This window comes from Polyangium jinanense (genome assembly GCF_028435365.1).
This window is the reverse complement of the sequence record NZ_JAGTJJ010000005.1, coordinates 343,723-400,201: the sequence shown is the minus strand read 5'-3', so window position 1 is coordinate 400,201 and position 56,479 is coordinate 343,723. Positions and strand designations below refer to the sequence as shown.

Annotated in this window: 52 protein-coding genes (2 of these 52 running past the window's edge); 28 read left to right on the top strand and 24 right to left on the bottom strand. The window is 67.7% G+C overall.

What is annotated here, in order from left to right; all coding sequences use genetic code 11:
* On the bottom strand, window positions 1–553 hold the 5' portion of the coding sequence (locus KEG57_RS14970) for a nucleotidyltransferase domain-containing protein (protein ID WP_272420496.1). It extends 65 nt beyond the left edge of the window; the window shows 553 of its 618 coding nt (coding positions 1–553); the start codon lies at window positions 551–553; the stop codon falls past the left edge of the window.
* Between the two features lie 119 nt (window positions 554–672).
* Between KEG57_RS14970 and KEG57_RS14965 the strand changes: the two genes are divergently transcribed.
* The 6 genes from KEG57_RS14965 to KEG57_RS14940 all read left to right on the top strand — a co-directional run bounded on the left by KEG57_RS14965 (window position 673) and on the right by KEG57_RS14940 (window position 7,845).
* A complete protein-coding gene (locus KEG57_RS14965; RefSeq protein ID WP_272420495.1) occupies window positions 673–1,830 on the top strand; it encodes an alpha/beta hydrolase family protein in 1,158 nt (385 codons plus the stop codon).
* Between the two features lie 8 nt (window positions 1,831–1,838).
* Window positions 1,839–3,497: a DUF1592 domain-containing protein gene (locus tag KEG57_RS14960; RefSeq protein ID WP_272420494.1), complete on the top strand. Its 1,659-nt coding sequence runs from the start codon at window positions 1,839–1,841 to the stop codon at window positions 3,495–3,497.
* Between the two features lie 26 nt (window positions 3,498–3,523).
* Window positions 3,524–4,855: a DUF1552 domain-containing protein gene (locus KEG57_RS14955; RefSeq protein WP_272420492.1), complete on the top strand. Its 1,332-nt coding sequence runs from the start codon at window positions 3,524–3,526 to the stop codon at window positions 4,853–4,855.
* Window positions 4,852–5,724 carry a hypothetical protein gene (locus tag KEG57_RS14950; RefSeq protein WP_272420490.1) on the top strand — a complete coding sequence of 291 codons (873 nt, stop codon included), beginning with the start codon at window positions 4,852–4,854 and terminating at the stop codon, window positions 5,722–5,724. The genes KEG57_RS14955 and KEG57_RS14950 overlap by 4 nt, the downstream gene beginning before the upstream one ends.
* Window positions 5,725–5,838: 114 nt before the next feature.
* Window positions 5,839–6,903 (top strand): Vgb family protein, encoded by a 1,065-nt coding sequence (locus KEG57_RS14945; RefSeq protein WP_272420489.1) that lies wholly within the window; start codon window positions 5,839–5,841, stop codon window positions 6,901–6,903.
* Window positions 6,904–6,924: 21 nt separating this feature from the next.
* Window positions 6,925–7,845: a UbiA family prenyltransferase gene (locus tag KEG57_RS14940; RefSeq protein ID WP_272420488.1), complete on the top strand. Its 921-nt coding sequence runs from the start codon at window positions 6,925–6,927 to the stop codon at window positions 7,843–7,845.
* Here KEG57_RS14940 and KEG57_RS14935 read toward each other — a convergent pair whose 3' ends face one another.
* Together KEG57_RS14935 and KEG57_RS14930 are read right to left on the bottom strand one after the other, a co-directional pair.
* Window positions 7,846–8,673 (bottom strand): carotenoid biosynthesis protein, encoded by an 828-nt coding sequence (locus KEG57_RS14935; protein ID WP_272420487.1) that lies wholly within the window; start codon window positions 8,671–8,673, stop codon window positions 7,846–7,848.
* 35 nt (window positions 8,674–8,708) lie between these two features.
* A complete protein-coding gene (locus KEG57_RS14930; RefSeq protein ID WP_272420485.1) occupies window positions 8,709–9,914 on the bottom strand; it encodes an adenylate/guanylate cyclase domain-containing protein in 1,206 nt (401 codons plus the stop codon).
* A gap of 134 nt (window positions 9,915–10,048) precedes the next feature.
* Between KEG57_RS14930 and KEG57_RS14925 the strand changes: the two genes are divergently transcribed.
* Window positions 10,049–10,549, top strand: a complete 501-nt coding sequence (locus KEG57_RS14925) for a cupin domain-containing protein (RefSeq protein WP_272420484.1) — start codon at window positions 10,049–10,051, stop codon at window positions 10,547–10,549.
* A gap of 9 nt (window positions 10,550–10,558) precedes the next feature.
* Here the strand turns inward: KEG57_RS14925 and KEG57_RS14920 are convergent, their stop codons facing one another.
* From KEG57_RS14920 to KEG57_RS14900, 5 genes are all read right to left on the bottom strand, one after another.
* Window positions 10,559–11,176, bottom strand: coding sequence for a GNAT family N-acetyltransferase (locus tag KEG57_RS14920; protein WP_272420483.1), 618 nt, complete (start codon window positions 11,174–11,176; stop codon window positions 10,559–10,561).
* Window positions 11,177–11,257: 81 nt separating this feature from the next.
* Window positions 11,258–11,926: a hypothetical protein gene (locus tag KEG57_RS14915; RefSeq protein ID WP_272420481.1), complete on the bottom strand. Its 669-nt coding sequence runs from the start codon at window positions 11,924–11,926 to the stop codon at window positions 11,258–11,260.
* Between the two features lie 239 nt (window positions 11,927–12,165).
* The gene (locus KEG57_RS14910) at window positions 12,166–13,353 is read right to left on the bottom strand and encodes an RNA polymerase sigma factor (protein WP_272420480.1); all 1,188 of its coding nucleotides are present in this window, start codon (window positions 13,351–13,353) and stop codon (window positions 12,166–12,168) included.
* A 21-nt stretch (window positions 13,354–13,374) separates the two neighbouring features.
* On the bottom strand, window positions 13,375–14,493 hold the full coding sequence (locus tag KEG57_RS14905; protein ID WP_272420478.1) for a hypothetical protein: 1,119 nt from the start codon (window positions 14,491–14,493) through the stop codon (window positions 13,375–13,377).
* A 45-nt stretch (window positions 14,494–14,538) separates the two neighbouring features.
* Window positions 14,539–15,102, bottom strand: a complete 564-nt coding sequence (locus KEG57_RS14900) for a hypothetical protein (protein WP_272420477.1) — start codon at window positions 15,100–15,102, stop codon at window positions 14,539–14,541.
* Window positions 15,103–16,407: 1,305 nt separating this feature from the next.
* Here KEG57_RS14900 and KEG57_RS14895 point away from each other — a divergent pair.
* Window positions 16,408–16,623: a hypothetical protein gene (locus KEG57_RS14895; RefSeq protein WP_272420475.1), complete on the top strand. Its 216-nt coding sequence runs from the start codon at window positions 16,408–16,410 to the stop codon at window positions 16,621–16,623.
* 29 nt (window positions 16,624–16,652) lie between these two features.
* On the opposite strand, the gene KEG57_RS14890 is transcribed toward KEG57_RS14895, so the two are convergent.
* A complete protein-coding gene (locus tag KEG57_RS14890) occupies window positions 16,653–17,165 on the bottom strand; it encodes a prolyl-tRNA synthetase associated domain-containing protein (protein ID WP_272420473.1) in 513 nt (170 codons plus the stop codon).
* A gap of 108 nt (window positions 17,166–17,273) precedes the next feature.
* Here KEG57_RS14890 and KEG57_RS14885 point away from each other — a divergent pair, with 108 nt between their 5' ends.
* Together KEG57_RS14885 and KEG57_RS14880 are read left to right on the top strand one after the other, a co-directional pair.
* On the top strand, window positions 17,274–18,122 hold the full coding sequence (locus tag KEG57_RS14885; RefSeq protein ID WP_272420472.1) for an SDR family oxidoreductase: 849 nt from the start codon (window positions 17,274–17,276) through the stop codon (window positions 18,120–18,122).
* Window positions 18,123–18,142: 20 nt separating this feature from the next.
* A complete protein-coding gene (locus KEG57_RS14880; RefSeq protein ID WP_272420471.1) occupies window positions 18,143–18,688 on the top strand; it encodes an HD domain-containing protein in 546 nt (181 codons plus the stop codon).
* Window positions 18,689–18,704: 16 nt separating this feature from the next.
* Here KEG57_RS14880 and KEG57_RS14875 read toward each other — a convergent pair whose 3' ends face one another.
* Window positions 18,705–21,197: a serine/threonine-protein kinase gene (locus tag KEG57_RS14875; protein WP_272420470.1), complete on the bottom strand. Its 2,493-nt coding sequence runs from the start codon at window positions 21,195–21,197 to the stop codon at window positions 18,705–18,707.
* Between the two features lie 100 nt (window positions 21,198–21,297).
* A complete protein-coding gene (locus KEG57_RS14870) occupies window positions 21,298–21,972 on the bottom strand; it encodes a hypothetical protein (protein WP_272420468.1) in 675 nt (224 codons plus the stop codon).
* 319 nt (window positions 21,973–22,291) lie between these two features.
* Here KEG57_RS14870 and KEG57_RS14865 point away from each other — a divergent pair, with 319 nt between their 5' ends.
* Window positions 22,292–23,629: a DEAD/DEAH box helicase gene (locus KEG57_RS14865; RefSeq protein WP_308215626.1), complete on the top strand. Its 1,338-nt coding sequence runs from the start codon at window positions 22,292–22,294 to the stop codon at window positions 23,627–23,629.
* Between the two features lie 46 nt (window positions 23,630–23,675).
* Window positions 23,676–24,644, top strand: a complete 969-nt coding sequence (locus tag KEG57_RS14860) for a pirin family protein (protein WP_272420467.1) — start codon at window positions 23,676–23,678, stop codon at window positions 24,642–24,644.
* A gap of 15 nt (window positions 24,645–24,659) precedes the next feature.
* Here KEG57_RS14860 and gspC read toward each other — a convergent pair whose 3' ends face one another.
* The 5 genes from gspC to KEG57_RS14835 form a co-directional block, all read right to left on the bottom strand.
* Window positions 24,660–25,583: a type II secretion system protein GspC gene (gene gspC / locus KEG57_RS14855; protein WP_272420466.1), complete on the bottom strand. Its 924-nt coding sequence runs from the start codon at window positions 25,581–25,583 to the stop codon at window positions 24,660–24,662.
* Window positions 25,584–25,710: 127 nt separating this feature from the next.
* Window positions 25,711–26,871: an alpha/beta hydrolase family protein gene (locus KEG57_RS14850; RefSeq protein WP_272420464.1), complete on the bottom strand. Its 1,161-nt coding sequence runs from the start codon at window positions 26,869–26,871 to the stop codon at window positions 25,711–25,713.
* 62 nt (window positions 26,872–26,933) lie between these two features.
* Entirely contained in the window at window positions 26,934–28,178 is a 1,245-nt protein-coding gene (locus KEG57_RS14845; protein ID WP_272420462.1) for a S41 family peptidase, read from the bottom strand.
* 129 nt (window positions 28,179–28,307) lie between these two features.
* The gene (locus KEG57_RS14840; protein ID WP_272420460.1) at window positions 28,308–28,931 is read right to left on the bottom strand and encodes a TetR family transcriptional regulator; all 624 of its coding nucleotides are present in this window, start codon (window positions 28,929–28,931) and stop codon (window positions 28,308–28,310) included.
* Between the two features lies 1 nt (window position 28,932).
* A complete protein-coding gene (locus tag KEG57_RS14835; RefSeq protein ID WP_272420459.1) occupies window positions 28,933–29,937 on the bottom strand; it encodes an aldo/keto reductase in 1,005 nt (334 codons plus the stop codon).
* Between the two features lie 1,143 nt (window positions 29,938–31,080).
* Here KEG57_RS14835 and KEG57_RS14830 point away from each other — a divergent pair.
* Complete coding sequence (locus KEG57_RS14830; protein WP_272420457.1) at window positions 31,081–33,258, top strand: catalase; 2,178 nt, start codon at window positions 31,081–31,083, stop codon at window positions 33,256–33,258.
* A gap of 121 nt (window positions 33,259–33,379) precedes the next feature.
* A complete protein-coding gene (locus KEG57_RS14825) occupies window positions 33,380–33,712 on the top strand; it encodes a hypothetical protein (RefSeq protein ID WP_272420455.1) in 333 nt (110 codons plus the stop codon).
* A 54-nt stretch (window positions 33,713–33,766) separates the two neighbouring features.
* On the opposite strand, the gene KEG57_RS14820 is transcribed toward KEG57_RS14825, so the two are convergent.
* Both KEG57_RS14820 and KEG57_RS14815 read right to left on the bottom strand, forming a co-directional pair.
* Complete coding sequence (locus tag KEG57_RS14820; protein WP_272420454.1) at window positions 33,767–34,999, bottom strand: hypothetical protein; 1,233 nt, start codon at window positions 34,997–34,999, stop codon at window positions 33,767–33,769.
* Window positions 35,000–35,111: 112 nt separating this feature from the next.
* Complete coding sequence (locus KEG57_RS14815; protein ID WP_272420452.1) at window positions 35,112–35,708, bottom strand: TetR/AcrR family transcriptional regulator; 597 nt, start codon at window positions 35,706–35,708, stop codon at window positions 35,112–35,114.
* Between the two features lie 32 nt (window positions 35,709–35,740).
* On the opposite strand from KEG57_RS14815, the gene KEG57_RS14810 reads away from it, so the two are divergent.
* The gene (locus KEG57_RS14810) at window positions 35,741–37,225 is read left to right on the top strand and encodes an amidase (protein ID WP_308215625.1); all 1,485 of its coding nucleotides are present in this window, start codon (window positions 35,741–35,743) and stop codon (window positions 37,223–37,225) included.
* A 12-nt stretch (window positions 37,226–37,237) separates the two neighbouring features.
* Here the strand turns inward: KEG57_RS14810 and map are convergent, their stop codons facing one another.
* Window positions 37,238–38,020 carry a type I methionyl aminopeptidase gene (gene map, locus KEG57_RS14805; protein WP_272420449.1) on the bottom strand — a complete coding sequence of 261 codons (783 nt, stop codon included), beginning with the start codon at window positions 38,018–38,020 and terminating at the stop codon, window positions 37,238–37,240.
* Between the two features lie 106 nt (window positions 38,021–38,126).
* Between map and KEG57_RS14800 the strand changes: the two genes are divergently transcribed.
* Window positions 38,127–38,426: a LysR family transcriptional regulator gene (locus tag KEG57_RS14800; protein ID WP_272420448.1), complete on the top strand. Its 300-nt coding sequence runs from the start codon at window positions 38,127–38,129 to the stop codon at window positions 38,424–38,426.
* A gap of 3 nt (window positions 38,427–38,429) precedes the next feature.
* Here KEG57_RS14800 and KEG57_RS14795 read toward each other — a convergent pair whose 3' ends face one another.
* Window positions 38,430–39,053, bottom strand: coding sequence for a glutathione S-transferase family protein (locus tag KEG57_RS14795; RefSeq protein WP_272420447.1), 624 nt, complete (start codon window positions 39,051–39,053; stop codon window positions 38,430–38,432).
* A gap of 106 nt (window positions 39,054–39,159) precedes the next feature.
* On the opposite strand from KEG57_RS14795, the gene KEG57_RS14790 reads away from it, so the two are divergent.
* The 4 genes from KEG57_RS14790 to KEG57_RS14775 all read left to right on the top strand — a co-directional run bounded on the left by KEG57_RS14790 (window position 39,160) and on the right by KEG57_RS14775 (window position 44,178).
* Window positions 39,160–39,288, top strand: a complete 129-nt coding sequence (locus tag KEG57_RS14790; protein ID WP_272420446.1) for a hypothetical protein — start codon at window positions 39,160–39,162, stop codon at window positions 39,286–39,288.
* Between the two features lie 152 nt (window positions 39,289–39,440).
* Entirely contained in the window at window positions 39,441–41,777 is a 2,337-nt protein-coding gene (locus KEG57_RS55575; protein ID WP_272420444.1) for a WD40 repeat domain-containing protein, read from the top strand.
* Window positions 41,778–41,848: 71 nt separating this feature from the next.
* On the top strand, window positions 41,849–42,235 hold the full coding sequence (locus KEG57_RS14780) for a BlaI/MecI/CopY family transcriptional regulator (protein ID WP_272420442.1): 387 nt from the start codon (window positions 41,849–41,851) through the stop codon (window positions 42,233–42,235).
* On the top strand, window positions 42,232–44,178 hold the full coding sequence (locus KEG57_RS14775) for a M56 family metallopeptidase (protein ID WP_272458567.1): 1,947 nt from the start codon (window positions 42,232–42,234) through the stop codon (window positions 44,176–44,178). The genes KEG57_RS14780 and KEG57_RS14775 overlap by 4 nt, the downstream gene beginning before the upstream one ends.
* On the opposite strand, the gene KEG57_RS14770 is transcribed toward KEG57_RS14775, so the two are convergent.
* A complete protein-coding gene (locus KEG57_RS14770; RefSeq protein ID WP_272458566.1) occupies window positions 44,151–45,983 on the bottom strand; it encodes a WD40 repeat domain-containing protein in 1,833 nt (610 codons plus the stop codon). The genes KEG57_RS14775 and KEG57_RS14770 overlap by 28 nt on opposite strands.
* Window positions 45,984–46,189: 206 nt before the next feature.
* Entirely contained in the window at window positions 46,190–47,281 is a 1,092-nt protein-coding gene (locus KEG57_RS14765; RefSeq protein WP_272420436.1) for a class I SAM-dependent methyltransferase, read from the bottom strand.
* Between the two features lie 90 nt (window positions 47,282–47,371).
* On the opposite strand from KEG57_RS14765, the gene KEG57_RS14760 reads away from it, so the two are divergent.
* A complete protein-coding gene (locus tag KEG57_RS14760; protein ID WP_272458565.1) occupies window positions 47,372–47,731 on the top strand; it encodes a c-type cytochrome in 360 nt (119 codons plus the stop codon).
* 7 nt (window positions 47,732–47,738) lie between these two features.
* Here the strand turns inward: KEG57_RS14760 and KEG57_RS14755 are convergent, their stop codons facing one another.
* A complete protein-coding gene (locus KEG57_RS14755) occupies window positions 47,739–48,896 on the bottom strand; it encodes an alpha/beta hydrolase family protein (RefSeq protein WP_272458564.1) in 1,158 nt (385 codons plus the stop codon).
* A gap of 155 nt (window positions 48,897–49,051) precedes the next feature.
* Between KEG57_RS14755 and KEG57_RS14750 the strand changes: the two genes are divergently transcribed.
* Together KEG57_RS14750 and KEG57_RS14745 are read left to right on the top strand one after the other, a co-directional pair.
* On the top strand, window positions 49,052–50,248 hold the full coding sequence (locus KEG57_RS14750) for a sensor histidine kinase (protein ID WP_272420432.1): 1,197 nt from the start codon (window positions 49,052–49,054) through the stop codon (window positions 50,246–50,248).
* Window positions 50,245–50,886, top strand: a complete 642-nt coding sequence (locus KEG57_RS14745; RefSeq protein ID WP_272458563.1) for a response regulator — start codon at window positions 50,245–50,247, stop codon at window positions 50,884–50,886. The genes KEG57_RS14750 and KEG57_RS14745 overlap by 4 nt, the downstream gene beginning before the upstream one ends.
* Window positions 50,887–50,895: 9 nt before the next feature.
* Here KEG57_RS14745 and KEG57_RS14740 read toward each other — a convergent pair whose 3' ends face one another.
* On the bottom strand, window positions 50,896–52,161 hold the full coding sequence (locus tag KEG57_RS14740) for a monooxygenase (RefSeq protein ID WP_272458562.1): 1,266 nt from the start codon (window positions 52,159–52,161) through the stop codon (window positions 50,896–50,898).
* Window positions 52,162–52,329: 168 nt separating this feature from the next.
* Here KEG57_RS14740 and KEG57_RS14735 point away from each other — a divergent pair, with 168 nt between their 5' ends.
* The 5 genes from KEG57_RS14735 to KEG57_RS14715 all read left to right on the top strand — a co-directional run.
* Window positions 52,330–52,989 carry a TetR/AcrR family transcriptional regulator gene (locus KEG57_RS14735; RefSeq protein ID WP_272458561.1) on the top strand — a complete coding sequence of 220 codons (660 nt, stop codon included), beginning with the start codon at window positions 52,330–52,332 and terminating at the stop codon, window positions 52,987–52,989.
* A gap of 70 nt (window positions 52,990–53,059) precedes the next feature.
* Complete coding sequence (locus tag KEG57_RS14730; RefSeq protein WP_272458560.1) at window positions 53,060–54,274, top strand: DmpA family aminopeptidase; 1,215 nt, start codon at window positions 53,060–53,062, stop codon at window positions 54,272–54,274.
* 17 nt (window positions 54,275–54,291) lie between these two features.
* A complete protein-coding gene (locus KEG57_RS14725; protein ID WP_272458559.1) occupies window positions 54,292–55,272 on the top strand; it encodes a P1 family peptidase in 981 nt (326 codons plus the stop codon).
* Window positions 55,273–55,319: 47 nt separating this feature from the next.
* A complete protein-coding gene (locus tag KEG57_RS14720; RefSeq protein ID WP_272420425.1) occupies window positions 55,320–55,748 on the top strand; it encodes an MYXO-CTERM sorting domain-containing protein in 429 nt (142 codons plus the stop codon).
* A 109-nt stretch (window positions 55,749–55,857) separates the two neighbouring features.
* Window positions 55,858–56,479: the 5' portion of an IgGFc-binding protein gene (locus KEG57_RS14715; RefSeq protein WP_272458558.1), read on the top strand. Its footprint extends 1,235 nt past the window's final position; the window shows 622 of its 1,857 coding nt (coding positions 1–622); it begins with the start codon at window positions 55,858–55,860; its stop codon lies off the right edge, out of view.

The window sequence follows — 56,479 nt, the reverse complement described above, 5'->3', positions numbered from 1 at the left end:
CTTCGTACCACGCGAAATCGTCGTCGGGCCCCTCCCAGAGCTCCGCGAGAAAGTGGTTCGCGGCCGCGTAATCGGTGATCTTGCCAGTTTTCGCGACCTGCAAGGCGAAGACCGGCACGCGCAGCGCGTGAAACGCCTTCTTCCGGGACGGGCCGGGCTCGTCGACGAAGCGCTTCTTCGCTTTCTGCCAGTCTGCCGTCGATCGACCGATCGCCGAGGACGCGAGTTTTTTTCGGTCGAGCGTGAACCGGAACGGCGGGCGGGGCGCGACGAGCACGTGCGCCGGCGGCGCGAATTGGCATTCGAGCGCGAAGACGCTCTGGTCTTCGAGCGCGTCCTCGAACGTCGCGACCCCGTGCATCACGATGTTGAGGCCTGGGGCGAAGGCGAGGTCTTGCCTTTGCCCCGGCTTTCCGAGCACCACGAGGAAGTCCTCGTCGGAGGCCGGTCCGGCCGTGCCGTACACGCGCGAGCCCACGCGGTACGCCGCGCGGATCTCGGCGCGCGGGACCCGAAGAACGGCGAGCAGGCGGCCGAGGACGTCGTCGGACACGATCGCATCTTACAACGGGAGGGCCGCGCTGGAAAGTTCCCACGTGCCGGCATTACGGAGGAGCCTCGGCGCGAAGAAACGAGTAGCATTCTCGGCGGTTTCGTGATCCAATGGGCGTCGTGGTATCCTTCTCTGCCTTCCGCCAGGCCGGGCGTCTCTTCGCGCTCGGAATCGGAGCGGTATCGCTCTTGTCGGGATGCTCGCCGGAAGCCCCTCCTGCAAACCCCGACACGGGGCCGAAGATGCCGGAGGGAGGCCTGCTCGACTACCCCGTGGATGCAATCGGCCCGTTCCGGGTCGGCTATCGCTCCTTTCTGCACACGTACCAGCCGAAGGGCGTGGAGGGGCCGCGGGAGATCCGCATCAATCTCTGGTATCCCACGCTCGACGAGGAAGGTACGTCGCCGAAGTACCTGAACGTATTCCCCGACGACGACGTGTTCGAGGGCGCGAGCGTCGCGCCGCCGATGGAGGCCGCGGGATACCCCGTGCACCTGCATTCGCACGGGTATTCGGGGTTCGGTGGGACGAGCTCCGACATGATGCACTGGTTCGCCTCGCACGGCTGGGTCGCGATCGCGCCCGATCACAAGGGCAACACGCTGCCGGAGCACGAGGATACCGTGCCGCTCACCATCAGCTTTTGGCGCTCGATGGATTTGACAGCGTCGCTCGATGCCCTGGAGGCGCTGCCCGCGGAGGATCCGCTCGCCGGCAAATGCCGCACGGACGAGGTTCTGCTCTCCGGGCATAGCTTCGGCGGTCGCACGGCGTGGGCGAGCGGCGGCGCCGCGCACGATCTCGCCGCGATTCAGGCCATGTGCGACGACGGTACGAAGTTCTCCGAGCCTTGCACGCCCGAGCAGATTGCCGTCTTCGGCGAGGGGCTCGGGGATGCGCGCGTCAAGGCGGGCATTCCGATGGCGAGCGGTGTCGGAGACGAAGAGCCGGGCTGGTTCGGGTTCGATGGGTACGATTCCGTGAAGAAGCCCTACATGCAGATGAGCGGGTCGCTCGATCCTGTCGGCGCCGAGAACGTGTTTGCCCGCGTGACCTCGATCGATTTCACCTGGCTCGATTTCGAGGGCGGATGCCACCAGCTCTTCGCGCTCGGCGGCTGCCAGGAGTTCGATTCGTACGAGGGCTGGCGGCTCGTGAACACGTATGCCTTCGCGTTCGCGCGCCGGCACATCCTCGGCGATACGAGCGACAGGGTCCAGAAGATCCTCGACGGCACCGAGGTCCTCTCGCCGAAGGTCAAGTTTCAGCACAAATGAGGTGTGCGATGTCATTCCGGGACGAACCTCTCCAAACGACCTATCTCTCCCGGGCGCTCCTCCCCGCGGCGCTCGCGGCTTCGCTCGTCGCGTGTAGCGAAGAGGCGCCCCCGCCGAGCGGCGGGATCGGGCCGCGTCCGCCGATGCCGGAGATCGCCGCGCAGACGGGGGCGCAGCGCCTCACGGTCGCGCAGTATGGCAATGCCATCCGCGACCTCTTCGGCGAGGACATCAACGTGCCGACCTCGATCGAGCCCGATGCCCCGCTCGACGGCTTCGTCACGCTCGGCTCGTCGGTCAGCACCATCTCCTCGCGTGGCGTCGAAAGATACGAAAAAGCCGCGTTCGCGATTGCGGAGCAGGTCGTTTCGGACCCGGCACGGAAAGCCTCGGTCCTCCCGTGTGCGCCCGCGGGGACGAACGACCTCGATTGCGCGAAGAAATTCGCCGCCTCGCTCGGGCGCCGCGTCTACCGCCGTCCGCTTGCGGCCGCGGAGGTCGATCGGCTGGGCGGGCTCCTCGTGCAGGCGGCGACCACGCTCGGCAGCTTCGACAAGGGGATCGAGTTTGCCCTTGCGGCGATGCTCCAGTCGCCGAATTTCCTCTATCGCCCCCAGGTCGGCGAGCCGGACCCGAAGAATCCGGACAAGCGACGCTACACGAGCCTCGAAATGGCCTCGAAGCTCTCGTTTTTCCTGTGGAACAGCATTCCGGACGAGGAGCTGCTCGCGGCGGCCGAGGCCGGAAAGCTCACGGAGGACGAGGGCCTCTCGGAGCAGGTCGTGCGCATGATCGAATCGCCGCGGGCGAGGGAAGGCCTGCGGGCGTTCGTCACGGATTGGCTCCACCTCGGCGATCTCGACGCGCTCTCGAAGGACCCCACGGTCTTCACGTATTACAGCCCCGAGGTCGGCCCCGCCGCGCGCGAGGAGACACTGCGGGTCTTCGAGCACTTCGTCTTCGACCTCGACGCCGATTACCGCGACGTCTTCCTCACGCGGACGACGTTCGTGAATCCGAAGCTCGCCTCCATGTACGCCGTGCCCGCGCCGACGGACGAGGGCTTCGGCAAGGTGGACTTCCCCGCGGATTCGCCGCGGATCGGCCTGCTCGGGCACATCAGCATCCTCGCCTTGCATTCGCATCCGCGGTCCACGTCGGCCACGCTCCGCGGCAAGTTCGTCCGCGAAGATCTGCTCTGCGACGGCATTCCGCCGCCGCCCGTCAACGTGAACACGGGGTTGCCGGATGCCTCGACGGAGGCGCGGACCCTGCGCGAGCGCATCGCGCAGCACAACACCGATCCCACCTGCCGGGCTTGCCACACGCTCATGGATCCCATTGGCCTCGGCCTCGAAAACTTCGATGGGATTGGCCGGTTCCGCTTGAAGGAGACCGACGCGGTGATCGACCCGTCCGGCAACCTCGACGGCGTGGCGTTCGCGAACGCGCGCGAGCTCGCCTTGCGCGTTCACGACAGCGACAAGGTCGCGCCTTGCTTCGTGCGCAAGCTTTATTCGTATGCGACGGCGTTCGAGCCCACGAAGGAGGAGACCGCCGCGATCAACACCCTCACCTACGATTTCCGCGCGGCGGGGCATCGCGTGAAGTCGCTTCTCTCGTTCATCGCGACGAGCCCGGGTTTCCGGCTCGCGCACAAGCCTTGACCACCGGTGACGAAGGGGATCATGCCATGAAGCGAACCAAGCTCAGCCGAAGGACGATGCTCCGGGGCATGCTCGGGGGCGCGGCGGTCGCCATCGGGCTGCCGGCGCTCGAGATTTTTTTGAACGCGAACGGGACGGCTTATGCCGGGGGCGACGCCCTGCCGAAGCGATTCGGAATATTTTTCTGGGGCAATGGCACCCTGCCCGATTTCTGGGTACCCAAGGGGACGGGGCCGACCTGGGAGCCCTCTCCCACGCTCGCGCCGCTCGCCGAGGTGAAGGACAAGCTCTCGGTCATCACCGGCATGAAGGTGTATACCGGGAACACCGTGCCGCATTTCTCGGGGTCGGCGGGCATCCTCTCGGGCGCCGCGCCGCTCAACAATGGCACGGAGCTCCAGACGTTCACCCAGCCGAGCATCGATCAGGTGATCGCCGAGGCCGTCGGACAGGACACGCGCTTCCGCTCGCTCGAATTCGCGGTCCAGCCCGGCGGACGGAGCCTCTCCTATTCGGCGCCGCATAGCGTGAACCCGCCGGAGAACTCGCCCGCGGCGCTCTTCCAGCGTGTCTTCGTGGACGGGTTCGTCATGCCCGGCAGCACGCCGATGCCCGATCCACGATTGCCGCTGCGGCAGAGCATCCTCGACGGGGTGATGGAGGAGGCCGCATCGCTCCAGCAAGTCCTCGGACAAACCGACAAGGAGCGCCTGGAAAAGCACCTCGACGGCATCCGCGCGCTCGAAAAGCAAATCGAAAAACTCCAGCAGAATCCGCCGAGCCTCGCGGCGTGCATGGTGCCCGAGAAGCCGCTCGACGAGTATCCGGACGTGGACGGCAGGCCGCCGATGTCCGAGATTTCGCGGGCGATGGTGGATGTCCTCGTCATGGCGCTCGCCTGCGACCAGACGCGCGTGTTCAGCCAGTGGTTCTCGAGCCCCGTCGGCAATCCGCTTTATCCCGGGGCGACCGCCGGCCATCACCAGCTCACCCACGACGAACCCGGCGACCAGCCGCAGGTGCAGAGCATCTTGCTCTACATCATCTCGGAGTTCGCTTACCTCGTGAAGGCGCTCGCCGCTGTCCCCGAGGGCGACAGCACACTGCTCGACCATTGCGCGATCCTCGGGACGAGCGATTGCTCGTACGGCAAATCGCACCTGCTCGAAGAGTATCCGATCCTTATCGCGGGGACCTGCAACGGGGCGCTCAAGACGGGGCTCCATTATCGGTCTCCGTCGGCCGAGAACGCGAGCAAGGTGCTCCTCTCGCTCGCGCGGGCGATGGGGATGACGCTCGACAGCTTCGGCCAGGGCGATGCGCGCGCGACCACCAGCTTGACGGCGATCGAGGTATGAAGACGAAAGCTGTTTCCAGGCTCCTGCCCGTGCTCTCCCTCGGCCTCTTCCTCGTCGGCTGCGGCGAGGAAGAGGCGCTCGGCGCCGCGGCTTGCACGACCGGCGAGACGTACGGCGCCATTACGACGAAGCTCGCCTTCTCGCGCCTGGTCTCGCCGACCGTGGCGCCCGGCTTCGATCTCGACGGCCGGACGAGCGATTCGACCGACTCGCTCTCCTGCGGAAAGGCCGATTTCACCGATGCCGACGGGCGGAGCGGCGTGGACAACCAGCTCGCGCCGCTCGTCCCTGAAGTGGAAAAGTTCGTCGGCGACGCGATCGACGGGCTCTTGCAAGGGTCCATCAACGACGGGCAGCTCGTCATCTTGATGGAAATGGAGAACGTCGACGATTTCACGAACGACACCTGCGTGAACCTCGGCGTGCAAGTCGGCGTGAAGAAGCGGCCGACCCTCGGCACGGACGGCATCATCGAGGCGTATCAAACGTTCGAGCCCGACCCGGCGGCGAGCCGCAGCTACGTCATGAATGCGCGCATCGAGAACGGCGTGCTCGAAACCGGCCCGTTCGCCCTCGCGATTCCGCTCGCGATTTTCGACGTCGCGTTCACGTTGAACGTGCAAGACGCGCGTTTCCGTTTCACGATCGACGAGGAGCACAGGCTCAAGGGCATCCTCGGCGGTGGCGTCTTGCCGCAGGAGATCATCGACGGCGTGAAGGACGGCGACGGGCTCGAGGATCTGCTCCCGCAGATCAAGCTCCTGCTCGACGCAAACACGGACCTCGCATACAACGAGGACACCGGCAAATGCGAGCAGCTCTCGGCGACGCTCGATGTCGAGGGCGTGCCGGCGTTCCTCCGCCGCTGACGTGCCGCGCGCGGGGGCGAACGTGACCTCCGCGCGCGTGCCGTCGCACGGGCGGCCGCGTGTTCGTCCACCATCGCCATTGAGCCTCGGCGCCGCTGCCGATATGCTCACGTGATGCGACTTCCCCTGCGAACCCTTGGTAAGGTCGCCTGTGTCCTCGCTTTCTCGGCCCTCGTGGGCTGCGGGGACGACGAAGGCGGCCCGAGCACGACCGGCGGCGAAGTGCCGCGCAAGCCTTTGTTCCTCGTGGCGAACAGCCGCGGCGACGATGTCCTTCGATTCGAGCAGGACACGGGCGCGTTCGTCGATGCTTTCATTCCGAAAGGCACGGGCGGCCTCTTCCACCCCGACGCCATGACGCTCGGCCCCGAGGGCGACCTCTACATCGCGAGCGGCGATACGCCCGAAAACTCCGCGGTCCTGCGGTTCGACTCCTCGACGGGCGCATTTTACGGCGAGTTCGCGAAGGGCGGCGGCCTGCACCGTCCTTATGGTATCGCCTTCGGGCCGGACGGAAGGCTTTACGTTTCGAGCTTCCTCACGGACCAGATCCTTCGTTACGACGGGAAAACCGGCGATTTCATCGACGTCTTCAAGGAGGGCAATGGAATGCCCGGCGGCCTGAACGGGCCGAATGGGCTGCTCTTCGGGCCCGACGAAAAACTTTACGTCACGACCGAGGGCTCCGTCGCCGAGAACGGCATGCCCACGTTCCCGGGGCTCCCGAGCCAGGTCTTGCAGATCGACGTCACGACCGGCGAAATGAAAGTTTTCGTCGACCAGCCCGACCTTTCGCCTGCCGGGCACGGCTACATCAGCCTGCTCGGCCTCGCGTACGGGCCCGATTGTAACGCTGGGCTCTGCGAGCTCTATGTCAGCGATTACGCGAACGACATCCGGCGCTACGATTTCACGACGGGGATGTTGCTCGGCACGATCTCCACGAACTACACGGGTAGCACGCCGAGCGGCAATTACCTCGGCGGGGTGAGCTTGGGCGACGGCGGGCGTATTTTCACCGTCGGCTTCGACGAGGACGAAGCGAAGGGCAACCCGGGGACGGTGTTGCGTTTCGAGGCCGATGGGACGCCCTTGCCCGCGTCGGGGCAGTCGGGCGCGGTGCTCGTGAACGCGGATGCGAGGCTCGCGCGGCCGATCGGGATCCTCGCGCTGCCCTGAGAAATGCTAGAAGGGGCGGCGATGTCCGATGCCGCCCTCGCGCCCGCCTCCTCCGCGCTCGCCGACGCGCTGGCGATCGCCCGATATCACATCGTGCTCGTGGCCATGGCCGCGTGCGTCGTCTTCGGATGGCTCATGACGGGCCGTTACCTGCCGCTCGTCGCCCTCGTCGTTGGACTCGACTGGTTCCTCATCAACCTGATGAACCGGATCACCGACATCGACGAGGACCTCAAGAACGGAATCCGCGGCACCGAGCGCGTCGCGCGCCAGAAGCGTTTGCTCACCGTGGGCGCCGTCCTGCTCATGGGCGGGTCGTTCGTCGCGACGCACCTGGTTTGGCCGGGTCTCACGCCGTTCCGGATCGCCGTCCAGATCATCGGCCTCGCCTACAATTACAACATCGTCCCCACGCCGCGCGGTTTCTCCCGGCTGAAGGAGATCTACTTCTTCAAGAACTTCGGCTCCTCGGTCCTGTTTGTCCTCACGTGTTTCGTGTATCCGCTCGTCACGAGTCCCGGCGCGCGCGTGATGCCCTGGAGCGGGGTCGTTTGCCTTGCACTGTTTTTCGTTCCGTTCGAGCTGACGTACGAGATCCTTTACGATCTGCGTGACCTCGAAGGGGATCGGCAAGAAGGAATCCCCACGTATCCCGTGGTGCACGGGCCCCACCGCGCGCGGCAGATCATCGATGGTCTGCTCGTCGGCGCGGCTGCCATTCTCGTCGCCGGAATCGTCTCCGGCTCGATCGGCGTCCGCGAGGGCTTGATGCTGGCCGCGCCCGCGACGCAGCTCGCGTTTTATCGGCCCCGCTACTGGCGAGGCCTCACTTCGCATGATTGCATCGTGCTCACGCACCTCGGCACGGCCCAGCTCGTTTTTTATCTCGTCGGTACGGCGCTCTGGGAACACGCGGGAATGCCCGCGAACATTTTTCTTTGATCAGCGCAGCGTGAGCTCGCTCGCGGCGAAATAGGGGATCGCCACGATCGCGGTGTGGTGCCAGAGCGAAAGCTCCGCGGGCGCGGTCGAGAGGAGCAGCACGAAAAAGAGGCCCGCCGCGACCAAACGCGGCAAGGCGACGGAGAGCGGAATCGCGCCGCCCCGACGGCGCGCCAGGACGACGGATGCGAGAACGAACGCGCCAATCACCGAGAGTCCCCAGATCGACGCCACGCCGAGCGCTTCCCGCTGCGACCAACGGAAAAACCCCCACCACGTGATCTGGATGAGCGCATGCGCCACGAGCGGAGCCGCGACGATCGTGGCGAGCGCGCGCCGGATTCGCCCGTCCCCGGACGAGAGCCGGCCCGACAAGGCGAGGTCCGCGCCAATCGCAAAATATCCCCACCCGAGAATGCCAATGATCGGCACGCCGAGGTGCCCCGCCTCGGCCCACGACCAGAGCCCCGCGCGCACCGCGATCACCTCCACGAGCGACGCGTCGAACGCGACGATCGCGAACACCACGAGCGGGCGGAGCCGCTCGATCCGCGGCCAAACGCAAGCCGCGACCTCCCGGGCCGAGAGGATCACGAGCGGCCAGATGAGCGGCACCAGGATCGGCACTCGGTCGAGCCGGACGTGCCACCCCATCGCGTAATGGTAATATTCGTAAAACGCGACGCACGTCTCCTCGCCGATCCATCCCGCGACGGCGAGCGCCGCATAATCGGTCAAGAGATCCGCGGGCGGCCGCCTCCGCGCCATGGCCGCGAGCGCGAGCAGGACGACGGCGACGCAGGCAATCTCGAACACGAGCAAAGGCACGGGCCGACGCTAGCACGCCACAACGAGCGGCGACGTCACGACTTCAGCGTGAAGATCCGGATCCCCTGCTGCCGCCCGCGCACCGGCACGATACCGAGGTCCTCGAACGTCACCTCGGGCACGCGTTGCGCGGTCTCCTCGCTGACGAGCACGTCGACGCCTTTTTCCTTCGTCATCGCTTCGAGCCGCGAGGTCGTGTTCACCGCGTCGCCGATGACCGTGAACTCGAGCCGACTCCCGCCGCCGAGGCAGCCCGCCACCACGGTCCCCGAGTGCACGCCGATGCCGATTCGCAGGCCCGCCGAGCGGATGCGGTTCTGCTCGTCGAGCGCGGCGCGAATGCGGCGCACGGCCTCGATGGCGCGGCGCGCATGGTCGTGGCCGGGCTCGGTCGCGCCGAACACCGCGAGCATGCCGTCGCCCATGAACTTGTCGACGATGCCGCCGCACGCGTGCACGGCCTCGGAGAGCGCGCCCTGGAGCTGGTTCAGCATCTCGAAGACGTCGCTCGGCTCCATGCGCTCCGAGAGCGACGTGAAGCCGCGCAGGTCCGTGACGAGGAGCGTCGCCTCCACGGACCGCGGCGCATCGAGGAGCGAGAGCGGATCCTTGAGCGCCGCGCGCCCGACGGTCGGCAAGAGCCGATCGAGGAGCAATTGCCCGCGCGTGGCCTCCATCGCGCGACGCACCTGATCGGCGAGCCAGACGTTGAGCATTCCGATCGCCACGATCGCGACGCCCGAGTAAAGCAGGTGCACGCGTGAGGCATGATCGCCGAGGAGGCGGACGAGCAGGACGACGGCGAGAAACGTGGTCCACGCAGCCGCGCGGCGATCGAAGCGGATGCCGCCCGTCGCGGCGAAGAGGCCGCAGGCGAGCGCGGTGACCGCGGCCATCGCGGTCGTGACGCCCTGGGCCGCGATACGCGTGTCGAGGATGCCGTCGATGAGGAAGAAGTCGACGACGGGCACGATGAACCAGTACACGCGGCCGTACGGGAGCCGCAGGGTCGCGAGGAGGAGCACGCCCGAGAGCAGCACCCAGAGCGCGCCGCCGCGGATGTTCGTCGCGGGCCTGAGGCCCCGGGCCCAAAGCGTGACGTCGAGCATGAGCACGAGCGAGTAGGCCGACATGCGGACGACCGCGACGCGCATCTCGTTCCGGCGCGCCTCGCGGTTCAACGCCTCCTTCATCGCGGCGGCGAGCTCGCTCCGGTTCGAGGCGTGGGCCACGGTTCCCATGTCGGCCCCACCAACGCAAATCGGATCCCGTGCGTCAAGCGTTATTCGCGCGGATCCCTCGTTTGCTTTGGCCTTGACCCGTGCGAGATCCGGTGACAGACCCGCAGGGCAAACCATAACGAGAGGAGTTGCCCGTGTCCCGACCCATCAAGAACCTCGACGAGCTCCAGTATTTCCCGATGGGCAACGGCGAGCGCTTCGCGTGTCGCGTGAGCCTCGTCGGACAGCAGATCGGCGCGCAGAAGCTCGGGTACAACGTGACGATCATCCCGCCCGGCAAGCGCGCGTTTCCCTGTCACGCCCACCGCGTGAACGAGGAGATGTTTTTCGTGCTCGAAGGCGAGGGCGAGATGCGTCTCGGCGCGGAGCGACACCCGATCCGGCGCGGCGACATGATCGCGTGTCCGCCCTCCGGGCCGGAGTCGGCGCACCAGTTCATCAATACGTCCGAGACCACCGAGCTCAAAGTGCTGTCCGTGAGCACACGGATGTCGCCTGATCTCGTGGAGTACCCCGACACTGGCAACTTCGGCGTCGTCGCCGATCTTGGTCCGGGCGCGGACGGAAAACCGCGCCTGTTCCGTTATGTCGGACGTGATGGCGAGAGCCGCGATTACTGGGAGGGGAACGAGTAGGCGAGCAGGTCAGGCCGAGGCCGAGGGTTCGTCCGGATCGGGGAGCAGGAGGCCCATGCCGATATCGTCGACGAAGTTGCCGTCGTCGCGACGAATGAGCCCGCGGCGGGAGCCTTCCTCCTGGAACCCGAGGGATCGATAAAGGGCGACGGCGCGCGGGTTGTCCGCGCGGACGTGGAGCTCGACGCGACGGATGCGGCCTCCGTCCGCGTCGCGATGGTCGCGCACCCAGCCGAGGAGCGCTTCGAGCAGCGCGCGGCCGAGGCCGATTCCTTGCGCGTCAGGATGCACGCCGATGCCGAGAACGGCGACGTGGCGAACCATGCGGAGCGTGAGGCGAAGGATCGACGCCTCCGCCACGATTCCGCGTCCTTCCTCTTCGGCGACCATACAAAAGGCCGAACCGTCCGTCGCCGCCATGCCCGCGCGAATCTGTAGATCGCCGTAGGTGGTCGGGTCATCGGGCAGCTCGTCGGGGTATTTGACGATTCCTTGCCGGGCTTTTACGATCGCGCGCTCGAGGTCGAGCAGTCCGGCGGAATCGGCGGGGTAGGTGGCCATTCGGAGGAGGGCGCGGCGGCCTCCCCGGAGCGGGACGTGCGAGGGCGTGAGAGGCGTGAAGGACATGGGCGTGCGGCCCGAGCAAGCGCCCGCAGGCTTCGGATGTCAAGCATCCGTGCACGCAGACGCCGAGGTTTCACGCGGACGTCACGCGGCGCGACGGATGCCCCGGCCCTGGTGACGTTCGGGCACGAGGGCACAACGTTCGAGATTTCCTCGGGTTGGATGCTCGATCCCGGCGCCCGACGAGCCACCCGTTCCCGCGAGGTCCGCGCCCACCGGCGTGGAAAGAAGCACGATTCTCCCGCTCGCCTCCAGCCGGAGAAGACCCTGATCCACGGACGAACGCGGGAGCCCGAGGAGTTTGTCCCGGAGCAGTGCGAGGGACACGATCTCGCCCGGCGTGGGCATGAGGCGGGCGAGCACATACAGGATTCGAGCGTCCACTGCGGCTTCCGCGCCCGCGTTGCGGGCCACGCGTACGTGTTCGGCGAGGCGCACGACGGCGTCGAGCTGCTCCGGCGAGAGGCGCCATAACTCCGAAAGGATTTCCTCGAAGGCAAACACGCCGGAGGATACGAGCGTGGGCGAGCTGCTCATGCGCTCGCGCGCGGGCGGGAGAGGCGGCGGGGCGGGGGTGCGACGGAATCGGGCACGGAGGCGATCGAGGAGATCACGAAGGCGAGACCTCCATCCGTTTGGGGGGACGCACGAGGGATCGACGATGGTCGGCCGCATGTCCTCGGGCCAGGTCGGTCGTTCGTGGATCCCGAGCGGGACGTCGTCGTCGTCCGATTCCGGCAAAATCGTGGGCATGGAATCCCTCCCATTCTTTGATCACCGCTCGTAGGCGACCCGCCGAGACATGCTTCTCGGATTGGCCTTGGTTTCGTGCGCGCGAGCAGGGGTCCTCCGTTCCGTCTCTGCCACGGCGGGCCGCCTGCGAGCGGTGATCGTCTGTCGAAATCGTGGATCGTCGTCCCCAGGCGACCGCGCCACCAAGCTCGCCCAGAATGAGTGGCAACGCGGCCGGCTGCGAACGACGATCCTTCGCGTCAGGGTTTGGGTTTGTCCTCGGTTGAAGCCTGTTTCTTTGCGGCTTCTTGTGCAAGCATCCGAGCGAGTTTTTTTTCTGCTATGCTTTTGAGCTCTGCGCACTCGTCCAAATGCGTGCTTTTGGGAAAACGGCGCGCGTGCTCCTGGAGGAGTTCGAGGGCTGCTTTCGGATTTTCGTCTTTGAGGGCACGCCGTATCGTCCAAAGCATCGGAACTTCAGGATCCCCGGGGCGAGCGGGGGCTGGTTCCTGCGATGGCGGTGCAGCCCGCGGCGCCCCGGAATCGCCCTGCGGCGTATTCCTCACGAGAGCATCGGCGACCACGGCGATCGGCGTCGTTGCCGCGTGGAGCGATGGGGCCGCGGTGGTATGCGCCGAAGCGACACCTGCGCCGAGATGCCCGAGCAGCATGCCCGCGAGCGCGGACGGCAGTGCCACAGCAAACGCGGTCGTGAGTTTGAACGGAAAACCTGCCGCCCCGATGCCCGGTTCGATCGCCTGAGGCGCCTCGCGCCTCGGCGCGCCCGCAGCGATCTTTGCAGCGTCGATCGCCCGCGACAACCGTTCCCAGCCGTCGAGCTGGGCCTTGGCAAGGACCTCGCTCGACTCCCACACGCGCGGCAGGAGCCCGGCCAGCGAGAACGAGGCAAACAAGCTCTCCCGCGAGCTCTTCTCGGGATCCACCCCGAGGAGCGTCTTGATCCACCCTTCGAAGGCCGTCTCGGCGGCGGCGAGGCGGAGCTGCACGGTCGAACGCGCGATCCCGAGGCTCTTCGCGAGCGCGTGAAGCGGCTCTTCGCGAACGTAGTACCGCAGGAGGAGCATGCGCTGGTCCGTGGGCATCCGTTCGAGCGCTTCGAGGACGACCTCCGTCATCGTTTCATCGGAGGCGTGCTGGTCGACCGCGGCATCGATCACCTGCGGGGCGAGCCGCTCGAGACGCCGCGCAGCCTTGCGCCGGTAGTTCCGGACCATCTCGTAGCAGACGCGCGCGAGCCATCCCTGGGGATAAGCGGGGATCTCGTCGAAGTGGTTGTACGCGAAGACGAGGACGTCGTGCGCGATGTCCGCCACATCGGCTTCCCGGACGCGGAGGCGATGCAACGTACGCCACACGGTGGGGAAGTTCTCCTCGTAGAACGTCCGGAACTCCTCCCGTGTGGGTGTGGTGTCGACCGCGGCAAGCATGATGGGCTGCGCCTCCGCTTGCTATATGTCGTCAGACCCCCCGGATGTACCGACGGTCGGCGAAAATTTTTGAGGAGGCGGTGGGGGAGGGGGTTTGGCGGTGGGGTTGGTCACGTCGAAGGCGTAGACGAGACCAACCTGGAGGGCGGCCGAGGCGTAGGGGTAGGTCCAGATTTCGCGGTCGAGGACAATTTCTTCGGGTGGGTCGGGCACGAAGAGAATATCTAGTCGAGTCTGGAGGGTGACGGACTGTCCCAGTGGGAACGACAAGCCACCGCGGAGGCCCACACCCCAGGTAAAGGTTGGTTTCTCCTCCAGAAAGTTCCACACTTTACTATCGTGCTCAATACTGCGATCCAGATATCCAACGGAGATGAGGATACATTTATCCAGTTGAAGCCAAGAACGTACCCTCGCATGCTGGCAGGGTATGAGCATTCCAAACCGCTGTGATCCACGGATGCGGTATGGCTCTTCAATGCGCTCACTCTCTGCGTCATAGCGGATTTCTACGCCTAACGACAGTTCAGCCTGTCGGAGTCCAAGGCCGAACACCAGCGAGGGTGACCAAGTCGGTGTACTGCCGGACGCAGCGCCTCCAGCAAACGAAATCAGGATGCGTGTGGGTGGCCCTGGCCGGGGTAGCGGCACTGCACGCACGGTTTGCGCGGCGGTAGGCGGAGGTGGCGGGCTCGATGGTGGAAGGGATGGCGCCGGAAGCGCAGGTGGCGCAGGTGGCGTAGGTGGCGCGATGTGCGGCTCAGGCTCCGGCGGTTCGAGCGGCTCGATGAGCATCCCGGCGCTGAATGCCGCATGATGCAACAACCCAGCACATTGCCAGGTGGGTTTTTCGTGCTCAGGTGCGCGCTGTTCCGCACCGGAAATGCTTTTCGCGACGATCTGGACACGAACGTTCTTTTCAGAACGTCGGAAGACGACCGTGAGCAGATTCGGCGCGTCAGGCTGGAACGGATCTCGTCCAACCTCGCGGGAGACGGCAGCACGGAAGACCGCCTCGTTCGGGCAAATCTCCGTGCCGGGCTCACGTACGTAGTCGAGGCGGTAGGTCTCCTGTGCGGCGGCAGGCGCTGCAAGGAGGCAGATCGAGGCTGCCAGTACCGTCCCCCCGCGGAGAGCCATGGTGCCCGACCCTACCAGCTAGGGGTGGGATCGAGCAAGGCGGCTTTACGCGAGGCAGCAGAACGTGATGGGTTTCCCCATCTCGACCTTGCCCGTGGGCTCACCACCCTGGGGCATGCACACGCCGGGCACCCTCTCGATGACTTCAACTCTCTTGCTGCCGAGAGAAATGCCTTCCATCAGATCGTAGCAGGGAGCAGGCATGTCCGAGGACACATACGGAGACAGTTGCTCGTTCATGCAGGCGCTGTCCGTATATACGTGAATCTGAACGGTGCACATGCCTCCCGTGGGTGGAGAACAAGTGCAAGAGCTGCACTCGCGTTTGTCGGTGCCATCCTCGAAGAACACGAGGCGTTTTGTCCAGTCTTGAGGACACTCAACGTCCTCTGTGGCGTACACGCAGACATCGAAGGGGGACGGCGGCTCCGGCGAGCAGGATGCATATTTGCACGGTTTTTTCACGTCATTCGCGCAAGCCAGCGCTGCAACCGAGATCGGCGTAGGCCACTCGTTGATGCTTCCGTTGTAGGGGATCGGGAGGTCCGTTGGTTCGTCGCCCTGGGCCAGGACGAGACAATCTCCCTCCACGACCACGGGCGGAGCCACGGAAAGGGAGCGGACACAGGGCACACCACCACAGAGCTTGCCCTCCGAGAGGGCATTGGCGGTCGTGCACGATCCGTCCCAGCTTGCCGGCGCGTCGAACGACGCACTCGCTGGCATGGGATCCTGACAAACGGTGGCGTGTGTATTCCAGGAAGTCGGGAGCTCGCAGGTTACTGGGGGTTCGCCGCAAGCGCATGTTGGGCAATCACGAGGCCCGAGCACCGGGTCGGCCCAGGCCCAAACTGCCTCTTTCGTGCCTACCGGACAACCAGGCAAGCCGATGGCTGGGCCGGTGGCCACGAGAACGGGACCTTCCCAACCGGCGGGCTTTTCCGGGGCGCACACACCTGGGCAGCCGACTGTGCCAGCGTCCGCGGGGCAGGTCTCCGGATCGGGAGGCCAACCCTCGGCAAGGCATTTCGCAAATTCTTCAGGTGTGCCAACACCGCAGACACACACGGCTTCATACTTGGCGTCTTCGCTCCAGCCGACATCACCGCAGGCTAGCGCCAAGAAAGGTAGAGCGGCAGGCAAACTGAGATACGGCCACAGGCGCATAAAATACCCCCGATTAAAAGGATGCATGACCCGATGACGTTTCTTGCGTACACATTTCAAAGCATCCTATCGGGTCAGGCATCAGTTGCACCATCAGTACCAGCGTCCACAGGGCAAGTTTCAGGATCGGGCGGATAACCCTCGGCCAGACAGTCCGGAGGCGGTGGATTGCCATTTTCGCAGGGGCACCAGACTCGCGAGTCGAAGTCCTCCCCCCACCCGACGTCACTACAAGCCAATACGATAAACGGCAAGCCTAGCGGGAGAGCGAGGATTTTCCACAGACGCATCACCGGGTCCCGTTCATTGAAATCAACCACCGTTCAAGCCAAGAATACTTGCACCTTTTATTGGTGCGTCTCGGGATCGGTACCATGGGGTTTGTCGATGGGGAAAGAGACAAACACCAACCTCGTGCAAGTTTCTGAGCAAGATCCCGACGCGGCCAACGCGGTTTTTCCGCGAACTACCAACTACCTGGACAAATGAACCGTGCCCGGACCAACCTCCCCAGATCGCCCTCAAAAATCGGCCCGGCCGTGTCGTTTCCGGTGGACGATCCGCCTTCTCAACACACTTCCCCAACAGGGAGTTCTACCTCCCAAACCCGTTCGTCCGAGGACCCCCCGCCGAACCCCCCGCCCAGAAAAATCACCGACCCCGTACGATCTTTTCGGACAAAACGCCCCCTCAACACACTTAGGGGTACAGGAGGAAACCTCACCCACTAGGGTAGGTGAATGTGTGATGAGTGTTTGGATCGAAGCTTCTGGTGAGCCCCTTTGCCTGCACTGGACCATCCTGCCCGGGCTCGAGCTCGTCGTGTCGCGCCTCTTCGGCAAGATCACCGTCGGCTACATGCTCGGGACCGACGGCGACGAGGTCCTGCTCCGCGCCCGCCGGGACGACATGGAACGAAGCCGCGAGCTCTTTCACCTCGCATTCACCTGGGGCGAAGCATGAAAAAGCCCCCCGAGCCGCCGGCCGCCTCTTTATAGAGAGGGCGAGGGCGCGTCGAGGTCGAGGACGACCGGCTCGTGACCCGTCGCCCGGAGAAACCGGACAAGGTCCGCTCCCCGGATCGCCGTCGTGTGGTCGTTCGTCAACGGATGGCAGTGCACCGGATCCCGCGCGAGGACCTTCGCGTCGAGGACGACCTGCACCACGCCCTCCTTGTCCATCAACGCAGCGAGCGGCGTGACCGACCCAGGCTCGACGCCAAGGTGCTGCCGCAGGCGCTCGTGCGAGCAGAACGAGACATGGCCCGCGCCGATGCGGCGGCCAAGGTCCTTGAGGTCCACCGCGCGATCCTCGTCGAGCACGACAAGCCACATCGCGCCCTTCTTGTTGCGCAAGAAGAGGTTTTTTACGTGCGTGCCGTCGTGCCGCACGCGATGCGCCTTCGCCTCCTCCACGGTGAAGACGGGCGGATGCGTGACCGTCTCGGTCTCGATGCCGAGGGCCACGAGCCGCTCGAAGAGCGCATCCCGGGGGGAGGTCGTCATGCGCGACTCGTTACCCCGCGCAGGGCCGTCGATCAACGTTTCGTGCGGGGATCTCCCCGGCGGCACACACGTGCGCTACAGATGCGGCCTCGACCAAGGAGCGACGCGATGGCGAAGGATCTCGAAGGCAAAGTCTTTCTGGTGACGGGCGCGACCGAAGGCATCGGCAAGGCCGCCGCCCGGGATTTCGCGCAGCGAGGCGCGACGCTCGTGCTCGTCGGCCGGAGCCGCGAGAAGAGCGAGCGCGTGGTGAACGAGCTGAAGGAGGCGAGCGGGAGCGAGAAGATCGAGCTTTTGCTCGGCGACCTCTCGAAGATCGCCGAGACCCGCGCCGTGGCCGACGCCTTCCGCGCGAAATACGACCGGCTCGACGTGCTCGTGAACAACGCCGGCGCCATCTTCACCGACTACAAGCTCAGCCCCGACGGCATCGAGATGACGTTCGCGCTGAACCACATGGCCTACTTCGTCCTGACGACGAGCTTGCTCGACCTGATCAAGAAGACGCCGAAGGCCCGCGTGGTCAGCACGTCGAGCGACGCCCACAAGATAAGTAAGATGGATCTCGCGACGGTCGCCAAGCGAAGCGGCAAGGCCGGCTTTGGCGCCTACGGCGACTCGAAGCTCGCCAACATCCTCTTCACGCGCGAGCTTGCCCGGCGCCTCGCGGGTTCGAGCGCGACGGCGAACTGCATGCACCCCGGCTACGTTCGCACGGGGTTCGCGCTGAACACCGGCCCGATCGCGGCGCTCTTCGTCAAGGCGGCCGCCGCGCTCTTCGCGCGTACGCCGGAGAAGGGCGCGGAGACGATCATCTGGCTCGCGACGAGCGACGATGCCGCGTCGTACAACGGGGAGTACTTCTTCGATCGCGCGCTCACGCGCACGACGAGCCACGCGCGGAACGACGCCCTGGCGAAAGGCCTGTGGGAGCTGTCGGAGAAGCTCTCGGTCTGAACGCGGGGTACGATCCCCGCATGACGTTTTCTCCCGACACGTACGCGCGCGCGCTCGACTTCGCAGCCGAGGCCCACGGCGCGCAACGCGTGCCCGGCAAGCAGCATCCGTACATCACCCACGTCGCGACCGTCGCCGCGGAGATCCTCGCGGTCGCGACGAAGGACTCGTTCGACGTGGAGCTCGCCGTCACGTGCGCGTTGCTCCACGACACGCTGGAAGACACGAGCGCGTCCGAGGACGAGATCACGCGGCTTTTCGGCGCCGCCGTGGCGCGTGGGGTACGCGCGCTGAGCAAGGACACGCGCCTGCCGAAGGAAGACCAGATGGCCGACTCGCTCGCGCGCATCCAGCGCGAGCCCCGCGAGGTGTGGATGGTGAAGCTCGCCGACCGCATCACGAACCTCGCCGCGCCGCCTCCCTACTGGTCGCGCGAAAAACGGATCGCATACCGCGAGGAAGCACGGCGGATCCTTTCAGCGCTGGGCCCGGCGAGCGCGCCGCTCGCTTCGAGGATGGAAGCGAAGATCGAGGCGTACGGCGACTACATCGAAGGCGCGCCGTGACCTTCGCCCGCGTCCCTCATCGCTCGCCGAGCCAGATCGCCGCGAACTCCATCACCCGCGCGTTGTCGGGCACCTGCTCGAGGAAGCTCTGCCGCCAGCGCGGATCGCTGATCCGATCGGCCCGCTTGAGCAGCCTCCGCCGCGCCTCCGTGATGCGGTGGAGCGCCTCCTCCTCGACGCCGTTCACCCGGAGCGCGAGCGCGTAGGTCCACTGGATCAGGCTCTCGCCTTCCTCGATCCCTTCGAGGCGACTCAAGATCTGCATCGCCTCCGACGCCTTCAGGTACGCCTCCCGCACGTTGTTCCGCGCGATCGCGATCCCCGCGATGAGCGCGAGCGCGCAGGCCCGGGCCGCGGGGACGCCCTCGGAGACCTCCATCGCCAGTCGCGCCATCGTGAGCGCCTCGTCCGTGCGCCCCGCGAGCCGCAGGATGATCGAGAGGTACCCCCGCACGAACCCCTCGCCGCGCCGGTTGCCCTGACGCACGAGGAGCTCGAGCGCCGCCGTCTCCACGGCGATCGCCTCCGTCAGGTTCTCCATGTGCGCGAGCGCGTAGCCGAGGTTCGCGAGGAGCGAGGAGACGAAGTCGAGCTGCATCGGCTCGGCGATCGCCTGCGCCTCGCGGAAGGCCGCGACCGCGAGGGCATACGCGCCGAGCTGCAGGTACGCGTTACCGATGTTGCAGCGCTGCAGGCAAGCGTTCCGCATGTCGCCCGCCGACGTGAAATTCTCCACGGCCGACTCGACCCGCCGCACGTAACCGATGAGATCCCCCTCGTGCAGCGCGATCTCGACGCGCGCCACGTCGAGCCACGCGAGCACGAACGGGCTCACCACGCTGTGCCGCTGCGCGAGCCGCTGCGCGCCCGCGAAGACCTCGTGCGCTCGATCCGGCAGGCCCGCGCGTACGAGCGCGATGACCAGGCGTGCCGCCGTGACGATGTGCGCTTCCGTGGTCACGCCCTCACGCGCGAGCGCCGCGAGCTCGTCGACGAACGCCCCGATCCGCGCGACGTCGCCCATGCTGCCCGACGCGATGACGAGGTGCCCGAGCGCGGCGTGATAGGCCGTGCTCCCCCTCGGCAAGCGCGTGATCGCCTCCTCCGCCGCGCGTCGCGCTTCGGCCATGTGCCCGAGCCAGCGATGCGCGATCGCCTGCACGAGCCGCATGCGCGCGATCGTCTCGGGCGTGCCCGACGCCTCGATCGCGCGCGCCGCGTGCGCCTCCGCGTCGCGCAGCGCGTTCACGCTGAGGGCGTCGAACGCGGCCGTCTCGTCGGCGGTCAGGGGTGAACCGGGGAACAACGCGGCCGCGTCGCGCCACTCGATCTCCGAGCGCGGGACGGTGGCGATTCGCGTGGTCGCGAGGCTCGCGATGGCCTCGTCGAGCTCGCTCACCGTGTCCTCGTCGAGCACGAGATCCGCCGGATCGAGCTCCAGCACGTCCGCGCCGCCGGCCTCGTGTGTCTCCGCCTCGCCCGGCTGCGGCTCGGGCGCGACCTCGCCGTCGTCCTTCGGGCCTCGCGTCGGCGCGAGGACCACGCGGTGCGAGATGTTCTCGTACGCGAAGACGAATTTGTCGCGGAATGCCTGCATCGACGGATAACGCCCCTCGCGCTGCTGCACGAGCGCGCCCTGGACGACCTCCAGGAAGGCCGAGGGGATGTCGTCGACGAGCATCGACAGGATCGGCGGCGCCTCCGTGACGATCTTGATCAGCACGGCTTGATGCGTGGGTCCGTCGAAGGGGCGCCGGCCCGAGAGCAGCTCGAAGAGGACGGCGCCGACGGACCAGACATCGGCGCGCGCGTCGATGCCGGGATCACCCTTCGCCTGCTCGGGCGCCATGTACTCGGGCGTGCCCATGACCACGCCGCTCAGCGTGAGCTTGCGGTTCGGGTCGAGCGTGTTGACGCGAGCGAGGCCGAAATCGATGAGCTTCGGGACGATCTCGCCGGACGCGGACTCCGTGAGGACGATGTTCTCCGGCTTGATGTCGCGGTGCACGATGCCCCGGCGGTGCGCGGCGATGAGCGCGCCCATGATCGGGACCATGATCGTCATCGCCTCGTGCTCGGTGAGCCTTCCGCGCGGCATCAGGTATTCACGCAGGCTCTCGCCTTCGAGTAGCTCCTGCACCATGTAGAACGTGCCGTCGCGGCGTTGCCCGACCTCGTGCACGGTGACGACGTTCGGGTGCTGGATCGCGGCGGTCGTCTGCGCTTCGCGGCGGAAGCGGGCGATCATGCTGGGGTCGCGGTCGTAGTTCGGGTGCATCAGCTTGATGGCGACCCGCCGCTCCACGAACATGTCCCAGGCCTCGAAGACGGTGCCCATCGAGCCCGCGGCGATGAGGCGCTGCAGCGTGAACTTGCCGGCGATCTGCATCCCCGGCTTGAACGTCGCTTTTTCGAGCTCCGCCGCGCGCGCCGCACCGTCGTCGGCCCCCTCCAGGGACGGAGGGCCCGCGCGCGGGTCGTCTTTGCGGCGTTGCCAGAAGCGAAGCATCGGTGCTCCTCCTCAGCGAGCAGCCGTGAGGACAACGCGAGCCAAGGTAGGTGTCAAGGTGCGCGGCCTTCGAGCATCACACCGTCGCGTCCGCCGCGGCCTACGCTTCGTCCTCGCGCACGCGCGCCACGATCGCGTCGAGCGTCGGCCGCTCGCGAAGAGCCGCGAGGCGCGCGGGTTGATCTTCCGCGCGAACGGCGGCGAAGCGGTTCGACCCGAACACGGCGAGCGTGACGTCGAGGTACGTCTCGAAGGACATGAAATCGGAGCTGACGAGGTCGGCGCCATGATCGGTGGACACGAGGACCACGGGATCGGGGCCGATGATCAGGTCGGCGTGGTTGAACTTGCTGAAATTGTCGATCGTGATGGCTTTCAGCGGGCGCTCGGGATCGAGCTCTTGGCCGAAGAAGAGCTCTTCTTGTCTGTGCGAGAGCTCGTTCACGTGGAAATTCCTCTGCCAGTCGGGCGTGAATGCGACGTCGATGGGGACCAGGTTGATGCACCCCGGAGGCGTGCCGTAATCGGGGTAATCGTACGGATTGGTCCGGGTATACGTACTGCCGCGGAGGCCCCATTCCAGAAAAACGCCGTCGTGCGCCGCGTAAAACTCCAGAATGGAGTCCGGCAGCTTCATGCCGGCGGCTTGCTCCGCGCGCGCGAGCGCGGCGCCTGCGGCCGGGGAGCCGAGACGGAAATCGAGAACCTCGATGTCCGGATGCGCGCGCAGCGCTTCGACCATGGCTTCCAGCCGTTCACGAAATGAGGTGGCCATGGGGGCGGATCAGACGTCCCCGCGCGCCGCGCTGTCAAGCGCCGCGCGATGGACCTTGCGCGTGCGGCTGTCGTGCGCTACCACGCTCGGGCTCACGATCCTATCCGGCGAGCATGCGCGGGCAGAGCCCCGCGTGCTTGCGTCCGAACGAAGGCGACCGGGAAGGCGTGGCGGAGCGCACCGTGATGAGTGTCGCCCCGCGGTGGAGCGGCCAGACGGGTCGTTTCACGCCCTTCCCGAACCCTGGCGGCTCGGCGGGAGGGGGAGAGCGACAAGCACACCCTTTCACGGGTTCGGGCCGCGAGAGAGCATTTTCATCGTGACTTTTTCCGTTTCCGGGCGGCCCACGTCGGCCCCCGTCGAGGCGCCGCGTGCCGACGGCAGCGCGCCGATCGCTCCCGTTTCCATGGCCTCCGAGGCCCCCGGCGCCGCGTTTGCCACGCTCGGCCTCGCGGCGCCGCTCGTGCGCGCCCTCGTGAAAGAGGGCTACGAGCGCCCGACGCCCATTCAATTGCAGTCCATCCCCGAGGCGCTCTCCGGCCGTGATTTGCTCGGCTGCGCGCAGACCGGCACCGGCAAGACGGCGGCGTTCGTCCTGCCAATCCTCCAGCGACTCTCGAAGACCCAACGCCACGGCGGCATTCGCGCGCTCGTGCTCACGCCGACGCGCGAGCTCGCCGCGCAGATCGGCGAGCGCGTCACGGCGTACGGGCGGCACCTCGGACTCCGTCACACCGTCATTTACGGCGGCGTCGGGCAGCGGCCGCAGGAGGAGAACCTCGCGAAGGGCCCCGACTTGCTCGTCGCCACGCCGGGCCGGCTGCTCGACCTGATGCAGCAGGGGTTCGTGCGTCTTGATCGCGTGGAGGTCTTCGTCCTCGACGAGGCCGATCGGATGCTCGACATGGGCTTCATCCACGACGTGCGGCGCGTCGTCGCCGCGCTGCCCAAGCAAAAGCAGACGCTCTTCTTCTCGGCGACGATGCCGCGCGAGATTGCCGCGCTCGCCGATAACATCCTCGTCGATCCGGCGCGCGTCTCGGTCACGCCCGCGCGCGCGGCGGCCGACACGGTCGAGCAATCGATCTTCTTCGTCGAGAAGGCCGAGAAACGCGCGCTGCTCGAGCGGCTTTTGCGGACGTCGAGCGTCGAGCGCGCGCTCGTCTTCACCCGCACGAAGCACGGGGCAAACCGCATCTCCGAGCAGCTCGTGCGCGCCGGCATCGAGGCGCTCGCCATTCACGGCAACAAGTCGCAAGGCGCCCGCGAGCGCGCCCTCGATCGGTTCCGCCGCGGCGTCACGCCCGTGCTCGTCGCGACGGACATCGCCGCGCGCGGCATCGACGTCGAGGGCGTCTCGCACGTCATCAATTACGACCTGCCGAACGTGCCCGAGAGCTACGTGCACCGGATTGGCCGCACGGGGCGCGCGGGCGCGACGGGCAGCGCCATTTCGTTCTGCGATCGCGAGGAGCGCGCGTTGCTCTCGGACATTGAAAAGCTGCTCCGCCGCCGCATTCCGGTGGCCGAGGGACAGACGCCTCCCGCCGAGGAGACGCCCGCCCCGCGCCCCGAGCCGCGCCGCGCGTTCGCGCCCGAGCAGCAGCGCCCCCGGGGCCCGCGCCCGCCGCGTCCTCCGCGCGGCCGTCGGAGCTGAATTCCGACCATTGAGCACGGGCCGCTCGCACGCTATGTTTGCGTGCATGGCCCGTGCTCCGACCAGGCGCCACTTCCTCCTTGCCGCGGGGGCTGCCATTCCCGCGGCGACGTTCGCCTTGCTCTCGCGTGAATCCGACGCGCCTTCGCCGCTCGGCGCGGGGGTCGGGCTCGATCCTGACGCGCGTCCCGTGCGGCGGATCGTACAAGCGCAGCCCACGCGGGACGGCGCCGGCGTGCGCCTCTCGCGCGCACTCGGGGGCCAGGCCCTTCCCGATCTCGACCCGTTCCTCCTCCTCGACGAGTTCCACACCGACCGCGCCGACGATTACATTGCGGGATTCCCCGATCATCCGCACCGCGGGTTCGAGACCGTCACGTACATGATCCACGGCGCCATGGAGCACCGGGACAGCGTGGGTAATCGGGGGCGGCTCGGCCCGGGCGGTGCGCAATGGATGACCGCGGGGCGTGGCATCGTTCATTCCGAGATGCCGAAGCAGGAGCAGGGGCTCATGTGGGGCTTCCAGCTCTGGGTGAACCTCCCGGCCGCGCGGAAGATGGTGAAGCCGCGGTATCAGGACATCGAGCCGTCAGCGATTCCCGAGGTCGATATCGCGGACGCCCGGGTGCGGGTGGTCGCGGGGGAGGCCGGAGGGCGGCGCGGGCCCGTGGACGGCGTCGTCGTCGCGCCGAGCTTGCTCGACGTCACGCTTTCGGCGGGCGCGAGCTTCCGGCATGCGCTCCCTCCGGAGCACAATGCATTGATCTACGTCATCGACGGCGCTGCGCGGATCGGACCCGAGGGCACGCCCGTCGCGCGGGGCGAGCTCGCCGTGCTCGGCGCGGGTCGATCGGCCGTGTCGACGAGCGCCACGGGGGCGCGCCTCCTGCTTCTCGCGGGTCAGCCCATCGGGGAGCCCATTGCGCGCCGCGGGCCTTTCGTGATGAACACGGCCGAGGAAATCCGACAGGCGTTCGAGGATTATCGCTCGGGGCGCCTCGTGGGCGGCTGACCGAGCGGACGCGTTTCAACGCATCTCGACCTCGATCGACATGGGTTTGCCCCCGCGGACGATCCGCACGTCGAGCCGATCGGCGGCGCGTAGCCGCGTGAACGCCTCCATCATCTTCGTGATATCTCCCGCCTCGAATCCGTTGATGCTGTCGAGCCGATCCCCATTTTGAAGCCCGAGCATGCTGGGGAGCGAGCCGGGCCGAACTCCGCTGACCCGCATGCCTACGACCCGGTCGCCTTCGCGGGCCGGCACGAAACGCGCCGCGCCGAGGAGGTCCGGACGTTCGAGGATCGTGTCGACGACCGAGCGCTCCACGGTGTAATGGTTGTCCGCGTCCTTGCGAATACGGTCGGCGATTTCGGGCGGCACACGCGAGGCGGGTTTTGCGGGTGCATCGCCGCGCTCCTTCTGCGCCACGGGGCCCTCGCGCCTCTCGTGCAAGGGGAGCTGACACCGCGCCTCGCCCTGCCGGAGCCATACCCGATCCCACGCCATCGCGTGCACCGTGCGCCCGCCGATGTCGTCGCCGAGCCGCCGCAGTGCCGGCTTACCGTCCGACCCTGCAATGGCCGCGAACGACCAGAGCGCGTCGTCCGCCTCCGTGATGAGCAGGACTGTCGCGGCGTCGCAGATCGGATCGGCATAAGGATCGCCGAGCGGTTCGGAAGGTTCCGGGGCCCCATCGTCCGGCGGGCCCTGGCGCGCGAGGGGGCCGGTGATCGAATCGAAGGGATTTCGCCCGAGAATGGCCTCGCCATTGTTCTCGTCTTGCACCGCGGCGAGCGCGTTTCGCACCTTCCTGGGCGGCTGCGGTGAGACCGGCTCGAACGGCGGGCCCGAGAGGCTCGACGAGACGAGCCGCCCGAGCCCGGCCGCCTGGAAATAGGCGGCGAGACCCACGAGCAGAACCAGGACCGCGGGGAACCATCGTTTCAAGCGCGCGTCGAATCCCATGAAAACGGGAACAAGCGAGCGCCGTGCCAGCTTGAAAGCGCGGAAGATCCTCGCGAAAACGGCGCGGGACCCGTCCGGACGGGCGACAAAATGGCCGTCGCGCCGCGGATCAGCGCCGTGCTTCTGTCAGCTTGGCACGGGCGGCGTGGGTATCGAGGAAACGCGAGACCTCGGCGAGCACCTCGGGGGAGATGTCGCGCCCGATGTCGTCCGGCTTGATTCGCGTGGCGTCCGGCTGGGTGATGCAGTTCAGGGCGTGCGTGACACAATCGAGCACGCGCACCCGGTGCGGAGCGCGCGACGAGCCGTCGAGCCACTTCGCCCAGCTCTCGATTTCCGAGGGTGCGACGTTGTAATCGTAGCTCCCGCCGAGCACGAGCAGCGGCCTGTCGAGCTTTCGGGCGAGGTCGGGCGCACGCCGTGCGAGCTCGATCCACGATTCCCACAGGCCCGGCGGCTGCCCGAGGATCGGCGCGCCGAGGTGCGTTCCTCGCTCGATTTGCCGGAGCGCCTGTGCGGCGGCGAGCAATTCGCGGCTTTCCGCGTCGGCGCGCTCGGGCTGCCCGGCCATGGTGAAGGACCAGCGCACGCGCTCGCTTTGCTGCTCCAGCACGACGGTCATCGTGTGAAAGGGCGGCGCGAGCATGACGCCTGCGCGCACGCGCGGCCTGTCCGAGAGCAGCACGGGCACGAGCTCTCCGCCCTCGCTGTGCCCCGCGAAAAAGAGGCGATCGGGATCGATCTCGGGGCGTTCTGCCACCGCGTCGAGCGCGGCTTCGGCGTCGAGCACGTATTCGGTCGTGGCGAACTCCACTTCGAGGAGCGTATACGGCACGGACGTGAAGCCGCCGTCGGAGCAATCGTTGAATGTGCCGCACGTACGTTTGTCGTAACGATACACAGCGTACCCGCGGTCGGCGAGCGCGTCGGCGAGGCGCTGGTAGACGGGGATCTGGAAGCCGAAGCCGAGCCCGATCTGTCCACGCATCACGCCGTCGCGCGACATGGGCCCGCTGCCGTGCACGATGACCACGGCCGGCACGCGCTCCCCCTCCTCGCGCGCGGGCAGCGTCAACGTCCCTTCGAGACGCCACAGGCCTCGATCGAAGGAGACGGCCACTTCTTCTTTCGGCAGCCGCGGCCGGGCGGGCGCGGCGACGTCTTGCGCGGGCGCGGCCTTGGGGACGACGCGCGCGGGCGGGGCCGCGGGCGGCGCCGAGCCGCAGGCGCCGAGGAGGAACACTGCGAGCGGCAGCGAGGCGAGACGCATGGGATTCCTCCAGACAGCCGAGCAGCGCACGCCTTGGATGGTGACACCCTCGGGCGCGGGGTTCAATCCCGCGTCGTGGCGAGCGCGGCCGTGAGGGCCTGGATCTTCTCCTCGTCGGACTTGTCGAGCGGCAAGGCGATATCCGGGGCGATGCCCTCGACCTCGTTCGTCCCGTCGGCGAGGAAGCGCGCGCAGTTCGGCATTCGCACCTCGAAGCCGATTTCGCGGAGCTCGAATCGCCCCCCGTCATTCACGTATCCACATCCCGCGCCTGCCGTGCGGGCGCCGAGGATCGTGGCGGCCTGGTTGTCCTTGAGCCAGGCGACGAAATCCTCGGAGGCCGAGGCCGTGCCGCGATCTGCGAGGACGAACAGCGGCCCCTTCCAGGCGCCTTTGCCTTCGAGCGTCGCCGTCCCGGGCGGGTCGCCGAAGATCGAGCAGACCTTTTCGCCCTTCCAGATCGGCGTGCGATTGCAGGTCGGCGCGACGATGCGGGCCTCGCTCCGTCGCATGGTCTTTTCCGTGAACAGGGCGACGGCCTCTGAGACCCACTCGGTTCCGCCGCCATTGCCGGTGAGATCGACGAGGAGCCGTTTGGCCCCGCGATCTCGCAGCGCTCCGATCGCCGTCTGCAAGGCCTCCTGGAGCTTTGCCCGGACCGCGAGCCGCAATGCCGTGTCATCGATTCCGGCGGTGAAGACTTGCTCACACGTGGTGAGGTACCTGTTTTCCCCGAATTGAGCGATACGAATCACACCGAGCTCGCCGGCCACCCCGGCGGGGAAGGGCGCTTCGTGCACCGCCGTGAAGCCGGGCATTTTCTTGAATGGAAATCGGTAATCGACCGCGCGCGCCTCGTATCCGGCCGCCGCGCAGCTCGCGACCGGCGCGGAGGGCGCCTCGGGCGGCGAAGCGCTCTGGGAAGGAGGAGCGCTCGGGCGGTTTTCGCCTTTCGTCAGCTTGAAATGGGGATCCTGGAACGTACGAACGAAGCGGCGGAGGGCGAGGAAGGCCTGCACCCGCGAGAACGCGCCGCCGAGCGAGGCGCGCGTGTCGTGGTCGAGCTTTGCGAGATCGACCCCGCGATGCTCGACCATCCAGTCGAGGTTCGCGTACTCCTTCGCCATCGCGGCCTCGAGCGCCTCGAAATCGCGTACCCACGCACCGCGGTCGAAGGTAACCACATCCCAACCGAGGAGCCCGAGCACGATCGACAGCAATCCGATCCCGATCCAGCGGAAAACCCTGCGCACTGTCTTTCGGCTCGCCTTCGGCGGCGAGGCGCTCCCGCTTTGCGTGTCGCTCATGTGCGGGCGATGTCTACCGCATCCCGGCCGGCGATGCACCTTTCGAAAACCTCACGGCCAAGGTGCTCGGGGATCTGGCGGACGAGCTTGCGTGGCGCCTCCGGCTCCCGGCGGAAACGGATTCTGAGGTTATTTCTTCGCGGGTTTCTTGCGCGCCTTCGCGGGCGCTTCTCTCACGCCGAGGCCCCCGAGTACGAGGGACCAGACGCCCTCGAATGCAGCATCGATGCCCGGGTCGAACCATTCCGACGCATGGCTCGGTTTGTGGAATTTCGTCGTCGCGTTGAACACGGCCCAACCCGCGGCGACCGGATCCTCGATCGTGAACGCGCCCTGTTCCACGCCGTCGGCGAGGATCTGGGCGATTTGCGAGGCGAGCGTCTCGACGTGCACGCGGACCACGTCCCGCGCGTCGGCGACGAGCTCCCTGTACGTGGCGAAGAGCTCGGGATCGTCGCGCGCCTTTTTTCGCTTGAGCTCGATGAGCAGGTCGAGCCAGCGCCGCAGGCGCTCGGGAGCCGGGCCCTTTTCGGCCGCGACCTCCGCGAGCGGCTTCGACACGCGGGCGAGCCAGCGCTCCGCGACGGCGTCTCGCAATGCCGTCTTGCTCGGGAAATGCCGATACACGCTGCCATGACTGACGCCGAGCGCGCGGGCCACGTCGACGACCGTGGCCTTGGCGGGCCCAAAGCGGCGGAGGACCTCCTCGGCGGCTTCGAGAATACGTTCGGCGGTGAGCGCTTCTTCGACCACGTCAATGCGCCTTGCGTTCGCTGTCGAGATGCGCCATTTGCGCCGCGGCATACCGCTCGCCCGCGGCCGCGCCAGCCGGTACGGCGCGCTCGATCCGCGCGAGGTCCTCGGGACCGAGGTCGATCGAGAGTGCGCCGAGCGCCTCGGCGAGCCGGTCGCGTCGCCGCGCGCCGACGAGCGGGATGATGTCGCTGCCGCGCGAGAGCACCCACGCAATGGCGATCGGCGCGACGGTCGTGCCCTTCGCCTCGGCGACCGCGCGGAGCGCTTCGACGAGCGCGAGGTTTTGGTCGAGGTTCTCCGGCGCGAAGCGCGGGCTGTACTTGCGGAAATCGGTGGGCGCCATCGCGCGCTCCTTCGACCAATGCCCGCTGATGAGGCCGCGGGAGAGCACGCCGTACGCGGTGATCGCAATGCCGAGCTCGCGCGCCGTGGGGAGGATCTCGGCCTCGATGCTGCGCGAGATCAAGGAATACTCGATCTGCAGATCGCAGATGGGGTGCGTCGCGTGGGCGCGGCGCATCGTCTCTGCGCCCGCCTCGGAAAGACCGATGTGGCGGACGTAGCCGGCTTTGACCATGTCGGCGATGGCGCCGACCGTGTCCTCGATCGGCACGTTCGGATCGACGCGGGCGAGGCGGTAGACGTCGACGTAATCGGTGCCGAGGCGGCGCAGCGTGTAGGCGAGGGAGTTCTTCACCGCGGCGGGGCGGCCATCGATGCCGACCCAGTTGCGGCCCGGATCGCGCATCGCGCCGAATTTGACGCTGATCCGCACCTTGTCACGGGCCCGCCCCTCGAGCGCATCGCGGATGAGCAGCTCGTTGTGGCCCATGCCGTAGAAATCGCCCGTATCGAGCAGGTCGATTCCTGCGTCGAGCGCGGCGTGAAGGGTGGCAATGCTCTCGTCCCTGTCGGACGGGCCGTAGAGATCGGACATACCCATGCACCCGAGGCCCAAGGCCGACACCTGGGGCCCCTTCGAGCCGAGCGAACGCGTGATCATGATGGACTCCTGTCGCGAACCTGAACGAGCAGGAGTATCAGCAACGCGATGACAAAAGTCAACATCTGTCAGTCGACGTTTGTCTGCTCTTGAAGAATAGTGTGCCAGGATACTGTGTGCTGCTTCGGGGCTTCGAGCGGCGCGGCAGGTGGAGACGCCCGCGCCGACGACCTGGAAGCCGATGTTCGACTTCAGGTTCACGGTGGTCCCGTCCTTGGGGCGATAGCGATCGATGCGCGAGGCCACGCCCGGACACGTGAACAGGTAGAAATCACCTCCCCAGAACGCGAAGGCCCACGCCGTGCCGATGTCGAGGGTCGGCTGCGACGACTGGGAGATGATGTGGGACGTCTTCGGGTCGAGCTCCGCGACGATCGGCGGGGATGTCGTGAAAAACCCCCAGAGGTGCCCATCACCCGTGCCCGAGAGCTCGGCCGAGTCGAGAGCGCGTCGTAAAACCCGAGCGTCTCGAGCTCCATCGTGTCGCGATCGATCCGCCCGAGCCCGCTGCCGCCGAAATCCGCCACGTAGAGCGTCTCCTTCGTGATGTCCGACCCGTCGGTCGAAAAACCCATTCCGAATCGCCCGAACGCCCCGGTCTTCGGCACGAACGACGTGCTCTCGCACGATGCGTCCTCCGTGCTCACGCGAAACAGGTGACCATCGTCGTACAGCACGTACGCCGTCGCCGTCGCGATCGATGGCCATCGAAAACGGCGACGCGCCTTGCGTCGCCGCTCACCGTGAAACCGAACGACATGAGGCCCATGCCGTCCAGCGTGACCAGATCCAGATGGCAGTCGTCATCCACGTCGCACCCGGCAATGGCCGAGGGCATATGATTCCCCTCGGTCGTCAAATACGACGTGTCCTCCTCCGCCCGGCGACGACGAAGAAGGAAGGTCGCCCACGTGTCGCCGCGCAAACCGCCGCCGAGCGAGCACGGATTCTACAACATTCCGCCGCATGGACATCCGTTGGGCACGAACTCGGTCATGTGAACGTTCATACAAGCGTGTCCGCGTCGCGCCCGGGTCGAACGTCATTCCTTTCATAATTTCGATGTGCTCACGATTTCGACCAAGCGAACATGCCCGGCGGCTGATTCCGTGTCATGTCGAGCCCGCAATCAGGGAGGGCACGATGGCGCAGAGCAAGACCGCTTCGATCGACGAGCAAGCCAAAATTCGCGATCTGGAACCCGAACGGAAGGATTCGACCGGTACGCACCTGACAACCGATCAGGGGATCCGCGTCGACGACACCGACAATTCGCTCAAGGTCTCCGCCCGTGGGCCCACGCTCCTCGAGGACTTCCACTTCCGCGAGAAGATCACGCGATTCGATCACGAGCGAATCCCCGAGCGCGTGGTCCACGCCCGCGGCTCGGGCGCGCACGGGTATTTCCAGGTCTACGCGTCCCTGAAGGACCTCACCCGCGCGCGATTCCTGAAGGACCCTGCCGTGAAGACGCCGGTCTTCGTGCGTTTTTCCACGGTCGTCGGCTCGCGCGGCTCCGCCGATACGGTCCGCGACGTGCGCGGATTCGCGGTCAAGTTCTATACCGAGGAGGGCAATTTCGACCTGGTCGGCAACAACATCCCGGTCTTCTTCATCCAGGATGGAATCAAGTTCCCGGACGTGGTTCATGCCGTCAAACCCGAGCCGGATCGCGAGATCCCACAGGCCTCGTCCGCGCACGACACATTCTGGGATTTCGCTTCGCTCGTCCCCGAGACCACACACATGCTGATGTGGATCCTCTCGGACCGCGCCATTCCGCGCAGCTTTCGCATGATGGAGGGCTTCGGCGTCCACACGTTCCGGCTCGTCAACGAGGAAGGCAAGTCACGATTCGTCAAATTCCACTGGAAGCCGCTCCTCGGCGTGCATTCGCTCGTCTGGGACGAGGCCCAGAAGATCGCCGGCAAAGACCCCGACTTCCACCGGCGTGATCTCTGGGACGCCATCGAAAAGGGCGCCTATCCCGAATACGAGCTCGGCCTTCAGATCATCGAGGAGGACGAGGCGGACAGCTTCGATTTCGACCTGCTCGACCCGACGAAGATCGTCCCCGAGGAGCTCGTGCCCGTGCGGCGCGTGGGCAAGCTCGTCTTGAACAGGAACCCCGACAACTTTTTCGCCGAGACGGAGCAAGTCGCGTTTTGCGTGCAGAACGTCGTGCCTGGCATCGATTTCACGGACGATCCGCTCATGCACGCGCGCCTGTTCTCCTACCTCGACACGCAGCTCACGCGGCTCGGGGGGCCGAATTTCGCCCAGATCCCGATCAACCGGCCCGTTGCGCGCGTCGACAACCACCAGACGGACGGCTTCCACCAGCACCGCATCCCCACAGGGCGCGCGCATTACACGCCGAACTCGCTCGGTGGCGGCTGTCCGATGGTCGCGGGCCCCGGCGCGGGCGCGTTCACGCATTACCCGGAAAAACTCACCGGCGTGAAGCAGCGCGCGCGTAGCGAGAGCTTCGGGGACCATTTCACCCAGGCGACGTTGTTCTGGAACAGCATGTCGATGCCCGAGAAGGAGCACCTCGTGAAGGCGGCGGTCTTCGAGCTCGGCAAGTGCGAGAGCAAGGACATCCGCCAGCGGATGGTCGAGCGATTCACGCGCGTCGACGCGGGCTTCGGCCAGGCCGTCGCCGCGGGGCTCGGGCTCGCGGCGCATGCGGGCGTGGGCGCGACCGTGAAGAAGGCCGCGCAAGCGGTGGCACAGAAGCTCACGACGAAGCGCACGGTGGACGCGTCGCCCACGCTCAGCATGGAGAACACCGTGAAGAACTCGATTCGCACGCGCCGGATCGCCATCCTCGCGGAGAAGGGCGTGAGCCTCGCGGAGCTCTCGGCGGTGCGCAATGCGCTCGTCGCCGAGGGCGCCGAGGTGCACGTCATCTCGTCGCGGCTCGGCACGATCGAGGCCGCGGAGGGCGGCGACATCGAGGTGGATCAGGCGAGCATCCACGTCGGATCCATTCTCTACGACGCGGTCTTCGTGCCCGGGGGAGCCGCGAGCGTCGAGGCCATGAAGAAGCTCGGGGACCCGATCCATTTCATCAACGAGGCATTCCGGCACAACAAACCCATCGGCGCGACGAGCGAGGGCGTCGAGCTGCTCCTCGCCTCGAACATCAAGGGCGTGACCGTGGCGAGCGCGCAGGCGGCAGGACAAACCTTCCAGGCCGATGGCGTGGTGACCGTGCGCGGCGCGAGCGACCTCACGACCTTCATCCAGGACTTCGTGAAGGCCATCGCGCAGCACAGGCACTGGAACCGCGGCGAGAAGGAGGCCGTGCCGGCTTGAAGTCCGGGGCCGCCGAAACCGCGCTTTTCGCGCGAACGCGTCCGGTTTTTCGGTTCCTGGCGCGCGTCTGTGGCAGGATGCCGCCTCCCGGCGCGCGCGCCGACAAAGGACGGAGACGGAGATGAAGAGAGTCGCGGTTGCCTTCGTGATGATGGGTGGGATGCTGCTTGCCGCCGCTTGCAGCAAAGAGGAGAAGTCAGAGGCCAAGCCGACGGAGGCCGCGGGCGCGGCGGCGCCGGCTGCGGAATCGATTGGCGTCCCGGAGTGTGACGCGTACTTCAAGAAGGTCGCGGAATGCATGGGCAAGAAGCCCGAGCTCAAGCCCATGCTCGAGCCGGCGATGAAGCAGAGCGCCCAGGCCTGGAAGCCGCTCGCGGCGAACCCGGCCACGCGCGACGGGCTCATCAAGGGCTGCAACGCGGCCGTCGAGCAGCTCCAGAAGCAGTGTAACTGAAGAGCGATCGCGGGCGCCGGCGTCCACGCTGGCGCTGCGCCGAAAGGCGCGCGGTTAAGGCATGCACGTTCCGCAGGTGCAGGTCCCTGCGCCGCAATCGCCGCCCGCGCAAGCAAAGCCGGACATGCACGGGGTTTGCAGGCAGGGCTCCGGCGGCGGTGCCATGCCGCCGCTCGCGAGGTCGAGGCAGGCGCGGCCGCGATCGAGCGCCCGGAGCGCGTCCTCCGACATGCTCACGAGCTGCGACGTCATGAGGCTGAGCGCCAGGCTCGCGATCGTACCCGACACACCCGCGCCGCAGATCTCCACGGCATCCTCGAGCTGCGAGCTGTTCACGGCGAGCGTGGTGACCGCGACGGGCTCGCACCCGAAACGGATCTGACCGTCCTCGGACGCGACGGCATTGCCGTCGATCTGCACGCCGATGTCCGCCCATGCAGGGGAGCCGCAGGTCCCGCCGACCTGCACGGTATAGTTTTGCGTGAAGCCGGCGAACGTCGATTTCATCGGCAGATTCGCGACGCGTATCTTGATCGCACCGACGTGCGACACGGCCTCGCAGGCGCCCGCCGTACCCGATCCGAGCGAGAGGGAGCCGACCTCGACCTCCAGGATGCAGCGGGGCGGTGAGGCCAGGGGATCGGGACCGCCCGGACAAACGGTGGTCGTGACCCCGGAGCTGTTCACGGTCTGCGTTTGAATGGGGATCGTGAGCAGGCAGGAGCCCGGGATCTTGCACGCCGCGACGGTCCCCGCGTCCATTTCGGAGCCGCCGCTGCCGCCCGCGCCGCCATTTCCGCCGGTGCCGCCTGCACCCCCGCTGCCGCCTCCGCCATTGCCGCCAGCGCCGCCTGTCCCGCCACTCCCGCCGCCGGTGCCGCCCGCGCCGCCAGCGCCCCCGCTGCCGCCATTTCCGCCGGTGCCGCCCGCGCCGCCATTTCCACCGGTACCGCCGCTACCGCCTGCGCCGCCGGTGCCGCCTGCGCCTCCGGTCCCACCGCTCCCGGCCGTCCCACATTGACACGGCTCGAACCCGCTCCCCTGCGCATTGCATACTTGCACCCCCTGCGTGTCGCCCGGACACGCGCACGAGACCTGCGCGCCGGGAATGCAAAGCGGGCTGCCACCCGCGCCGCCACCGCTGCCGGTCGGGCCCGAGGAAGCGCCGGCCGTGCTTGTGCCTCCGTCGCCCGACGTGCAGGAAACTGCGAGCGTGAGAGCGCTGAAAAGGCCGAACAGCCATCCGTTTGCGTGGTTCGAGCGGCCGCGAGCATGAACACGTTTCATCGTCACTCCCAGGCAGGTTCGCGTGAAGAACGCGACCATGATCCCGCGCTCGGGCTCGCTTGACAAGAGTCCCCGTGCCAAAGGCACCCATGGTGCCCTCGCATGCCCGCTGTCAGCATTCGTCTGCCGCCATAGCGCGAAATCGAGAGAGATGTTTGTCGAGCACATCCATTGCGGCTCGCGTCGACAGGTGGCCGATGAGCACGTGGGTGGTCAAGCCGTCCGCGAGGGCGAGCAGGGTGCGGGCCTCGGTCCTGGGGTCGAGGCCTGGGATACCGAGCGCGCCGATGAGGCGCTCGAGCAGCCCGTGGAGATCGGCGTAGCTCTCCCGGATGACCTCGGCCAATGGTGGCGTGACCGCGGCTTGCGACACGAACACGAGCCAGACGCCCGCCTCGGCTCGGTGCTTTGCGTCGAGGAGCGCCACCTCGGTCACGAGCTGGGTCAGCCTCGCCCGAGGCGTTCGCGCGCGCGACGAGGCGAGCCTCTCCCTGGCACGAGCGGTCACACGTTCGCCCACGTACTGCAGGGCGAAGACGAGCATCTCGTCCCGCGTGGGAAAACATCGCTGGACCGCGCCCATCGAGACCCCCGCCCGCTCTGCGACGTCGCGCAAAGTGACGCCCCCGAGGCCGCGCTCGTGGGCGAGCGTGCAGACCGCATCGGCGAGCTGTCGCCGCCGGCTCTCGTGATCGACTTGCTTCGGCATGGCCGCTGGTTCTCTCCCAGGTCGTTTTTCCGATGCACATGCATCGGATCCGCGCTAAGCATACGATGCAAGCGCATCGGATCCAAGGACCTGCCGGCGAGGACATCGTGCAAGGAACATTTTTCCGTTGGAGCGCACTCGAGCTTTCGGCTGCCGTGAGGCGCGGCGAAGTCAGCGCCGCCGAGATCGTGGAGAGTCACCTCCTTCGGATCGCCGAGGTGAACCCGACGATCAACGCCATCACCCAGCTCCTCGGCGATCGGGCACGCAAGGAAGCCGCAGAGCTCGATCGGCGGCGGGCGGCAGGGGAGGCCTTGGGGCCCCTCGCCGGCGTCCCGTTCACGGTGAAGGACAACATCGCCATCGGAGGGGTGGCGACGACCCACGGCATTGCTCGTTTCCGTGAGCTCGTGGCGACCGTCGACGCGCCGCCCGTCGCGCGACTGCGAGCCGCCGGTGCCATTCCCATTGCGCACACCAACCTGCCGGACCTGACGATCGGCGGCATGCATACCCGCAGTGAGCTGTTCGGCGAAACCAGAAACCCGTGGGACCGAGCCTGCACGCCGGGTGGAACGAGCGGCGGCGACGGGGCGGCCGTGGCCTCTGGCATGGCGCCGCTCGGGCTCGGGAACGATTCGGGCGGGTCGATCCGTATTCCGGCGGCTTTCTGCGGGGTGGCCGGCTTGAAGCCGACGTACGGACGATTCCCCGCGGATCATCGCATCGGGCCCGACGACCCGACGCTGGCCTCGCAGCTCATTCCGGTCGACGGTCCGATTGCAAGAACCGTCCGTGATCTTCGCGCCGTTTACGAGATTCTGGCGGGCCCCGATGCGCGTGATCCGCGCGTGGTCCCCGTGCCCCTCGCCGGACCTCCGCTACCGTCTTTTCCGCGGGTCGCAGTGGTCGCAGACCCCGGTGGAAAGGGTGTACATAGCGACGTTCGCGCGGCGGTGGAGCGAGCGGCGGCCGCGCTCGAGGATGCGGGTTACCCCGTCGTCGAGGTGCAGGACGTGCCGCGGCTCGAGGACGCGCTCTCGGCCTACGGGCAGATGATCATGACGGAGTTCAGCCTGATCTGGCCGATGTTGAAAACGATCCTCCCGAGGAGCAGCCTCCCCTACATCGAAATGTCCATGGAGAGGTCGAAGCCCGTCGATCTCGCCGGATACCTGCGACTCACCAGCGTGCGGCTCGGTATCCAGCGAGATTGGGCGCGGTTTTTCCTGGAATACCCCCTCGTGCTCGGACCGGTGTTCACCGAGCCGCCCGTCGCGCCCGGCCTCGAATCCAGCGGGCCGGAAGGACATGCGCGTGTGACGTCCGGCATGCGGCTCTGCACGGCTACGAGTTTCGTCGGGGTGCCTGCCGTCGCGGTCTCGGCGGGGCTTTTCGGCGGCATGCCCCAGGGCGTGCAGATCATCGGCGCGATGTACCGAGAGGACCTCTGTCTGGACGCGGCGCAGGCCATCGAGGAGCGAATCGGCCAAATCACCCCCATCGACCCTCGTTGAGCCCCGAGGACATCAAAGCGCGACGGCCATGGCCATCTCCGGTTCGCGCGTGAGGATCTCGCAGCCTTTTCGGGTCACCACCACCGTGTGCTCGAATTGCGCCGAGAGCGAGCCGTCCGCGGTGACCACGGTCCATTCGTCCTCGAGCAGCCGCACTTCCGCGCTCCCGAGGTTCACCATCGGCTCGATCGTGAAGACCATTCCCGCGCGCAGCCTGATGCCCGAGCCGCGCCGGCCGACGTGGCTCACGTGCGGCGCGGCGTGCATGGAGCGGCCGATCCCGTGCCCGCCGTATTCACGCACCACGGAGCATCCTTCTTTGCGCGCGAGCTCGTCGATCGCCGCGCCGATATCGCCGAGCCGCGCGCCGTCGCGGACCTCTGCGATTCCCGCATCGCGGCAGCGGCGCGCGACGTCGACGACGTGCCTCGCCTCCGGCGACGGGCGGCCGATGAAAAACGTCGCCGAGGTATCGCCGTGATATCCGCCGAGCTCCGTGGTCACGTCGACATTGACGATGTCCCCGTCGGCGAGGACCTCACGCGCGGTGGGGATGCCGTGGCACACCACGTTGTTGCGGCTCACGCATACCGAGGCGGGAAAGCCGTGGTAGCCGAGCTGGCTCGGACGTCCGCCGCGGCGCGCGGTGTCTTCTCGCACCCACTGATCGATCTGGTCGGCGCGTACGCCGGGGGCGAGGCGCGCGGCCACGGTCGCGAGGGTCGCGGCGGCCGCGCGGCCTGCGAGGCGCAGGGCTTCGACCGAACGGGGCGTATGAATCTCGATGGACGGCATGGTGCGGGCGAGGATGCTGGCGCTCGCGGGCGAGATCCAATACCGTTTCGATATGGCTCACGCGGGGCGCTTGGATCCCGGCGCGAGTCGTGGTAGCGATCTTGGCATGAGCCTGGCGCAGCTCAAGTACTTCGTGGCGGTGGCCGAGGAAGGGAACGTGACCCGCGCGGCGACGCGCCTCCGGATTGCGCAGCCGCCCTTGACCCGGCAGATCCGCAGCCTGGAGGACGAACTCGGCGTCCCGCTCTTCGAGCGGACTGCGCGCGGGGTGCGCCTCTTGCCGTCGGGGGAGACGATGCTCGCGCACGCGCGCGCGATTCTGGCGCAGGTCGACGCGGCCGTGATGGCCGTGCAGGCGGGCGCTCCGGTCTGCACCGGAGCGCCCGTCCTGGATCGGTCGCGCTGACGTTCAGCCGGTCGAGATCCGCTTGAACGCCGGCCGCTCCCTACAGCGGTCCGTCCACGCCTGGACGTGGGGCCAGCGCGCGAGCGAGGGCACGATCACCATCTGATACCACCAGAGATCGGCTGCGAGGAGCGCGTCTGCGAGCGTGAACGCGTCTCCGGTCAGGTAGGGTTTGTCCTTGAGCTCCGCGTCGAGCAGGTCGAGCAGCCCTTCGAACTCCTTGCGCGCGCTCTCCCCCTGCGCCGCATTCTTCTGCTCGTCCGGGACCTCCGGGGACGTATTGTGCATGACCCGCGTCCCGGCATTGAGGAGCGAGGCGGCGGCCCATACCGTCCACGACATAGCGCGCCCGTGCGCGTGCGTGCCGGCCTTCGGCCAGAGGCCCTTTGCGACGCCGTATTTCTCTCCGAGGTAGATGTTGATGGCCGCGGACTCGAAATACGGCACTCCGTCGTCGACGATCGTCGGAACCTTGCCGTTCGGGTTCAGCTTGAGGAAATCGGGCTTCTTCTGCTCACCCGCCTTCAGATCCATCCGCACCCCGTCGTACGGGATGCCGAGCTCTTCGAGCGCCCAATGCGTGCGAACCGCGCTGGAGAACGGCGAAAAATAGAACGTGATGGCCATGTGATGGTTACCTCCCTGGGCATCGCTGTTTGGCATGAACGGACGGCGAGCACAAGAGGGTAGCTGTCTTGACGCGCGCTGATAGTTAGGTTCCCATCCTCTTGTCATGTTACGGCGCGCGTTCGTGCCAGGGTTCGTCGTGACCACCCTCCTCTTCGCCGCGTGCAGCAAAGGGGCGCCCGAGGTGGAGGCTGATCCGAGCGCGGGCGCCGCGCCGGATGGCGGGGCGCCGTAAAGGAGGTGCGTGTCGTGTCGTTCCACGTCCCTTTCCCTTCGAATCCGGATACGTCCGGGCAGGAACGCCTCCCTGGGCTGCACACGCGGCTCCTCGCCGATGATTTCGTGGTTCTTCACCGGTTCGCCTGGGACGCTCCGAATGATTTTTGCGTGTCCAGCCGCCTCGCGGTCCAGTATGCGCATCGGTACAAGGAATTCTGGTCACCTCTTTACTGGGTCGAGCAAGGCGCCGATCCGGCCGCTTGTTTCGCCCTCCTCGCCGAGCAGCTAGATCTCACCGGGCCGGGGGTCTCGCGCGCTCTCAAGCTACGCGCCCTCGGGGCACACCTGCGACGACAACACGAGGCCTTGCTCATCGTCGATAACGTGGACGACCCAGGCCTGCTCCGCGCCGAGCTCGACGCGCTCTTCGGATGTACGCCCTTTCCGACGCACGTGCTTGCCGTGACGCGGACGCCCGATCCCAACGAATCAGCCGTCCCGGACGAGGGGCCCGAGGCGCTTCGGCCCCGTTGGGATGCGCTCGAGAACGCCCATGCGCGGCGCCTCTTGCAGGCGGCGGCCATGCTCGAACCGAGAAGCTCGCTCCCTCGGGAGCTCTTCGAGGCGCTGCTCGGGCTCAAGCCCTCCGAGGTCGTCGCGGCGCTCGACGCGGCGAGCGCGCAAGGGCTCGTCGAGCGGTTCACGGCGCGTTTGTCCCGGCTACCTCCCGCCGTGCTCGGGTTCGTCGTGACGACCCTCGACGACCTGCCGGGCCTGGCTGCATCCATGGTGGCGGAGATCAGCGTGAAACTCCTCGATCCGTCGCAGCTCGTGGCGGAGATGCAGCGGCGCGGTCCTTACGACGTGCTCGGGGATCTGCGCACCGCCTTGCGCCTCTGCGCGCTCACCGGAGACGAGGGCCGGACCCTCGCGCTCGGCTCGCTCGTCGCTGCGCTGGAGCCTGCCGCGGGGGCCTTGCGCCACCGGGAGGCGGCGCTCGTACCGCAGAACCTCTTGCAGATGATCCGCAATGGTTGCCTGCGCCCCGAGCTCGGCGCCCTGCGCGCGTGTGCGGAGGCGAGCCTCGGCGAGGGAGAAGAAATGCCGCACCTGCGCGAGCGCTTCGATCCTTCGGCGCTCGCCGCGGAATTGCGGGGCGCCGTGGATTTGCTCGCGGCGGGGGCTCGGCTCGCGCTCACGGCGCGTCTCCGCGCGTGGGCGAAAGAGCCTGCGATCGACGTCTGGGACGTGGAGCGCGGCGAGGTGGTCTGGACGCTCCATTGGGCGGCCACGCAGATCACGGCGCTCGGGCTCACGGCCGACGATCGTTTTGCCGTGGCTGCGTCGAAGGACGCGCTCGCCCTCTGGGAGATTCCCGAGGGAGAGCCCATTGCGGAGGTTCGCCTCGCGCGTGAGCCGCGCGCGCTCGCGGTGGCGGGCGGGCGGCTGCTCGTCGGGATGCGGGGAGGCACGGCGCTCGTCATCGATATCGAGCAGGAGTGTATCCTCCACGAAATCGCGGCCCACGAGGGCGACGTGTGCGCCGTGGCCATGACGCCGGACGGCAAGATCGGCATTTCCGCGTCGGACGACGGCGCGCTCCAGGTCTGGGACCTCGAAACGGGGACCCTCACGCGTACGCTCGTGGGAAAACCGGGGTCCGTGCGTGCGCTCGCCGTGACGGCCGACGAGGAGCGGCTCGTCGTGGTGGCGGACGACGATACGTTGTGCCTCGTCGATTTGCAGGATCGCGACCCCATCTTTGCGCTTCATTCTCACCCCGGCGTTCAGAGCGTCGCTTGCCCGCCCTTTCGCAATGTCGTCGTCTCCGTGGGGCGGGATGGCACGCTGCAGGTATGGTCGCTTCCGCCTGTGCGGGGGCGCGGCAGTGTCCTCTTTCATCTCCAGCCGTGGAGCGCGCCCATGCTTTGCTGCGCGGTGGTATCGAGCCAGCGCACGTTCGTCGTGGGGGACGAGGCAGGTGGCGTGCACCTCGTCGATTGGTACACGGGCCCGCCGCTCGGCGCCGTGGAGAGCGTGGCTGCCGAGCGTCGTCGGATGCTCGCTCAGCCGCTCCCACCCCCGCCGCCGCCACCCCCGCCGCCCCCGCCGCCGCGGGAGGGCAAGCGGATGAAAGAATGGATCGAGGAAAAGGCGTCCGTCTGGATGTGCGGGGGGTGCAGGAGCGACGATTTGCTCGAGCCCTGGGACATCGTGATTGCCGCCGCGTGGAACATCAGCGAAGGCGGGCGGCACGACGTGCTGTCCGACGACGCGAAGGAGCTCATCAAAAAGAGCTTCGAGGCCAAGGAAGGCTATTACTACGGCATTCTCGAAGACCGCAGCTATTGCTCCCGATGCAGCGAACGGTACCGGGTCGAGAACCTGAGCCTGTGCACGCATTGCCCGGCCGAGTATTGTTATCGTTGTACCGAGAGCTTTCCCCGGCACGAGAACGGGAACCTCCGCTGCGGCTGCAAGTGGGGCGGGGAGATCGTGGGCTGACCCTGGACGTCCCGGAAAAAACGCCCCCGCGCGCTTGACATCTACGAAGAAATTCGTACATCATCCGGACCATGGTGAACAGGTCGCTCCCCACGGACGCGGAGCTCGCGATCCTGCGCGTCCTCTGGCGCCGCGGCCCCTCGACGGTGCGTGAGGTCCACGAGGATCTGAAGCCTGTCCAGGGCACGGGGTACACGACGGTGCTCAAGCTCATGCAGATCATGGCCCAGAAAGGGCTCGTCGAGCGCGACGAGGCGGGCAAGAGCCACGTGTATCGAGCGACGATCCCCGAGGAACAGGCTCAAAAAGGGCTCGTGCACGACCTCGTGGAAAAGGCGTTCGGCGGCTCGGCGTCGCGGCTCGTCATGCGCGCGCTCTCGACCGAGCGAGCGTCCCGCGAGGAGCTCGCCGAGATTCGCGCGCTGCTCGACGACATGGAGCGAAAGAAGTCGAAATGAGCCTCGCCAACCTCGCCACCTCGCCGTTCGTCGCGGCGCTCGGGCTCGCGCTCCTCCATTTCCTCTGGCAAGGCGTGGTGATCGCCCTCTTTCTCGCCGCGACCCTCGCAGGCCTGCCGCGCAGCCACGCCGCCGCGCGGTATACGGCCGCCTGCGCCGCGCTCGCCCTCATGGCGCTCGCGCCACCTTTGACGTTTGCCTATTTCCACGCGGCCCTCGCCGCCGAAGCGTTCGTCCCGCCGAACGCCTGGGCCACGATCGCCGCGCCCGCGGCGGGCAGCGGTCCGCCCCTGTGGCCCGCGATCGTCGTGATGGCGTGGACCCTTGGCGCGCTCTTCATGTCGGCCCGCCTCGCCGTGGGGCTCGCGCGCCTCTCGTCTTTGATTCGCCATCATACGGTGCCCGTGTCCTCGGCGCTCGAGGTTCGCTTCGACAAACTCGCCCGGCGCCTCGGCGTCCGGAAGGGCGTGCGGCTCGTCGGCTCGGATCGCGTGGACGTGCCCATGGTCATCGGCTGGCTCCGGCCCGTCGTGCTCGTGCCGCTCGCCGCGCTCACGGATCTTCCGCCGTCTTGCCTCACGGCCCTGCTCGCGCACGAGCTCGCGCACGTGCGCAGGTTCGATGTCCTGACGAACATCCTGCAATCGATCGTCGAGGCAGCGTTGTTCTATCACCCGGCCGTCCACTGGGTCTCGCGCGTCGCACGGAGGGAGCGTGAGCACCTCTGCGACGACGACGCCGTGGCGGCCGTCGGAGACCCGGTTCGTTATGCCCGCGCTCTCGCCGCGCTGGAGGGGATGCGCGCACGCACGCCCGAGCTCGCGCTCGGGTCGAATGGAGGTTCGCTCGTCATGAGGATTCGTCGTTTGATCGATGGCAAAACGCCCCATGCGCCCACGGGCCGCGCCCTCGCCGCGCCGGCGCTTGCGCTCGCGAGCACGCTTGGTCTCGCCCTCGCCACGCTCGCCGCTTGTGGCGGCGAGCCGCCGCCCGCCGTGGAAAAACCCGGCATCACCGGGACGAAGGCCCCGTCGGCCGCGCTCGGCATTCCCTGGTTGCCGCCCGCGATCTTGCGCTGGGAATCGGCCATCGCCGCGTCTGCCCGGAAGGGCAACGTCGATCCCGAGGCCGTCGCGATCCTCACGCTCGTCGAGTCGGGAGGCGATCCGAAGGCGAAGAGCCCGGCCGGCGCCCTCGGCCTGATGCAGCTCATGCCCGGCACGGCCGTCACGGTCGCCAAGGAGCTCGGCATTGCCGATCACGCCGACGAACGCCTGCTCGATCCGGCCTACAACCTCGATCTCGGCGCCTCGTACTTCGGCAAGCAGTTCGTCGAGTTTGGCAAAAAAGACCCGGCGCGCGCGTTCGAGCTCTCGGCCGCGGCGTACAACGGCGGCGAGAACCGCGTGCGCGCGTGGCTCGATGGGAAGGCCGAGCTCTCGGAGGAGACCGAGAAGTACCGCGCGCTCACCACGGGCATGTGGAACGAGCGTCACGCGGCGCGCTCCGCGACGTACGACACCTGGCGTGAGCGCGTACGTGGAAAAGTAGCCTCGCGCTCCTCGCACCCGCTCCCCGGCGCGCGCGTGACCTTGCATTTCGGCGACGCAACGCCCGGACAAACCAGCGCGCCGCACGAGGGCGTGGACCTCGCGGCCGCGGCCGGGACGACGGTGCTCGCGCCCCTCGACGGGACGGTCGACCGTATCGAGAAGAATGCGAAAGGCGAGCCCGTGCTGGTCCTCGCGCACGGCCGCGGCATCGAGACGCGGTATCGGCACCTCGCGAACGTGAAAGCAGAGGTCGGCGCGGTCGTCGCTCGCGGAGATGTCCTCGGCGAGGTCGGCGCGCCCGAGGGAGGTCCGCACGTCCACTTCGAGGTGCGCGATTATGGCGAGGCGATCGATCCGGCGCGTTATCTCGGGCAGAACGCCGCGCCCTGAGCGCAGGCTGTATCGAGCGCGCGCCCGAGCAGCCCTGGAGCTGCGATGGCGTCGGGGCAATGAGCGAGCGGGTAGGTTTTTCCGTCTTCGCGACACGTGAAGAAATCGGCCGACGTGGTGCCCAGCGTGTCCACACGCCCGTCGTCGGTCATGACGAACACTGCGCCGGGTCGATCGAGTACGCCGAAGCGCGCCAAAAGACGGATGGAATCACCACCTCGCGACGCGTCTTCCTCGGAGAGCCGGCAGACCGCGTCCCAGCAATCGAGCCGGAGCCGCGGCTTGGCCGTCCCCCAGGACTCGGTCGGCGCATTGGGATCCCCACCCAGCAGGCCGATGGTGCCTTTTTCCTCGTCGGGTTTCTGCTTTCCCGTCTCGAGGTCGACCATGAGCATCTGGTTCCATTCGCGGTCCCAGGCGACCTCGACCCACGCCGTCTTTTCGCCCATCATCTTGATGGACAACACGGGCTTGCTCCCGGTGCGCACCACTCGCCGGGTTTTTCCGGTCGAACTCTCGGCGATCACCATCTCGCCCCGCCGCGTCCCGACCAGGATCCGATCCCCCGACCCGTCGAACGTCACCACGGTCGCGGGGCTGTTCGTCCGCAAAGCGTGACGCGGCTTCAACGTCGTGCCCTGTCGATCCCACAGGATCGCCGTGCCGCCCTGGTCCACCGTGGCCACGGCGCCCTTTTCATGGATCGCAAGCGAGGACAAGCGCGGCAGCGGACCGTTTTCCAGGACGATCGGTTGTCCTGTCCGCACATTCCATATCCGCGCCGTGCCATCGTCCCACCTCGCGCCGAGGAGCACGGCTCCGTCCGCGAGCGGGCCCACGCCGAAGGCCGGGATCGCGAGGTGCGGCCCGAGTGTGATCCCGTCGGCCGTGAGGTCTCCCGGGCGCCGAAGGAACACGCGCGAGCTGCGCGCCGCGACGACACGATCCCCCTCCGGCGACAGCGCCGCCACGACGTCGGCGTGAAGAGGATAGGATCGCGGCAGGGTGAACGAGCGCGGGCCCTGCGCCACGGTCGCCACCTCCTCCTTGCGTAACACGTCGACGACCTGGCCGTCCGAGGCAACTCCGACGAACCTCGCGCCCGGACGAACCTGCCCGAGGCGCACCGGCGGCGCCCCGGAGACCGGGACGCCCCAGATCTGCCCGCCTTCCACCTCGGAAATGATGCGCTCGCCCCGGAACCGCAGGCTTTTCGGCGCACCGGACGGGCTCGCGAGCTCACCGACGACGCGCCCGTCGGGTAAACCTCGCAATCGGATCCGACCGTCCTTCGTGCCGAGTGCCAGCGTGCTCCCGTCCTCGGAGAGCGCCATGGCGGTGAAGGAAGGATCGCTGAACGTGGCGAGCGGCTCGCCCGAGGGGAGTTTTCGCAGAAAGACCTTTCCATCGGGGAAAACGCCGACGACCACGGCCGTTTTTGCGACCGAGAGCCGGAGCCCGCCGTACCCGGAAGGCGGTTCGATATCGAACGCGTGGGACGCGCCCGTGCGCGGGTCGAGCAGCGCGAGCGTCGCAGCGGGGCCACCAAAACCGCCGATGCCCCGCCGGGCCACGATCGCGAGGGTCTCGCCCGAGGGCGCGAAGGCCATTTCGTCGAGGCTGAGGTCGTGCAAACGTAGCGAGGCGATCTCGTCGCCCTCCGCGCCCGTGTGCACGGTGATCTCGACATTGGTGTACCCGAAGCACCCGGCGGCCGCGGATTCATGGTCCGCGACGGCCACGAGCACGCCCCCGGCCGACACCGCCACACCGCCGATCTCCTCGAAATCGTGCGACAACTGCACGCTACGGCGCGAGGGCCAGGCGTCCCCGCCAGGCGGCGCACTCTCCTTCGGCGCAGCCCGAGCCGCAGGTGCAGCGACCTTTTGCGCTTCCCGTCCCGCACACCCCCCGGCGAGCAAGACAGCTGCGAGCGCTGGAAACAAAAGCAAACGGGGGCGCATGGTCCTTCTTGTCCGATGCGCCCCCGTCCTTGGGTCGTGGGGAGAAATTACTTCTTCGGCTTCACGAACTTGAGCGTCATGCGATCGCTCTCGCCGATGGCCAGGTACTTATCCTTGTCCTTGTCGCCGAGCTCCAGCGTGGGAGGCAGCGTCCAGACGCCTTCGGGGTAGTCCTTCGTGTCCTTCGCGTTCGCGTTGACCTCGGACTTGCCCTCGAGCTTGAAGCCTGCGGCCTCGGCCTGCTTGATCACGAACGCCTCGGGCAGGTAGCCCTGCTCCGCGCTCTTGTCGGGGTCCGCGTCGGCCTTGGCGCGGTGCTGCTCGACGCCGAGCACGCCGCCGGGCTTCAGCGCCTTGAACACCTCGGCGAGGAAGCCGGGCAGGAGTTTGTCGCGGTGCAGGCCGTGGAGCGACCGCATCACGATCACCAGGTCGACCTTGTTTTCGAGGCCGAACTTCGGGCTCTTGCCGTCGATCACGATCCGGTCGACCTTGCTGTAGAGCTCGGGCGCGCGATCGAGGAAGCGCACCAGGCGCTGCCCGTAGAACGTGCTCCGCGCGTCGGCCGGGCCCTTCGGGTCGGTCGTCGTCACGAGCAGCTTGCCCTGCGTCGCCAGCGTGGGCGCGAGGATCTCCGTCCACCAGCCCTCACCAGGGCCGTATTCGAGCACTGTCTGCTTCGGCGTGAGGCCGAAGAACTTCAGCGTCTCCTGGGGGTGGCGGTACTTGTCGCGCTCGGCGTTTTTGGCCACGCGGTGCTTGCCCGCGAGCACGACCTTGAGCGCGGCGTCGAGCGACGCGTGCTTCGCGTCGGCGAGCTTCTTCGCCTCGGCGTGGATTTCCGGCGTGAAGCGCGTGTCCTCGGCCTTCGCCTCGGCTTCCCACTTCGTGCGGTCGGCGGCGAGCTCCTGGGCCGCCTTGGCCTTCTTGAGCTCCTCGGGCGAGGGCTCCTTCGCGGCCGCCGGCGCGGCCGTCGGCGTTGCCGTGGGCGCGGCTTCCGGCGTCGCCGTGGGCGTGGGGTTCGTCGTGGTGGTGGTCTCGGTGGCGCTCGTCTCGGGGTTTTCGGCCTCCGGCGTCGAGGAGCCACAAGCGAGCATCGGCGCGGCCAGGAGGGCCAGCGCAAGCAGTCGTCGTTTCATGGGGCGCATCCTTGCCCCAACGGAAACGAGAAGGCAACGGGGCGGCAGTTTCGTGTTGCCACACCGCGCCATCCCGGTAGAGTGGAAATTATGTCCACGCTATCGCAAAAGAACATGCTTGTGTGCTTACTCGCGTTTTCCATGGCCGCGTTTGGCGCGCTCGCGGGTTGCGGGAGCGACAGCGAGGGTCTCGGCGAGTGCCCGCCCGACTCGTCCGCGCAGCAGACGGCGGGCCTGAGCGTGATCACCAATTCCTGCACGGTTTGCCACAATCCGAATTACGCCAACGGGACGCCGGCGGGCGGATACGATTTCTCGTCGGCGGACGAGATCAAGGCAGAGGCGGCGGAGATGTACAGCGAGGCCGCGGAAGGCGCGATGCCTCCGACCGGCAAGCTGAGCGAGACCGACCTCGAAGCACTGCGGGTTTATCTGGCCTGCACGCAGTGAGCGTCGCTCAGTCGTTCGCCACGTCGAGCACGTCCGCCATGAACCGGACGAGCTCCCATTGCTGCGCGAACGACGGCTCTCCGCGGAGCTCGACATGCTCGACGGCCGGCGTCACGAGCGCGGCGCGGAGCAGCGCCGGCGGGACGTCGTGGGCGAGCCATTGGGTCTCCGAGGCCGGAATCACCGAATCCGTCGCGCCGTGAAGCAAGAACACCGGGGCGTGTAGCTCGCCGAGGTGCCCCGCGGGCGAGACCGAGAGCGCTTGCTCGGGGTGTTTCGTCATCTCGTCGATGAGCGCCGGCACGTCGGCCTTTCCTTCGAGCAGCGCCTCGACCTTGGTCCTCGCCTCGGCACTGAGCTCCGCGAGCTTCGCTTTCGAGGCCTCGCGATCGTCCCAGAGCCAGAGCCGGATCGCGCCCTGCGCCGCGGCCACGTCGGCCGGCGGGACGAGGGCCTCGACGTGCGAATAAAGCAGGACCAACGCGCCATACGGGTGCGCGGCGAGCGCCTCCTTGTGCCCGTCCGGCCACGAGGTCTCGTTCTTCTTGAAAAACTCGAGCACGCGCCGCATGTCGTGATGCGCCCCGATTGCCACGACGAACCCGATGTCCTTGGCGAACGCCCCGTCCGACGCAGCGCGGAGCGCGAGCCCGCCCGCGAAGCTCATGCCCATGAGGCCCACGGGCCGGTCGCCGAGGCGCTCGCGCAGCGAATGCGCGGCCGCGCCGAGCGTCTCGATCGAGGCCGGATCGATACGATAATCGGCGATCTCCTTCACCTCGGGCGTGAGCACGACGACGCCCGACGCCGCGATCGCGCGGGCGAACCGCATGAGGCGCGGCTCGTCGATGGCGAGGCGATGCACGCCGTGCACGATCACCACGCCCGGCGCATTCGCCACGCCCACGGGCGAATACACGCGCGCCCGTACGGGGCCACGCGTGGAGGGCACCTCGGTCAGGCTTTCCTCGAGCGCGTGTTTTCCGTACTCCGGCAAGAACCCCTGCGCTCGTTCGTCCGCGAAACGAAGGAGCAGCGAGGCCGCGCGCAGGTGCCGATCCGCGGGCCGCGCGAGGAGCACGATCGCCGCGAGGATCACGAGGAGCACGGCTCGCCCGATTTTTCGTCGCTTTCGAGGCGCCTCCGCCGCCGTCGTCTCGGTCATCGCGGAGGGAGCGTAGCAGGGCGGGGCGCTGTCCGTGGTGCGGGTTTCGTTCGAGGTCGGGAGGAACGAGGTGAAGTTCGCCATGACCTCCATCGTGGGGCGCGAAAGAGGAGGGGGCCTGTGCCGGTGGTCATGGTCCTAGGTCGATTTCCACCATGACTTTCGGCACAGGCGCGCGTGAGAGGCGCTACGATGCGCCGCGCATGGACCGGCCGCCGCCCACCCGGATGCTGCTCTTCGTCGCGGGAACGCTGGCGTGGGCCGCGATCGCGCAGCCGTTCTTGCTGCCGCTCGTGCGGGATCCGGCGCGCCTTCTGGATTCGACCGCGGCGGTGAGCTTCGCGGCGCACGCGGCGTATCTGGGCGCGTTCCTCGCAAGCGCGTCGCGGCTCGACAGGCTCGGGCCGAGGAGCCGGATCGTGCTGCTCGTGGTGCAATCGATCTCCGCGCTCGTGCTCGTGCACCTCCGGAACCTGTGGCTCGAGGCGGGGCTTTTGGCGATCGTCGCGGCGCAGGCGTCGCTCCTCCTCTCGCGCGGCGCGGCGCTCGGCTGGGTCGCGGCGCAGACCGTGGCGATCTTTCCGTTTTACGTGGGACGCGCCGACGTGGCGCAGGCGGCGTTCTGGACGGCCGGCGTGCTCGGCTTTCAGCTCTTCGCGACGACGATCGGGACGGTGGCGCGACACGAGGCGGTCGCGCGCGCCGAGCTTTCGCGGGTCAACGCCGAGCTCCGCGCCGCGCAGGTGATGCTCGCCGAGAGTGCGCGCACGGCCGAGCGGCTGCACATCGCGCGCGAATTGCACGACGCCGTGGGGCATCACCTCACGGCGATGAGCATCCACCTCGAGCTCGCGCGCCGCACGTCGCCCGGCGAAGAGACCCTCGCGCGAGCGCACGAGCTCGCGAAGAGCACGCTTTCCGAGGTGCGTGGCGTCGTGCGCGCGATGCGCGAGGAGCGCACGCTCGACCTGCCACGCGCGATCGAAGCGCTCGCCGCGGGTTTGCCGCGCCCCCGGGTGCACGTCGATCTGGCCGAGGGGCTCGTGGTCGAGGACGACGCGCTGGCCCACGCGCTCTTTCGTGGCGTGCAGGAGGCGATCACGAATGCCGCGCGCCACGGCGGCGCGGAGAACCTATGGATCCGGCTCGCCGAGGAGCCAGAAGGTGTCGTGCTCGAAGCGCGTGACGACGGGCGAGGGGCGACGAGCGCCACGGAAGGCAGCGGCCTTCTGGGCTTGCGCGAGCGGATCGAGGCGCTCGGCGGGGTCTTGACCGTGACGCCTGGTCCGGGCAAAGGTTTTGAATGGCGCGCGGTCGTCCCGCCGCGCCAGAGGACGATGACTGCGCCGTGATTCACGTCTTGCTCGCGGACGATCAGACGCTCGTGCGGCAGGGCATCAAGAGCCTGCTCGCGCTCACGCCCGACATCCGCGTCGCCGCCGAGGCGAGCGACGGGGAGGAGGCGCTCGCGATCGTGGCCACGACCGCGCTCGACGTGCTCCTGCTCGACGTACGAATGCCACGAAAAACCGGGCTCGACGTGCTCACGGTGCTGCGCGGAAAGCCGAAGGTGCCGCCCACGATCCTGCTCACGACGTTCGACGACGACGCGGTCGCGGCCGCGGGGATCCGGCTCGGGGCGCGTGGGTTTTTGTTGAAGGACATCGGCCTCGAGCAGCTCGCCGAGGCGATTCGCACGGTGGCCTCCGGCGGGACGCTCTGGAACCCGGCGATCACCGAGCGCGTCCTGCGCGGGCTCGACCGCCTGAAGCCCGACGTCCCCGTGATCGAGCCGCCCACCGCGCTCACGGCGCGCGAGGTCGAGGTCCTGCGCCTCATGGCCTCGGGGGCGAGCAACCGCGAGATCGCCGAAATGCTGGGGACGGCCGAGGGCACCGTGAAAAACCACGCATCGAGCATCTTCTCGAAGCTCGGCGTGCGTGACCGGACGAAGGCCGTGCTGCGGGCGATCGAGCTCGGATATATCTAGCGAGGTGCTTCAAGGCCGCGACAGGTACGCGACCATGAAGCACATCTCCTGGTTCGTCCCTTCGCCCCAGGCGATGTCGAGCGGCGGGAAATGGGTTTGCCCTTTTCCGGTCGCCGAGTTGTCCCAGGTGCATTCGGTGACGAACCGCTGTCCCGGCTGCCACGGGATTGGCTCGTCGAACATGTAGAGCGCCTGGTGGTGGAAATCGAAATCGCCTCGCGCGACGCACGCGTTCGCGCCTGCGTCATCCTCGATCCACGCGTCATAGGAGCGGCCGAGCAGGTGCATGTGCGGTAGGAGGCCGTAAATCGTGGCTTTCGGGCCCTCGTTCGTGATCACGCTTCGCTCGACGTGCTGCGAGGCGCCCGCGGGGATCGTGAACGGCACGGGGCCGAAGACGTCCATGAAGACCTCCGCGGCGGGCGCCTCGGTCGCGAGGCGCATCCGGTATGCCGACCGATCCAGCGCGCCCGACTTCGGCGCGTAATAATGCATCTGGATCACGATCTGCTCGCCCGGATCGAGCCGGATGCCCGTGTCCTTCGGAAGCTCCATGACGCCGACGCCCGGTGCGAAGGCGTGCAGGAGCTGCCAATCGAGCTCGAGCACCGGATCCCGGCACGAAAACCCCTTCGTGCCCGGCGGAACGCCGTACCCCGCGCCCGCGTCGTGCCCCGCGTCCCGGTAGAGCCCGATGTGATGCACGACGAGCGGGTCGCCGGGCACCGCCTCGATCGCCTGGATCCATGCGGGTGTGGCGAGAGGATTGTCGAGCACCACGCACCAGTATTCATTGCCGTCGTCGTCCGGAGTGACCTCGTGGGCCTCGGGCATTTCGAGCACGAGATCCGGGTCGTCGATGTGCGCGACGGCCCCCGGCTTTGTCGTCGCCTCGCTTGGATCGCCGAGCGGCGCGCCTGCGTCGGCCCAGGCGCGAAAGCGCGCGCGATCGTCCGGGCCGAGGTACATCTTCTCCGCGCCGGCATAGGGCCGGCACGATGGATCGAGCGCGGGGGGCGGCATCTCGCCCGACTCCACGCGCGCGGCCATCGTGCCCGCGAGCGCCCGCGCCGTCGCGGCGTCGCGCAGGTTCACCCGACCCACGCCGCTTCCGTCGTGGCACGCGGCGCAGGAGCGATCGACCAGCGGCTGGATGTCCCGATACCATGTCGGCGTGCGCTCCGGCTCGCTGCCGCATGCCGGCACCACGGCGGCCACGCATCCCACGAAGACGAAACCGAACCCCCGCCTTTTCCAGGCGTTTTCTTCCCTCATGACGCACCTCTCCTGCCTGCGCGCGCCCTGCGACGCGGCAGTTCAAACGGTTGTTTCAAACAGTTGTTTGAGTCGGAGGATTCGTTCAACGAGCAGCAGGATTTCGACGCAAGGGAGGGCAGGGGGCTCGACCGCCTCGCGGGATCTGGGCTAAGACCGAGGACCGTGATGGACAGCGAGCAGGGCGGCGGCGCGCGCGAGCGGATCATCGAGGCCGCGATCGGGGTCATCGAGCGGGAAGGGCTCGAGGCCCTCACGGTGCGCGCGATCGCCCTGGAAGCGGGCGTGAACGTGGCCGCGATCAACTACTATTTCGGGAGCAAAGAGCGGCTCGTCGAGGTGGTGCTCGCGCGGACCTTGGAGAATGGGCTCGGCGGGCAGCTCGTCGAGCTCGACGCGCTCGTCGAGGCCGAGGGCGGGGACGTCCGCGCCGCGCTCGAACGCTTCGTGCCCGCGTTCTTGCCGGACGCCGTCCGATACCCACGCCTCAGCGCGGCGCACCTGCACGACGCCATCACGCGTCAGGACTACACGGGCACGGCGGTCCAGGGGTATCGCGACTTCCTCGAAGGGTTTTTCCGCCGCGTACGCCCCGCCTTGCCGGCGGGCTCGGAGGAAGAGCAACGCCTCCGCGTCGCCGCATTCTGGTCCGCCATTCACATGGTTTGCCTCGCGCCGCGCCTTTGCGAGGGGTTCGTCCCCGCAAACCTCCACGAGCCTGCGGGGGCCGCGCCGTTCGCGCGTTTGCTCGTCCGGCAACTGCTCGGCGATCGCCCCGAAGCGGAGAGCCGCCCCCGAGGCCGGAGGCGACGGCGCGAGCGCGCGTGAAGGCGAGGGGGGCGTCCGTGACCGCGTGAAGAGCTTCCCAACCGCGGTTCGAACCTGCATACTCGCGGCGATGGCCGTGAAGAGCGACACCGGGAGAGTTTCGCGCCGCGCGCTCCTGGCTGGCGGCGCGCTCGCCGCCATCAGCGCGGGTTGCAGCGTTGTACCGGCCGAGGCGCCCCGCGCGCCTTCGCCTCGCCGGAGGCTCCGGGATCTCGGCATCGCGATCGGTTCGCTCACGCCCGGCCGCTGGAATGCGATCACCGACGTGCCCGGCGTGCGCGTGGGGCACTTGACGCGTATCGAAGGCGAAGGCCCACTCGTGCCCGGCCGCGGGCCGATCCGCACGGGCGTGACCGTGATCCTGCCAGGCGAAGACGTTTGGCGGGACAATGTCCCCGCGGCGCGCTTCACGCTGAACGGCAATGGCGAGCTCACGGGCGTCTCCACGCTCGATCGGCACGGCCTGCTGGAGACGCCGATTTTCCTGACCGACACCTCGAACATCGGCCGCGTGATGGACGGGGCGCTCGCGTGGATGCTCGAAAAATACCCGGAGATCGGCGACAGCGCGCCCGTCCCCACGCCGATCGTGGGCGAGACCTGGGCGGCGTTCCTGCACGACGCCGAGGGCCGACACCTCACGGAGGAGCACGTGCGCGAGGCGATCCTCGCGGCGCGCAGCGGTCCCGTCGAGGAGGGGGCCGTGGGCGGCGGCACGGGCATGTTGTGTTACGAGTTCAAGGGTGGCATTGGGACCGCGTCCCGGCGGCTTCCCGCCGCGATGGGGAATTACACGCTCGGCGTGCTCGTGCAGGCGAACCACGGCCGGAGGGCGCAGCTCCGCATCGACGGGGTGCCGGTGGGTCGAGAGATCACCGAGGGAATGCCCTACGAGGGCCGGAAGTCGAAATCGATTTTGATCATCGGCGCCACGGACGCGCCCATGACGCCGGTGCAGCTCGGTCGGCTCGCGAAGCGAATGGCGCTCGGGCTCGGGCGGACCGGCGCGGTGTCGATGCACGGCTCGGGCGATCTGCTGCTTTTCTTTTCGACGGGCGTCCGCGTGCGGCGCGGCGCGGCGTCGACGGCGGTGCCCGTCTGGAACGACGAGCACATCAGCGTGGCGCACGAGGCGGCGGTCGAGGCCACGGAAGAGGCCGTGCTCAATGCCCTCGCGATGGCCCAGACGATGACCGGGATCCAAGGGAATACGGCCTACGCATTGCCGGTCGACCGGCTGCCGGAGATCATGCGCAAATACGGGCGCCCGATTTCGGGGCGCTAGGAGCCACGCGGAAAACCATGCCGGCCGATCGCACCCTGCGCAATTCGATCACCGACGTCCCCGGCGTCGAGGTCGCCCACGTGACCGTGGCCGAGGGCGACGTGCAAACGGGCGTGACCGTGGTCTTGCCGTGCCCGCCGTCCGTGCGCCATCGAAAGTTTTCCCTCGGCGCGTACGCGGCCGGCGGCGCGCTCGCGTGGACGGGCGTGGAGGTGGCGGAAGATTTCGGCACGTTCGCGTCCCCGATCGTGCTTTGTAATGCGACGAGCGTGGGCGCGGCCTACGACGCTTTGATCACGCGCGGGCACAAGCGGGACCCGGAATTGCCGGTCGACGATGGATGGCCGCCCGTCGTGGTGGGAATCGACGATGGGTACTTGAATGATCTCCGGCGCCGGCGGGTGAAACACGACGACGTGATCGCGGCGTGTGATGCGGCGCGTGGCGACGCGCCGGCCTGCGGGAGCGTGGGCGTGGGGCGGGGGCTCGTGGCCCTCGGGTACAAGGGCGGCGTGGGGGACGCGTCGGCCGCGGCGCGTATCGGCGCCGATGCATTCGTCGTGGGCGTGCTCCTCGTGGCAAACGGCGGGGCGCCGCGAGGGGCGAGCTCCGTGCGCGCGGTTTCACCTGGATTCGTGGCGATCGTCGCGACGGATGCGCCGCTCTTTCCCGCGGAGCTTCGATGGCTGGGCGAGGCGGCTCTGCGTGGGATCGACGCGGCCGTGACGATCGGCGGCGAGGAGGGGCGGCTCGCGCTCGCGTTTTCGGTGGCGAATGCAATCGACGGGTCCCTCACGGCGCCGCCGGGGCGGCTTTACGAGGCGCGCAGGCTCGGGGACGACGGGCTCGGCCCGCTTTTCGACGCGGCGGCCCGTGCGGCGCGGGCGGCGCTGGGGAAGGCGCTCGGGGAAGCGACGGCGGTGACGGGGCGGAAGGGGCGCACGGTCGAAAAGGCGCCCGCGGAGATCGTGGCGTCCCTTGCATTCGTCGGACGTTGACCGGAAGCCGGGTGTAAGTCCAAGAGGCGATCGACAGTTCTCACGCCATGGGCTACAAGGCGCACGTGCGCATCTTCTTCTCGACACTCCTTGTCATCGTGATTTCGACCTTCACCGCCCTCGCCGCGGCCGACGTGGCGGGGCCCCGCAACGTGTGCGACGCCGACGGGCTCGACTGTCAGAAATGCTACTGGCACTATGGTCGGGATCCCGGCAATCAGCCGGAATTCGAGAGCTGCGCCGGCCCTCTCCGTGAAAAAGGGCTCGCCGAGGCTTGTCGTCACAAGATGGGAGCCGGCGATGAGGTCTTCTTCTGCCCGGCGGGCGTGAAGCCCGAGACACGCGTGGTCGGCGGCGGCTGCGGCGGGTGTACGACGGCGGGGGCCGCGGAGGGCGCGGGGCTTTTCGTGTTCGCAGCCGGCCTGGGCATTGCGCTCGCGCGGCGTCGTCGGATGGCCCGGGTTACGGGCTCTTGAACGGATTGTCATTGCCGGCGACCTGGGCCTTGACGGGCCTCGGGAACTCGCGTCTCCTGTCCGTTCGGGCCCGAGATACGCAATCGGGCGATTCGGAGCGGAGGCGGCGATGACGACGAGGTCGAAGTTTCGAGCAGCGAGCGTGGCGGCCGTCCAGTGCACGCTCGCCCTGTGCGTCGCGTTCGCGACGTGGACGTGCGGGCAGGATTCGCAGGGCAGCGGGGCCGGGGGCGTCGGCGCGAGCGGCGGCGTGGGAGGCAATGGCGGCGCGGGCGGCGAAGGGGCCGTGTTCTTCGACGGCGGGCCCGACGCGAACGGGACGCTCGGCTGCAGCCCCGATCTGCGCTCGATCGTCGACGAGGCCGGGCAAGTTGTCTCGGTTTGTCCCGCCGATCAGGGCTGCCTCGACGGGGCGTGCGCGCCCGCGTGCGACGCCGCCGCCGATAGCAAGGGCAACGTCGGCTGCAATTTCCGCGTCACCACGCCCGGCTCCTATCCGCCCGCGCTCCCGCCCTGCTTCGCGGTTTTCCTGACGAACACCTGGTCCCGGCCCGCGAAGGTCTCGGTCACGCGCGGCGGGCAATCGTACGACGTCACGAAATTCGGCCGGATTCCCAAGAACGGGATGCCCGAGTCGTCGTGGCCCGCGGTGCCGGCGGAGGGCATTCCGGAGGGCGAGGTCGCGGTGCTCTTCCTCTCGCACGACCCGAATTCGATCATGCCGGAGACGG

Excerpts from the sequence above, each read along its gene's own strand:
- KEG57_RS14830 (WP_272420457.1), top strand. The coding sequence starts at position 31,081 with ATGGCGCAGAGCAAGACCGCTTCGATCGACGAGCAAGCCAAAATTCGC.
- KEG57_RS14750 (WP_272420432.1), top strand. The coding sequence starts at position 49,052 with ATGACTTTCGGCACAGGCGCGCGTGAGAGGCGCTACGATGCGCCGCGC.
- KEG57_RS14890 (WP_272420473.1), bottom strand. The coding sequence starts at position 17,165 with ATGACGACCTCCCCCCGGGATGCGCTCTTCGAGCGGCTCGTGGCCCTC.
- KEG57_RS14730 (WP_272458560.1), top strand. The coding sequence starts at position 53,060 with ATGGCCGTGAAGAGCGACACCGGGAGAGTTTCGCGCCGCGCGCTCCTG.
- KEG57_RS14915 (WP_272420481.1), bottom strand. The coding sequence starts at position 11,926 with ATGCCCACGATTTTGCCGGAATCGGACGACGACGACGTCCCGCTCGGG.
- KEG57_RS14950 (WP_272420490.1), top strand. The coding sequence starts at position 4,852 with ATGAAGACGAAAGCTGTTTCCAGGCTCCTGCCCGTGCTCTCCCTCGGC.
- KEG57_RS14850 (WP_272420464.1), bottom strand. The coding sequence starts at position 26,871 with ATGCGTCTCGCCTCGCTGCCGCTCGCAGTGTTCCTCCTCGGCGCCTGC.
- KEG57_RS14825 (WP_272420455.1), top strand. The coding sequence starts at position 33,380 with ATGAAGAGAGTCGCGGTTGCCTTCGTGATGATGGGTGGGATGCTGCTT.
- KEG57_RS14945 (WP_272420489.1), top strand. The coding sequence starts at position 5,839 with ATGCGACTTCCCCTGCGAACCCTTGGTAAGGTCGCCTGTGTCCTCGCT.
- KEG57_RS14880 (WP_272420471.1), top strand. The coding sequence starts at position 18,143 with ATGACGTTTTCTCCCGACACGTACGCGCGCGCGCTCGACTTCGCAGCC.
- KEG57_RS14875 (WP_272420470.1), bottom strand. The coding sequence starts at position 21,197 with ATGCTTCGCTTCTGGCAACGCCGCAAAGACGACCCGCGCGCGGGCCCT.
- KEG57_RS14720 (WP_272420425.1), top strand. The coding sequence starts at position 55,320 with ATGGGCTACAAGGCGCACGTGCGCATCTTCTTCTCGACACTCCTTGTC.
- KEG57_RS14960 (WP_272420494.1), top strand. The coding sequence starts at position 1,839 with ATGTCATTCCGGGACGAACCTCTCCAAACGACCTATCTCTCCCGGGCG.
- KEG57_RS14735 (WP_272458561.1), top strand. The coding sequence starts at position 52,330 with ATGGACAGCGAGCAGGGCGGCGGCGCGCGCGAGCGGATCATCGAGGCC.
- KEG57_RS14780 (WP_272420442.1), top strand. The coding sequence starts at position 41,849 with ATGGTGAACAGGTCGCTCCCCACGGACGCGGAGCTCGCGATCCTGCGC.
- KEG57_RS14725 (WP_272458559.1), top strand. The coding sequence starts at position 54,292 with ATGCCGGCCGATCGCACCCTGCGCAATTCGATCACCGACGTCCCCGGC.
- KEG57_RS14800 (WP_272420448.1), top strand. The coding sequence starts at position 38,127 with ATGAGCCTGGCGCAGCTCAAGTACTTCGTGGCGGTGGCCGAGGAAGGG.
- KEG57_RS14755 (WP_272458564.1), bottom strand. The coding sequence starts at position 48,896 with ATGACCGAGACGACGGCGGCGGAGGCGCCTCGAAAGCGACGAAAAATC.
- KEG57_RS14955 (WP_272420492.1), top strand. The coding sequence starts at position 3,524 with ATGAAGCGAACCAAGCTCAGCCGAAGGACGATGCTCCGGGGCATGCTC.
- KEG57_RS14765 (WP_272420436.1), bottom strand. The coding sequence starts at position 47,281 with ATGAAACGACGACTGCTTGCGCTGGCCCTCCTGGCCGCGCCGATGCTC.
- KEG57_RS14740 (WP_272458562.1), bottom strand. The coding sequence starts at position 52,161 with ATGAGGGAAGAAAACGCCTGGAAAAGGCGGGGGTTCGGTTTCGTCTTC.
- KEG57_RS14870 (WP_272420468.1), bottom strand. The coding sequence starts at position 21,972 with ATGGCCACCTCATTTCGTGAACGGCTGGAAGCCATGGTCGAAGCGCTG.
- KEG57_RS14910 (WP_272420480.1), bottom strand. The coding sequence starts at position 13,353 with ATGCTTGCCGCGGTCGACACCACACCCACACGGGAGGAGTTCCGGACG.
- KEG57_RS14845 (WP_272420462.1), bottom strand. The coding sequence starts at position 28,178 with ATGAGCGACACGCAAAGCGGGAGCGCCTCGCCGCCGAAGGCGAGCCGA.
- KEG57_RS14820 (WP_272420454.1), bottom strand. The coding sequence starts at position 34,999 with ATGAAACGTGTTCATGCTCGCGGCCGCTCGAACCACGCAAACGGATGG.
- map (WP_272420449.1), bottom strand. The coding sequence starts at position 38,020 with ATGCCGTCCATCGAGATTCATACGCCCCGTTCGGTCGAAGCCCTGCGC.
- KEG57_RS14810 (WP_308215625.1), top strand. The coding sequence starts at position 35,741 with ATGCACATGCATCGGATCCGCGCTAAGCATACGATGCAAGCGCATCGG.
- KEG57_RS14835 (WP_272420459.1), bottom strand. The coding sequence starts at position 29,937 with ATGATCACGCGTTCGCTCGGCTCGAAGGGGCCCCAGGTGTCGGCCTTG.
- KEG57_RS14895 (WP_272420475.1), top strand. The coding sequence starts at position 16,408 with ATGAGTGTTTGGATCGAAGCTTCTGGTGAGCCCCTTTGCCTGCACTGG.
- KEG57_RS14905 (WP_272420478.1), bottom strand. The coding sequence starts at position 14,493 with ATGGCTCTCCGCGGGGGGACGGTACTGGCAGCCTCGATCTGCCTCCTT.
- KEG57_RS14885 (WP_272420472.1), top strand. The coding sequence starts at position 17,274 with ATGGCGAAGGATCTCGAAGGCAAAGTCTTTCTGGTGACGGGCGCGACC.
- KEG57_RS14860 (WP_272420467.1), top strand. The coding sequence starts at position 23,676 with ATGGCCCGTGCTCCGACCAGGCGCCACTTCCTCCTTGCCGCGGGGGCT.
- KEG57_RS14790 (WP_272420446.1), top strand. The coding sequence starts at position 39,160 with ATGTTACGGCGCGCGTTCGTGCCAGGGTTCGTCGTGACCACCCTCCTC.
- KEG57_RS14775 (WP_272458567.1), top strand. The coding sequence starts at position 42,232 with ATGAGCCTCGCCAACCTCGCCACCTCGCCGTTCGTCGCGGCGCTCGGG.
- KEG57_RS14760 (WP_272458565.1), top strand. The coding sequence starts at position 47,372 with ATGTCCACGCTATCGCAAAAGAACATGCTTGTGTGCTTACTCGCGTTT.
- KEG57_RS14940 (WP_272420488.1), top strand. The coding sequence starts at position 6,925 with ATGTCCGATGCCGCCCTCGCGCCCGCCTCCTCCGCGCTCGCCGACGCG.
- KEG57_RS14795 (WP_272420447.1), bottom strand. The coding sequence starts at position 39,053 with ATGGCCATCACGTTCTATTTTTCGCCGTTCTCCAGCGCGGTTCGCACG.
- KEG57_RS14920 (WP_272420483.1), bottom strand. The coding sequence starts at position 11,176 with ATGTCCTTCACGCCTCTCACGCCCTCGCACGTCCCGCTCCGGGGAGGC.
- KEG57_RS14930 (WP_272420485.1), bottom strand. The coding sequence starts at position 9,914 with ATGGGAACCGTGGCCCACGCCTCGAACCGGAGCGAGCTCGCCGCCGCG.
- KEG57_RS14815 (WP_272420452.1), bottom strand. The coding sequence starts at position 35,708 with ATGCCGAAGCAAGTCGATCACGAGAGCCGGCGGCGACAGCTCGCCGAT.